Origin of the sequence: Pontibacillus chungwhensis BH030062 (assembly GCF_000770675.1) — a bacterium.
In the GTDB taxonomy this organism is placed as follows: Bacteria; Bacillota; Bacilli; order Bacillales; family BH030062; genus Pontibacillus; species Pontibacillus chungwhensis.
On sequence record NZ_AVBG01000016.1, the window covers coordinates 1 to 57,083 of the forward strand.

Genomic DNA, 57,083 nt, shown 5'->3' on the forward strand with positions numbered 1-57,083 from the left:
AACCTCTTGATCCGTAGTCAAACGCTCTATCCAATTGAGCTACGGGCGCATGTTGTTTTTTTGAAGCGACAAGATTTATTGTATCATGTCTGTTTTATCGATGCAAGCACTTTTTTTAATTTTTCTTTGTGACTTCAATGGTGCGGTCGAGAGGATTTGAACCTCCACGGGGTGAACCCCCACTAGGCCCTCAACCTAGCGCGTCTGCCATTCCGCCACGACCGCTCAACAGATGTGAGCTTTTAACGCTTGTTAGCGAAGATCGCTTGCAATAATAATGGTGCGGGTGGAGGGACTTGAACCCCCACGTCGAGAGACACTAGATCCTAAGTCTAGCGCGTCTGCCAATTCCGCCACACCCGCAAGGTGTGTATAAATGGTGAGCCATGGAGGATTCGAACCTCCGACCCTCTGATTAAAAGTCAGATGCTCTACCAACTGAGCTAATGGCTCTTCGTATTAATGGCTGGCCCAGCTGGATTCGAACCAGCGCATGACGGTACCAAAAACCGTTGCCTTACCGCTTGGCTATGGGCCAAAAGTAGTGGCGGTCCGGACGGGACTCGAACCCGCGACCTCCTGCGTGACAGGCAGGCATTCTAACCAACTGAACTACCGGACCAATATAATAAATGGTGACCCGTACGGGATTCGAACCCGTGTTACCGCCGTGAAAGGGCGGTGTCTTAACCACTTGACCAACGGGCCAGGTAAGAAATGGCGGAGAAGGAGGGATTTGAACCCTCGCGCCGCTTACGCGACCTACACCCTTAGCAGGGGCGCCTCTTCAGCCACTTGAGTACTTCTCCACTGGCTCCAACGGCAGGATTCGAACCTGCGACCGATCGGTTAACAGCCGATAGCTCTACCACTGAGCTACGTTGGAATAAGAAATAATGAAGCATTTGTTTTCGGCTTGTTTTGTTTCGCCGACAATTAAATACTTTATCAGATGTTGTTGTTGTTTGCAAGGATTTTTTTAAAAGAAATTTAATTGAATGATTGCGTTTCTTTTTTTGTTTTCCTTTGCGACTTTTATATGTTACAACACATTGTGTTAAGTGTCAATAACATTCCCGAAAAAATCAAAATCATTTATTCGGTTAAGGCACCGTATCGATGACGGCTATAATAATTTAACACGTGGCTCGTCCAAGGTCAATACATTATTCTATCTTTTTTAATTTCCCTTTGCACTTTCCGCAACGATATTTCGAGGTGTTCACCCTCTTCATCCGTTTATAGGTGTGCCCACACTCCTCGCATTGGTAGATATGCTTCGGCTCTTTATACTGGGAAGGCAGTGCCTTACAAAAGCGCGGAGATTTCGTTCTCTTTAATAAAGATCTGAACTCCGGATCACGATGTTGGTACCCTTTCCCCTCTATATGGAGATGATAATGACATAACTCATGTTTGATTATCCCTTCAAATTCTTCTTCCCCTAACTCTAAAAGGTATTTAGGATTCAACTCAATTCTTCTGTAGGCTGGCAAGTAACGACCTCCCGTCGTACGTAAACGATTATTCATCATTACCTCATCCTGATACGGTTTACCAAACCATTCTCTTGAAATCTTATCGACCCAGCTCTGCAAGACTTTATTTTCCATTGTTTTCCCTCCTTTATCACATATAGGCGTTTATATGCATAACATAAAAGTAACGCTATTACCTTTCTCAATCACAACATGACTTTTTACATATTAATAGAAAGGTGGTGTCCTTTATGCCTGGTTGGTTACAGCGACAACTGATGAAAGCATACCAGGAAAAGAATTCTTATCAAATCAAGATGCTTAATCAATGTTGGTATTTCTATAGAAAAAAACACTGCTCGTAAGCAGTGCTTTCTTCTATTATTCAGCAGGTCCTAGCATCGATAAGGCAATCCGCTCTTTTTTCTTATCTACATCTTCGACCCATACGGTTACTACGTCTCCAACCGCCACAACATCTAATGGATGTTTAACAAAGCGTTTAGCAAGTTTAGATATATGAACTAAACCATCTTGCTTTACCCCAATGTCTACAAATACGCCAAAGTCTACGACATTACGCACTGTACCTTGTAACTCCATACCTTGTCTTAGGTCTTCCATCGAAAGAACGTCCTTCTTTAATAAAGGAGTTGGTAAGTCATCACGAGGGTCACGGCCAGGCTGAACAAGAGCTTCTAATATATCTTGGAGTGTTGGCACACCAATCCCTAATTGACTAGCAGCCTCTGTTACATTTAGGTTCTGAACCTGGTCATTTAGTTTATCCGTTCCAAGATCTTCTACAGAACACCCCATCGTCTTCAGTAATTCTTTCGTTGCTTTATAACTCTCAGGGTGAATAGGTGTTCGATCTAATGGTTCATCTCCGTCAGGTAACCTTAAGAAACCTATACTTTGTTCATACGTTTTAGCTCCAAGGCGAGGGATTTTCTTTAATTGATTTCGATTTGTAAACTTCCCTTGCTCTTCTCTTACCTTCACAATATTATTCGCAACTGTTTTGCTAAGGCCTGATACATATTGAAGCAGAGAAGGAGAGGCCGTATTGGCATTCACACCAACCTGGTTTACTGTGGTCTCCACAACGAACGTTAAAGACTGATTTAATTTCTTCTGAGTAACGTCGTGTTGGTACTGCCCGACACCTATAGACTTAGGATCAATCTTCACTAGTTCAGCCAATGGATCTTGCACACGGCGGGCAATAGATACAGCACTTCGCTCTTCTACTTGTAAATCAGGAAACTCTTCACGCGCTAACTTCGAAGCAGAGTACACACTTGCTCCCGCTTCATTTACAATCATGTAGGCAATATCTAATTGGTTGTCCTGGATCATATCAGCGATAAATTGTTCCGTTTCTCTAGAAGCTGTCCCATTCCCAATAGCAACTAGTTCAATTGGGTATTCCTTCATGAGTTGAAGAATAACTTGCTCCGCGCCTTTTTTATCATTTTTAGGAGGTGTCGGATAGACTACCTTGATGGCTTGTACTTTTCCGGTTTCATCTACAACTGATAGTTTACAACCTGTTCGATAAGCCGGATCGACTCCAAGCACAGCACGTCCCTTTAATGGAGGCTGTAGCAATAAGTTCTTTAAGTTCTTCGAGAATACATCAATCGCCTGTTCTTCTGCTCTTTCAGAAAGAGAGGTGCGTACTTCTCTTTCTACAGAAGGTTGAATTAATCTTTTATAGGAGTCTTCAATTGCTTCCTTCCATAATTGGTTGGTCTCACCCGCTTGCTTTGGAACGAGCTTCTTGTTTAAGTAATCCAAAACTAATTCCACAGGTGGAGCGATCCCCACTTTAAGTATTCCCTCTTTCTCACCACGGTTAAGCGCAAGAACCCGGTGGGATGCAATGGATCGGACGGGTTCTGAATAATCATAGTACATTTCAAAGATACTCTTCTCATCTAACTCTTTATTCTTATCCGCTGATTCAATAGCACCTTTTTCAAATGTCTTGGTTCTGATGTAGTCCCTGTAAGAAGGTTCATCCGAGATCCATTCGGCAATGATATCATTCACTCCTGCAAGCACATCATCAATTGTATGTAATTCATGTTCCTCTGAGAGATATTGTTCTGCTTCATGTGATAAACGAAGCGTCTCATGGTTCCAAATGGCATGCGCTAAAGGCTCTAACCCTTTTTCTTTCGCAACAGTCGCTTTAGTTCGACGCTTTTGCTTATATGGTCTATAAAGGTCTTCTACCTTCTGTAACTGTTGAGCTTGAAGGATTTCTGAACGTAGCTCTTCTGTCAGTTTCCCTTGCTCTTCAATTAAACGAACAACCTCTTCTTTCCTTTTCGAAAGATTCTGTCCATATTCCCACTTTTCTTGAATGGTATTGATTTGTACTTCATCTAGTCCGTTCGTTTGCTCTTTTCGATACCTGGCAATGAAAGGGACCGTGTTTCCTTCGTTGAGAAGCGAGATGACTTCCTGAATTAAAGAAGATTTTATTGAAGTTTCTTGTGCCACCCACTGTATAATTTGAGCTTCATCGTTCATATGAGTTCCTCCTATTCCTTTTGACCCTATTCATCTATTTTACCAAACTCCATCGCTATTTCCTATTTCACCCCGAAAGAGCTTTCTAGGCACAAAAAAACCTTGCCCTCTTACAGTCTGTAAGGACAAGGTTTTTAACCATATTTCATCGCAATAAAAGTTGTATCATCATCGTATTTTACTGGTTGTTGTTGTTTGAATGATTCCATAATTAGTTCTAGGTTCTTGGATACGAATGTATTCGAGGATAAAGTCCGTTCATTTACTCCATCAGAAAACATAAAGAAAAGCATACCCTCATGTAACGAGTCTCGCTTAACGTTATAAGGCCTTGGATAGCCTGACAAATACCCTGCTACAGGTATATTACGTTGCTTCTTCCCATGTGCAGGGACAACGACAACACCTATATTTCCAATTGAGGTAAAGGAATAAGTTCCTTCAGAGAAATCCATTCTTAGTATACCTAGCACAGCACCACGTTTATCTCTTAAAGTATCATTAGCCTTGTTGATGATGGTATCAATAGACCCATCCACATTTTCTTCGATGACTTCCATAACAGCTTTAGATGATTCGCGAGCATACTCACCGCTACCGAGTCCATCTGCTAATGCACAAATGAACCCATCCTCTGTTTGCTGATAGAAGTAACTATCACCGCAGTAATAATTCCCTTTTTTAGGCTGCTGGAATACTTTCAGATCAACTTTCGGTTTATTCGTCAATAGTAAGACTCCGACTCATCTGTCTGCAAGGCTTCTTTCAACTTACGAAGAGCGCGTCGCTGCAGTCTGGATACGTGCATTTGCGAAATCCCTAACTGCTCTCCAGTGTCTTTTTGACTCATGTTATCAAAGTAGGTACACCTTAGAATTTCTTGTTCTCTTTCCGTCAATATTGGAAGTACTTTTTCAAGTAGCATTTGTTGGTCAATCTGGTCAAAGCCTTTTTCGGAGTTCCCAATTAAGTCTAAAATTGTAACCGTACTACCATCTGAATCTGCTTCGATTTTTCGATCCACAGATAGCGCCTTATAGCTTTTACCCATCTCCATTGTTTCTAGTACTTCCTCTTCTGAAACGCCAATGTAATCAGCAATTTCATTCACAGAGGGAGAACGTTGGAGATCTGTTGTAAGTTCTTCTGCGGCTTTTTTAATTTTAGGACCAAGTTCTTTAATACGGCGCGGGACGTGCACACTCCACGTTTTGTCTCTGATGAATCGCTTGATTTCGCCAATAATAGTTGGAATGGCGAATGATTCGAATGATTTCCCAAACGAAGGATCATACCTGCGGATGGCAGCTAGCAGTCCTAGCATTCCGACTTGAACTAGATCTTCGTGAATGGAACTGTTTTTAGAGTACTTTTTCGCGATGGATTGAACGAGATCCTCATATTGAAGTACAATCTTTTCTTGTACAACTTCATCTTCAGGGGTTTCCTGTAAGTGTTTGATCCATTCGTAAACCTCACCATCACGTCTATTGTGTGGTTGAGATTTGGTCGTCATTAAACCCCACCTCATTTTCATGAAGATATTTCGTCATTAGAACGATAACCCCATATTTATTGTTAATTTCAACTTTATCCATAAGTGCATCGATTAAGAAGAGTCCAAAGCCGCCTTCTCTCAATTCTTCAATTGAATCTTCTTCTTGGTAAGGGCCTGTATCTTCTTTAACCTTCTTCAGATCAAAGCTACCACCATGATCAGCTACCATAACTTCTAATCGGTCCTCATACACTCCAAAACCAAGTGTAATTTCACCTTCGCCCGTTTCGTTATAAGCATGCTTCACAGCGTTTGTAATCGCCTCAGAAATTCCTACTTTAAGATCTTCAATATCGTCATAAGCAAATCCCATACGATTGGCGATGCCTGAAATACTTAGTCTCACGACACCAACATATTCTGCTTTGGCAGGTATCTTGATTTCAATAAAGTCAAATGTCTCTGTCATTACATTCCACCTCGTACCGTAGAATCTGTTTCAATATCAATAATCTCTGTTAATCCTGTAATTTCAAATAGACGGTATACGCGGTCATTCATTTTCACCAACGTCAACTGGCTATCATACTCTTTTGTGGATTTTAGAGCACTGATGAATACTCCCAGTCCCGTACTATCCATGTAGGAAACCCCTTCAAGGTCAACCTTCACGACAGCCTGGTCTTCTTGTGTTAAAGGAAGCAATGTTTCTTTTAATTTTGGTGCTGTATATGCATCAATTTCACCGCTTAAAGTTACGGTTTTTAATTTTTCATTATCATCTACATTAATATTAAGATTCATATTTCCTAAGCCTCCGTTTCTTTTTTCTATATCACGCTATAAAAATTTACCCGTTCTTATTTTGGACTAAACATCACGTCTTATGATTACCATTGTAAAGTCGTCCCTTAACTGGAAATCCTGCAGTCTTTCAAAATGTTGATAGACCTGCTCCGTGATCTCTTGAGCGGGTAAGTGCTTGTACTGATGAATAACATCTGAAATCTCTTCCCTTTCAATGAAACGTTCACCAGCCCGACACTCCGTCACGCCATCAGTTAACAGAACAATCATATCCCCTTGTTCAACAAGTGTTTCGTATTGCTTGTAAGTTGCACTACGATCCACCCCTAATACAAGACCCTTTGCTTCAATCTCCGAGAATTCATCGTTCTTAGCTGAATAGTAAAACCCGGGTTCATGGCCAGCAGATGAATAATAAAAATGATTAGAGGCTTGATCATATAAGCCATAAAACATTGTTATAAACATGCTCGGATCCACATTTCGTTCCACAACTCGGTTCATACCTTCTAATATGGAGCTTGGGTACATCTGTTCATCAGGAAAACTATCCATTGAGTACTTAATCATGGACATGCATAATGCTGCTGGAATCCCTTTCCCGATTACATCCGCTACAGCAATTCCCACTGATCCTTTTTGGTCCTGAACGAAGTGATAATAATCTCCGCTCATTTGTTTCGCAGGGTGACTTGTTACACCTATATCCAACCCCTCTACGTTTGGCTTGGTAGTAGATAACAGAGTATCTTGCATATTGGCAGCTACTGAAATCTCAGATTGCAGTTCAAACTGCTTCTCCCGTAATGCTTGATATTCTTGATAAGCCAGCCCATAAGAAATCATCGTTTCTAAAAGGAAATTCATTGAGTTCATAATGTTTTCAGGGATATCAGGGTATAGCTCCGACAAGGCTTGTACGTGCACATCTACAATTTCATCAGGTGATATATTCTGCTGGATTGAGTGCTTACTAAATTGTTCAGCACGATAAAGAGCTTGCTCATTTTGAGTCTCAATATATTGCTTCAGCAAGTCCTTATAGCTACTAAGATCCATTTTTAAGGTACTCATATCGACTTCCTCCTTTAGCGGAGCCATTTCACAACTCTCACTTCAGTCCCTTCCCCCTGCCTTGATATTACATCAAAATCATCCATTAAACGTTTGACGCCTGGCAATCCTGCACCAAGTCCGCCGGAAGTAGAGAAACCATCTTCCATAACCTGACTGACATCGCGAATCCCAGGGCCTTCATCCATGGCTACGATTCGTAAACCACGTTCATTAATATCTTCAATTGCTTCAAAGCAAACCTTACCTGTTCCAGCATATAAATAAATGTTACGGGCAAGCTCCGAGATAGCGGTTGCTATACGAGCCTGATCCACTGTACCAAAGCCAATCTTCTTGGCGATATCGCGCCCAAGCTGCCGGGCACCTACAATGTCCCATTCCTTTTTAATGTTCACACAGGATTGAAAGTCCATTCACTCACTCCTCCAATTCCTGTCGAAGTTTGATCAACCCTTGTTCAAGATCTAAAGCAGTCGGGACGTCTTGTAAGTGAATCCCTAAATCAATTAGAGTCATTGCGACTGCAGGCTGTATACCTGTCAGAACAACTTTAGCGCCCATTAAATCAGACATTGATACCACATCGCCCAATACCTTTGCAATGAACGAGTCAATAATGTCTACAGACGTAAGGTCAATGACGACTCCAGTTGAACCACTCTCATGAATCTTACTAAGAAGATCCTCTTGAAACTGTATAGCCGTTTGATCATCTAAATCGATCTGGATAGAAATTAGTAAATAATTGTGAAGTTTTAAGATGGGTATCCTCATGTTCATCACTCCCTATCCAAAGAGTCTACTAACTCTTCTATTTCATTATTCTTACTTTGGATATCTTCAATTCGTCTATTCGTTAGCTCTAATGCTGATTCAAACCCTTTTTTCAGAGAGCTCTTTGTCGGGAATTTGCTCAGGTCGATTCCCAAATTCACGATCGTTTGAGCAATCTCAGGACGAATGCCTACTAATATACATGTAGATCCAATTAAACGCACAGCTTCAGCCGCTTGTATTATATGGTGCGCAACCATTGTATCCACAACAGGAACACCTGTAATATCAATCAAAACGACGTCCGCATGGTGTTTAATGACACCGTCTAATAAGTTTTCCATAATTAACTTAGCTCGTTCTGTATCGATCGTCCCGATTAGAGGCATGACTGTGATATTTTCCATAACGGGGATTAGCGGAGCTGATAATTCTTGAAGAGCAACTTTTTGTAGGGAGACGATGTTTTCCCAACTACCAGAGTATTCGTTAACGAGTTGGTTAATAACGGGGTCGACCCACTCATCCACTTTGCCCAATACCTCAGAAAAGTACTGTGTATCAACTTTAGTGGATTGTCCCAAAATATAGTTAATGGTTACACGCCTAAAGGCTTGCATTCCATCAGTTAAATAACTTAACGGCCATCCCAGATTAATTAACCGCTCTGCAAATCCTTCAATATCGTTCGTTGCACCTTGTTTCTCAAGGCTTGTAAAGATAACGTTTACAAACTCTCGATTTGTACTCTCAAATAATTCATCTGAGATCGACGATGTGTAGTCGTGTTTACGGTGCTTTTCTACCTCGCCAAGCCACATTTTAACAATATCATTACTATTGTTAAGTACTATTTCTTTCAAATTCGCTTCCATCTCGGGACCCCCTATGATTCCTGTTCCATTTAAGTCAGAATTACATCCATTGTCACACTTTTGTATAAGCTATGCAAACAACTCTACTTGGTCGTTCATCATTATTTTCAAAAAGCGTTTATCCATTTTACTGTAACACCAACGGTTGAATACGGCTACTCTGAACACTCTCTCTTATTTAAGAATTTTTACAGATAATAAAATAAGCTACTCGGAAATCGAGTAGCTTATTTTAAAAGTCAATGAGCCCTAAACTAATTTGTAATGCTTCATCAACCCTGCTCATCATAGCTTCATCTAGATGGGTTATTTTGTCTGTAAGTCTTTGCTTATCAATTGTTCGAATCTGCTCTAACAATATGACTGAATCCCGCTCAAATCCATATCGTTCAGCATCAATTTCTACGTGTGTGGGTAATTTTGCTTTTTGTATTTGCGCAGTAATAGCCGCCACAATAACAGTGGGGCTGAAGCGATTACCAATATCATTTTGAAGAATGAGGACTGGGCGGACGCCTCCCTGTTCTGAGCCAACGACCGGGGAAAGGTCAGCAAAGTAAACGTCGCCTCTTTTTACGATCAAATCTTTACACCCCGCTCACTAAGCGTTCGCAGGTAGTTTCTGCCTCCTCTTCAGCTTGAAAAGCTTCTGAAGCAATGTTTAGATTGATCTTTGCCATTTCCATGTAGCCCTGACGCATCGACTCACGAATATGACGTTTTTTACGCTCCCGCAAATACATTTTCGTTGCCTGGTAAATAAAATCGCTCCGATCACCATTTTCGAGTTGTACCATACCATCTAGCTCTTTTAATAAATGCTGTGGTAATTTCACTACAATTTCTTGTGAACTATCGGACACTAAAATGCACCTCCACCATCAACTAAGCACCTTAATCGGTTCATTTCTTTCTCAATCATACCACCAGACTGTAAGCATTGCAAAGGCTCATTGACGATTTTTACCTAATTTACGCTTTTTTCTGTCAAATTTCACACATCTGCGTCGACTTTACACAGATCCATACCTTTGTTCATTTGAAAACGTTATCCCATTATAAACATCTATAACTTCTCCACCATTTAGGAAAACTCTTGGAACACGCTCACTAATCATACACGGAATTTCGTAATTAATTGTTTCTAGATAGTCGGCTATTTCATCAACCTCAATTTCTTCTTTCTCTTGCTTTCCGATTAGCGTCACCTGAGTTCCCACCGGATAAGCTTGATCCAGCTTCACCATGCATTGATCCATACAAATACGCCCTATAATAGGCATACGCTTCCCATTTATAAGCACTTCTATACCCTGGAGCTTTCGAATCCATCCGTCAGCATACCCAATAGGAATTGTTCCAATCCATTCCTCCTCAGATGTTGTATAGGTCGCCCCGTAACTAATTGACTCGCCTGGAGGCACTTTCTTGGTGTGCACCAACTTGCTATGAAGAGAAAAAGATGAGGACAGCTCAATTGGCTTTATTGCTTTAACTTCTTTGGAGGGGTATAACCCATACATACTTATGCCAAATCGGACGATGTGATTCATCTTTTCTGGGAATCGCATACTTAACGCACTATTACCGGTATGAACTTCAACAGGATCCTCCCACAGAGATGTAAATGTCCTCATTAAGTCATCGAAACGGCGCTGTTGCTCCTCTACATACTCGGTTTCTTCCTCGTCTGCGGTTGCAAAATGAGTAAATACACCTTTTAATAAGAGGCCCTCCCCCTTACATTCCTTCAGAACTTCCTCCAACTCTTCAGGTTCCCGAATGCCAATACGGCCCATTCCAGTATCGAGCTTAATATGAAAAGATAAGACTTGATCCAGGTTCATAGTTTTTATTTCACGTAACCAGTCTGCCTGGAAGACTGTAAGCGTTATGTCATAGTCAGCCGCGACAGAAACATCTTCAGGCCTGGTCCATCCCATTACCAGGATAGGTGCTGAGATGCCAGTCTCTCTTAAACGAATCGCTTCATCTAATAAAGCAACTGCTAAACCACTAGCGCCCCCTTCTAAAGCCGCCTTGGCTACTTGCACGTCTCCATGCCCATATGCATTTGCCTTTACGACAGCATATACCTCAGTTTTTTTCGGCAATTGTTTTTTTAAATTCTGGATATTTCCTTGAATTGCATCAAGCTGAATCTCTATCCAGGTATCTCTATAATACTGCGCCACAAAGAAAGCCCCTCTCGCCATTGTTTAATCTTTATTATTGAATGTTCATTTATCCGTGTCAAATTGGGAGGGACTCAGGGGGCAAATCCTCCTTACAAACCAAAAGCAGACTCATATAATGGAGCATCTGAGTCTGCTGCTGGATATAGGGACATTATTTCACTACTTTTCCTTGAACAGATTGGGCAACCTGGATCATTTCTTCTTTCGTCAGATCTTCACTAGCAAGGTAGAAATTCATCCCTTCGTGACTCCACTCTAAAGTTGTTCCAGAAAGAGCCCCCATGGTGAAGCCTAAGTCTACAATTTCGCCGGAAACTTCGACAGGGACAGTGGCACTAGCTGGATAGGATGTCCATGATTCTTGGATCAGCGTATAAGATTTATCTCCTTTAAAGCTCAGGATCACTCGTTTGCCATTTTCCATATCAATTTCTTTTTGCTCATCAAGCTCCGCATTCCCAACACTTGCTTCTGGGTATAGAACCGTAAATGGTGTTGGCTCGTTCTCTACTCCATCAGCCATTACTGGAATTCCAAGAGCTCCGCTTGTCATATTCTTCTCTGTCGTAAAAGCATCATCACTGAATTTTGGATTCAATTCAAAAGAAGAGAATTCGACTTCTACAAGTGGCTTGCGATCTTTGTCTAGCACTTTCACCATCACAGGCGTTAAACTCTTTTTATCAAAATAGATTTCTTGGTAAGGTAGATTCTTGCTATTTTGATAGTTTGTCTTCGTTTCAAATACGTAATACGTTTCTGTTGTCTCAAAGCTCGCATCCTGATCCTTCACTACGTCAGCTACGAGCGAGTTATACAAGTAAGGCTGGCTGCTATTGTTCGGCCAATCACTTTGAAACTTAAAGCTCTTATTCAGTGCAGGCGTTAACACATACACGCCGTCTTCGTTTTTCAAAATGATTTGACTGTTTTTCTCATCTTGTTCGTTATTTAACAGTACACGGTAATAGTCCTTTTTCTTGTGCCAAACGTCAATTTTATACTTTTGTTCTTCTTCACCTGTCTTCAATGTCATCGTCGCTTCTGTTTTATAGCCACTCATTTCTTCTAGCTTCTTCTGCAAGGACTGGACAACGTCTTCTTTTGACTTCTCCCCACAAGCCGATAGCACGAGCATAAGCGAGGCGACGATCCAGAGCCAATATCTTTTCTTCATAATTACAACTCCTTTGTCTCATTTGAATGGACAAAGGGAACGCACTCACCTTACTCAGAAAGATGTGTACGATACGTTTTCGAAAGACCGTCAATAAGATCAGTAGCTAACAGGTCATACGTTGAATGGGTGTCTTCTGTTAATAGGTCAGCCGTGGATCCATGCAGCCACACTCCGTTATTCAGCGCCTCTTCTATCGATTGCGGTTGCATCGTCATGGCGAGCAGCATGCCAGCAAGAACATCACCGCTTCCGCCTTTTGCTAAACCAACGTTTCCTGTTGTATGCACCCACTGATTTCCTTTTGGAGTGGTAACAAGGGTGAAAGCCCCCTTCAATACAACGTAAACGCCGTAACGAGATGCAAACTGCCTGGAATACTGAAAAGGCTTCTCTAGTAATTCAGGAACCTCGACACCTAGCAAGTGAGCCATCTCCCCTGGATGAGGAGTTAGAATAGTAGGGGAGGAACGGGATGTTACATGAGGTAGATAGGCTTTTAAGGCATACAATCCATCTGCATCAATGAGAACAGGTGATTCTGCCTGTTTCAGCACTTCTCTTAAAAGCTCTTCCCCTTCTGGATGCCGTCCCATCCCCATTCCAATAGCCACTCCGTCGTAAGAAAACTCGATTCCATCTACAGAGTTGATTTTCCCAGCTTGTTCTTCCAGTGCAATAAATGTAGCTTCCGTTACAGACGATGCAAGGATAGAAATAACATCTTTTACAGTCGCTACTGTCAGAAGCCCCGCTCCCGCTCGAAGTGCTGCCCTTGAAGTCATGGTGACAGACCCAGGCATTTGGAGAGCCCCACCGATTACGAGGCCTTTTCCATGCGATCCCTTATGAGAGAAAGGCTCCCTTTCTGGTAAACTAGCTACTACATCCTCTTTTGTCCATACACCACACGATTCGGGCTTGCCTAGAAGGTGATCAGGAAGACCTATATCAACAGCTTTCCATTCTCCATAAAAAGGAGCCGTATGTTGTAAAAAGGCTGAGACTTTTGGATACTGAATTACTATCGTAAAATTCGATTGAATCGCTTCTTCAAATGATATTCCTTCATCAGCAGGAATTCCGCTTGGGAGGTCAACTGAAATCACTTTCGCGTCCAGCTGATTCACATACGGCACAATCTCGTCATACGGGGAACGTAGTGGTCCCTTCACACCGATTCCAAGCAAGGCATCGATGATGACGTTCTTCCCGGAACTAAAGGTTATCAATGAATTCAAATCTTCAAACGTATGATAGCCATACCCAAAAGCTTCATAGATCTTCCGATGGGTTAACGCATCTCCCTGAATGTCTTCATCATTCGGAATCTGCAAAACCTCTACGCTGTACCCTCTTTGTAGCAATGTACGAGCAATAACGAATCCATCTCCTCCGTTATTGCCTTTTCCAACAAGGATGAGGATCTGGTCTTTTAAGGACACATGCTTTTCAATTTCTGTAGCTACAGCTCGGCCAGCATTCTCCATTAACATATGACCTTGAAGCCCCATTTCTTCCATAGCGTAACGGTCCGTATCGTACATTTCTTTTGCGGTGACAATGTGCAAATCGTTCCCTCCTACCCGCACTAAAATCATATGAGACAAAGTATGCGATTATGCAGACTAGCCTGACAAGCTTTTTTATTCTTCAATGACAACCTGAGCAATGGCATGGCTTTTGCTGTGTGCAATGGATAGCCAAATCTTGAAGGGAAAGTTCTTTACATCTATCACAGGAGCACCTTGATCCGTACGTGAAACCGTGATATCTAAAAAGGAGTACTCCTTCCCAATTCCTGTCCCCATCGCTTTAGCAAAAGCTTCTTTAGCTGCAAATCGTCCTGCTACAAATTCGGCTTGCCTTTTTGATGCGGTTATATTTTTTAGCAAAGCTTGTTCATTTTCTGTTAATATTCGTTGTAGAAAGCGTTGATTAGACTCAAGACTTTGTTCTATACGTTCAATCTCTACTAAATCAACACCAATTCCTTTAATCATCCATACCACCACTTTCCTATATGTATTCATAATAACCTTTTCTGGTTTGATCATGCAGTTTGTAACATGAATGTACTGGTTTCATTGTATAATGATATAAGCTGATATCAACTTATTTTAAAGTAAGGAGAACTGATTATGTTTTTTCGGACAGAATCCTTTCAAGATTTTATTCGCTCCTATCCAATCGTAGCTACCTTAATCGGTATTCACATCTTCCTGTGGCTGACTGGAGATCTTCTGCAAATCTCCTATTTCGTTCAATTAGAACGCTTAGGAAATGGAAACAACCTTGCAACAGCCGACGGTGAGTACTGGAGACTTATTACACCGATCTTCTTTCACGCAGGGCTAGCGCACATGATATTTAATTCATTCTCACTCGTCTTATTTGGCCCTGCCCTTGAGCAGATGCTTGGAAAAGGGAAGTTCTTGCTAGCATATCTTGGTGCTGGCTTTGCCGGAAATCTCGGTACCTTTTTACTTGGACCAGACTTCTACCTGCATGTCGGAGCATCTGGAGCAATATTTGGACTTTTCGGCGTCTACCTTTATATGATTTATGCTAAAAAGCACCTTATTGATCAAGCCAATGCCCAAATAGTCTTAACGATTACCGTGATCGGACTTGTGATGACATTCATCCGCCCAAATATCAACATTTACGGACACCTATTCGGGTTAATTGGAGGGTTAGCACTTGGACCGATTGTAACTTCTGGGGCACAAGCGTTTACGATGAATTTTTCTCGCTCCAGACGAAGAGGAACCGACTCTGATATCGGATTTGATCCAAATAGATGGAATAAGCGGCGCATACCTTGGCGAAGATTTTTACCGAAGTTGTTGTGGGGATTGCTTGTGATCCTCATTATCGCAGGCTTACTTGGCCGTTTTATTTAAAAATAGTACACAAAAAGGCTCAGAGCTTATATTGACCAAGGCTCTGAGCTTTTTTTGGCGCGATGGCACCTTATTTTTTCCGAATGGCGTTTTTCAGAGACTCAATCGTTTCTTTAAAGGTCTCAAGTTCTCTTGTTGTAAGAGACTGGTCTCCGTAACGAACTTTCTGATAAAGATCAGCATTACCGTCTCGCACGCCAAGTCGTTTAAACCATTCCTCAATGGTTTCGGATGGCGCACGTCCATTTCCGGTTTTAGAAGCAAAAGCTTCGAAGTTAAAGAACAGTTTCCTGGCTTCATCATTCGGGGCGCTTTGGAATAAACGCTTGAACGTCGATGGCCTGAGAGGCTTTCTTTCAGCCGGTAGGTTTGAATAGGTAACGGAATGCTCCTCTTTGAACGTGTCGACAGTGGGCTCAATTTTTTTATTCCTTAATCGAATAGCCACAACGATACCGATTACAAGGATCATGAAGAGCGCTCCCCAATACATCCACTCAGATAGATCGAAAGCGGCGCCAGGATCAGGTTGCTCTTCCCCCACTCCACTATCCTCTAGTTCCATTTCAGCGGGTTCTATTTCATTGACCTTCTCGTTCCATTCGTCTCCTAGGCCAGTCCAGCTAAACAAGAACAATATCCCCCTTACAATTAAGCCAAACACTTGGGCAATCAGAGCACCCCCACCGGTAAAACCGGCTCGGAAAAGGTCATAGATGAGAAAGACCCCAATGGTTACACCGACAAACAGCCCCATTACAGTCGTGGTTCTGCTGTAGACCGAAGTCTTGTTAGCTTGACCATCCACACTCAAGACATGGCTCAATAAATACCCAAAGACAAGAACCACTAATTGGAGGGCTGCCATAAAATAGACAGACGTCTGGTTGAAGAAAAGGACGTTTAAAATAAGGAAAAGGAGCGACGCCATAAGTAAAGCTTGTTCATTATTAAGCTCAGGGTCTCGCTCATGAACGATAAAACGCCACGCCAAGTAACAACTCAACAGAATGGAAATGATGAGATTGAATGGACTGAAGTAGGAGGTTACAAGTGCAGTCAACGGGACGTAGAAAATAATGATGATATAACTTGTGGTGACCTTCACCCCAAGAGCCAATAGTAGTTTAGACACCACAACTACGAGCAAGAAGCTCCAAAACGGCAGCGGTTCACTAGGGTAAAACAAGAAGTAAATGGGCCCTAACAATAGATAAAACACCATCGCTTCGCCTATCCACAAGTAGGTTTTTGCAACAGAGGTTCTACGATCATCCATAGACATCCTCCTTCTCTAGCGGATTCCGAAGCGTTGCGAAGTCTCCCTTGTCCTGAACCGTATAGACACGGAACTTTTGCCTATTCCATTTATGCGCATATCGCTTCACTTCTTCGCTTTGTCCCCCTAATAAAAAGATGGTTTTCGGCTTATATAATTGGTGATCAAAGCGGTGAAGCACAACAGAGAACGAAATCACTAGCTCTCTTGTTTTAATACGCGCAATCAATTCCAGCGCTTTTTGCAAATGCTCCTTACCACTACCCTCAGGTAAGTAATAAAAAGGAGGATTTCCTATTTTACGAGCATTTATATAGAGTTCAAACGGGTAGCCTTTTTTAGTGGCTAACTGACACATATAAGCTGCATAGGAAAGAACCGCTTCAATATTAGGTGACACATTCAAATGCCCACCAGGAGAAGGATCAGTTAGATTAATAACGATACTCCACGTATGGTCCCAATTCTTCTCAAGAACTTTTGTCTGTAACGTTTGTTTCCTTGCTGAAGCTTTCCAGTGAATCCGGTGAAAAGGATCCGAGCTTGTATAATCTCTAGTCCCCATAGGGCTAACCGGGTCTTCAAACGGAGATAGCCGCGCTTGTTGAGAACCAAGAGTCATGTGATTACGTTCCTCGATCCCATAGACAGGCAAAGGTTCTGGATAAACAATGAACTCAAGCCGATGAAAGGGCAGGTAATAAAGGAAGATTTTGTGAAAGTTTAAGAGGTGCGGAAAGCTATAATGGATATCTCGAATAATGGTTACTCCTCGACGCTTGGCTTCAAAAGGAACATACCATTCTGTTTTGCCTCTTTCCACAACGGTAAGAGGAACCTCGTACCTCGTCCATTCATCTCCCTGACTTACAACGTACTTCTCTCCTTGAACTTCAGAGCCAACTTTAAATTGAAATCGACCATTTATAATAGGCAAGCGTGATTGGTTTTCAAATGACAGAGGAACTTCTATGCGATCACCAGGAAACATCTTATAAGCGTGCTTCTTATTTTGAAACGTTAACCCTTTCCCTATCAGACGGTCATAGATCAAACTAAATGAAACGAAAGCCACAACAGCACCAATCATGATAAAGGCCGCTGAGCGATTAAATACCAAACTCGTAAATAAGAGGATGAGGCTAAAGGCGAGAACTTTATCATAACTTTGCGTTAAACTAGATCCGAGTTCTTTCCTCCACTGCATTATGTACGTGCTCCTGATTCAACCGGCACTTCAACCAGATTTAAGAGATCTCTCACCACGTCTGTTGGGGTCTTTTGGATAGAGGCTTGCATAGATAGAATGAGTCGGTGTTCGAATACGTATGGAACTAAACTCTTTACATCTTCAGGACTCACATAAGACCGGCCACGAAGATAAGCCCGTGCCTGGGTTGCCCTCATTAAAGCAAGCGCGCCCCTTGTACTAATGCCTAATTCAATATCAGCGTGTTCTCTGGAGATTCGTACCAAACGAAGTAAATAGTCATTCACCACATCTGCAATATGTACTTCCTTCATTTCTTCTTGCATACTGACTAAATCCTCAGGTGTTAAGGCCGATTCGAGTGTATCGAGCGGCTCCTCAGTCAAATAGGCTTTCATGATGTCTCTTTCTTCCTCTTCACTCGGATACCCCATATCCACTTTAAATAAAAATCGATCAAGCTGAGCCTCTGGCAATGGAAAGGTTCCGTGATTGCTTTCCACTGGATTTTGGGTTGCAATGACAATAAAGGGACTTTGAATAGGGAATGTCTCTCCATCAATGGTTGTTTGATGTTCTTCCATTACCTCTAGTAAACTGGACTGGGTTTTGGGCGTAGCCCTGTTAATTTCATCCGCTAACAATACATTCGTCATAACTGGCCCTTTGCGTAGCTCAAACTCTTGCGTCTTAGGGTTAAAGAATTGAATCCCCGTTACGTCTGAAGGCAGGACGTCTGGCGTAAACTGAATCCGGCTAAATGTTCCATCAATTACCTTAGCGAAACTCTTAGCAAGTTTGGTCTTACCAGAACCCGGCACGCTTTCTAAAAGAACATGCCCACGTGCAATCATACCGATTAGCAACAACTCAACAACTTCACGTTTACCATATATCACTCGACCAATTTCATCGATCGCAACATCGACCTTCCTTTTCTCCACCACAATAACACTCTCCCCTGAACAGTATGAAAATTCTCATAACTATACTATAACAAAATTACCCAACCACCAAACAAAGAAGCCCCCTGCAGCCCTTTAAAGCACTGACGCGTGTCTGACACCCTGCAATCCTTTAGAGCACTGGTGCGTGCCTGGCACGCTTTATCTCACTAAAGAGACCACAATAAAAAAAGCCCTGCTCAGTTGAGCAGGGCTTTTCGAGTTCTTAGGAATTATTGCGGTTTGAGTTTTGGTATTTACGGTTACGGTTGCCTTTGTTCTGGCCTTGTGAACGGGATTTGTTATAACCACCGCCAGATTTGCCATTACGGTTGTAGCCGCCTTTACCTTTTGGTCCGCCACCGTTACGGTTATAGCGTTTACCGCCGCCACCGCGTTTTTGTTTATCTTTATGAGCTTGCTTTGTACTAACTGGCGCAAGGTAGCTTAATTGTACAGGTACGTCTTTACGCTCTTTCGTTAGCATTTTAAGTGCTGCTGCAATAACAGATACAGAATCATGCTGTTCTAGTAATTCAGCTGCTGTGCTCTCATAAGACTCAAGGTTATCAGATTCAATGGATTGAACAAGTTTCTCAATCGCGATGTTCTGTTGACCTTTAAGAGCTTGATCATTTGATGGAATTGGAAGACGATCAATCTTACGACCTGTAGTCTTCTCAATTAGGTTAAGGTGAGCCATTTCTCTTGGTGTGATGAAGGAAACTGCGTACCCTTCCTTACCAGCACGACCTGTACGACCAATACGGTGTACATAGCTTTCAGGATCTTGAGGGATGTCGAAGTTGTATACGTGTGTAACACCTGAGATATCCAGGCCACGAGCTGCAACGTCTGTTGCTACTAGTACTTCAACGCCACCACGTTTGAATTTCTTCAGAACGCTCATACGCTTACCTTGTGTCAGGTCACCATGAATTCCTTCAGCACGGAAACCGCGGGCACTTAATCCTTCTGTAACTTCATCAACACGCTTCTTCGTACGAGCGAATACGATCGCTAAGTCAGGCGTGTGAATATCAAGAAGACGTGTTAACGTATCGAATTTCTTACCATCATTTACTTCGATGAAGTACTGATCGATCTTCTCAACCGTCATTTGCTTCGCTTTAAGCTTAACTGTTTCAGGCTTCTTCATCATGCTCGTAGCAATTTCATGAATCTCTTTTGGCATTGTTGCTGAGAACAGTAACGTTTGGCGCTGCATTGGAACAGCTTTAAGAATATCTTTAATATCTTCAATGAAGCCCATGTTAAGCATTTCATCTGCTTCGTCTAATACAGCTGTGTGAATGTTGGATAGCTGAATCGTTTTACGACGAATGTGGTCTAATAAACGACCTGGTGTTGCTACAACAATTTGAGGTTGTTGTTTAAGGGAACGAATCTGACGTCCCATATCTGTACCACCGTAAACAGGTAGTACTTTCACACCTTTATATTGTCCGTACTTATTTAACTCTGTCGCTACCTGCATAGCTAGCTCGCGAGTAGGCGCAATAACTAGACCTTGAATCTTCTTCATATTCTCGTCGATCTTCTCGATCATTGGAATACCGAAGGCTGCGGTCTTACCTGTACCTGTTTGCGCTTGACCGATCACGTCTCTTCCATCCATCGCAAGAGGAATTGTCTGCTCTTGGACTGGTGTAGCTTCCTCAAAACCCATCTCTTGAACGGATTTTAGAACTGATTTGGATAAACCTAATGAATAAAAATTTGTCACTTCGTTTTTCTACTCCTTTTTTGTTCTCTCTAGTATGCCAAAGAGAAGCACGTAAAAAAAGCCATCCTCACAGCTGGAAGAGGGCTTTCGGTACGAGTTGATTTATACTTTATTCTACCACACTGTTTTCAATCCGGCAATTCATGCAAGTTTAAAGTATCCTTACTCTTAGATCAATGGTAAAATAAGATAAACGCTAACGAACTCGGATGGAGGTGGGCACAATTGAATAATCCACCATTTAACCCCTATATCGCCATCGTCATCGGAGTCCTCTCCGTATCTACTGCCGCCGTCTTTGTTAAGTTGGCTTCGACAGCTCCAGCGTCTATAATCGCTCAATATCGCTTACTGTTCGCCGTACTTCTTATGGCTCCCTTTGTGTTAACCAAGCATCGCAAAGAATTTAAATCCATCACAAAAAAAGACTGGATCTTATCTATAGCAGCTGGCGTCTTCCTTGCTTTTCATTTTATCCTATGGTTTGAATCTTTAAACTATACCTCTGTTGCAAGTTCTGTAGTATTAGTGACACTACAGCCAATATTTGCTTTTATTGGCACCTTTCTCTTCTTTAAAGAAAGGTTTACAGCCGGTGCTATCCTTAGTATGCTAATTGCAATCACAGGTAGCGTTGTCATCAGTTGGGGAGACTTTCAAATAAGTGGGTTAGCCTTATTAGGTGATATCTTAGCACTACTTGGAGCCATGATGGTCACAGGGTACTTCTTACTCGGACAAACCGTAAGAAAACGGCTTTCCCTAATGACCTACACGTTTGTGGTCTATGGAATCAGTACCATTACATTATTTATTTACAACATTATCTTACAGAATCCATTTATCGGGTATCCAAGTCAGTATTGGATGATTTTCTTAGCCTTAGCGATCATTCCCACATTTTTAGGCCATACTTTATTTAACTGGTCACTAAAATGGCTAAGCACATCAACCATTTCAATGAGTATCGTATTTGAACCCGTAGGTGCCTCCCTTTTAGCTTACGTCATTCTCGGCGAAACCTTATCATGGTCACAATGGCTAGGAGGCGTGATCGTCATCGTTGGATTAAGCTTATTTATATATAGTACCTCCAAGAAATCCAAACAGATTTCCATTAAGGAAGACATATAAATAGCCATATAGCATATAAAATAATCCTATCAGAAAAATTTTTAAAAGCAGGTGAACGCATGAATATTCAACTCATGACAGATGGAGGAGCAGATCTTCCAAAAGATTTACTGGATCGTTATAACGTTCATTTTATCCCTCTTAACATCCATTTTGGGGACGAGCAGTTCCTAGGCGGAGTAGACATCGACTCTCCTACCTTTTACGACAAAATGAGACAAGCTGAAGAGCTTCCTCGTACATCAGCACCAAGCCCATATGCTTTTTATGAAGCATACAAAGCTGTAGACCCAGAAAAGCCAATTCTTATGATTGCTTTGTCTAAAGAATTAAGCACAACGTATGAGAATGCCCTGTTAGCGAAAGAGATGCTTTTAGAAGAAGAGCCTGAAAGAAAAATTGAAGTGATTAACTCACGTTCAGCCACATCAGGCATGACGCTTTTAGTCGATGAGGCCGGCAAGCGTATTGAGGAAGGCTATACAATCGAGCAATTAACCGATCACATGAATGAACGCGTGAGTAAGTTAGCAACGCTCATCTTACTTCGCACGGTTGAGAACTTAATGAAAAGCGGTCGTCTTAGTCGTTTTAAAGGTGCGATTGCGAAGACCCTTAACATTAAGATCTTAATGCACGGTAGCCCTGAAGGCACAATTGAAGTTACCGAAAAAGTTAGAGGAAACAAGAAAGCTGTCCGTCGTTTTGTTGAACAAATTGGCGAGTACTCCAAGGACTTTGAGAACAAGGTCATCGCCATGTCTTACAGCACCGCAGAGGACAAAGCTAAGAACCTTCTACAAGAGATGAAGGATCGCTATCCCTTTAAAGAATCCGTGCTTGTAGAAATGGGCCCCCTTATTGCAACCCATGCTGGTGAAGGCGGCTTTGTGATTTCCTTCTTTAAAGATTAATTGAACGATCATTAACCTTAATGGAGTAAGCCCGAGCTTTAGAAGAACCGCTATCTCCATAAAAAGGCGCAGAGCTGTATGCTCTGCGCCTTTTTGTATATGATGACCTACTTACCCATGATAAGCCTGGTAACTTGGTTTTGGAGACAACAAAGAGAAAATCATTGCAATCAATGGAAACAGAATCATAATCCATAAGATTCCTTCATAACCCCCGAACCAATCAAAATAAAGTCCAAATGGAAGAGGACCAAAAGCAGAACCTAAAACCATAATCGTTTGAGCTATACCTTTTATACTACCTAAATGCTCTCGACCAAAGTAGTTAGGCCATACAATACTTAATACAATGCGTTCAAACCCGTTCACAAACCCCCATATAATTCCGTAAACAATGACACCTTTTGTAGAACTGACCTGCAACAATATAAATAAAGCAATGATATGTCCAGCAAACGTAATTGCTAACACATAGTGCACGGAAACCCTGTCCACAAGGTAACCGACTATAAACGTAACCGGGAAGCCAATAACAGCCATCAACGTAAGGACGATCGCAGCAATCTCATCGGATAATCCTTTTCCCTGAACAATGGAAACTAAATGGAACGTAACGCCTGTATTCACAAGCGCCGGCACACTCACACAGAACAAAATGAGCCAAAAAGCCCTCGTTTTCATCGCCTCTTTAAGAGTCCAGTTCTCCTCATTCACCTCAACATTCGGGTTTTGCTGAAGGTCATGATGCTTCGGAGTACCGTCGGGAATCTCACCTATATCCTTCGGTTGATTCCTAACTAAGAAAATCGCAAGAGGCACGAAAATCACCGCTAGAGCTACTCCCCAAACCATCCAAGTCGTACGCCATCCAAAGTCATTGATCAGCCATGTATTCAGTGGTGGAAGCAAGGCAGAACTTAAGAATCCACCAATAGCCATGACGCTTAACGCACGTCCTCTTTTTCCAATAAACCATTGGGGCACAAGTGTATTCGGAATAAGTGTCATAGAACCTTGCCCAAACAAACGGAGCATAAAGAAGCCAACAAACATCATAATGGCTCCCACCATCACACTGTTCCACAGACAAGCGATCGCCAAGAGAATCCCAACTACCGCCATCATCATTCGTTGTCCTACACGGTCCACAAGCCTCCCTACCATAAAGAGGGTTAACCCGGCGATCAACGTAGCAGTAGAATAAAGCGCAGAAACAAATGAACGAGTGTAATCAAAATCAGCTATGTAACTCTCAATAAATATAGACACCGAATAAGTCTGTCCCGGCCCAGAAAAGAAGACACTTAACCCTGCAATAAATACAATCACCCAACCATAATAAAACGGGGTTTTCACAGGTGCATGTCCTGTCTGACTCTGTGCACTCATGATGCCTCACCCTTCCATCCTTAATCAATTATACCTCTCCTAATGGTAGGGGTTTCCATAAAGTAATGCAAAACATATCCCCTCTAGAACAACACAAAAAAACCCCCACTTGGGCTTGGGGGCTTTTACACTTTAAACCCTTTAATGAACGAACCGATCCCTTTCATAAGTGGGCTAAACTGATTCGCCGTATTTGCCATTTGCCCCATTGTTGACAGCATCTTATCTAAGTCAAGCTGTCCGTTCTTATCTTGAAAATACTGCATCATACCAGGCGGTTTCTGTTGCTGTCCATATAACGGGGATTGTTGCTGAAGAGAGTAATAAGGATCCCACTGGTTAGGTTGAGGAGGTTTAGCAAATTGTTCATATGGACTTTGGTAGCCTGGGGGTGCATGATACGGAGCTCCTTGTGAGACAGAAGGCTGACCTGGATAATACTGCTCCTCCCAAGGCATTTCCATTGGAAAAGGACCAAGTGGAGTGTTTGGGAACCTTTGATCGTTAGGATGTCTTCGCCTCATGACTGCACACCTCCTATAATTTCTTCTTTATCCACTCATAGCCTATGTTCAAAGCAAAGAAATGTGAAATGAAACGTACTCTTTTTCCACAAAAAAAGAAGAGGCCTCCCTCTTCTTTTACATCAATTCCTCTATTCATTAAGGCCCACAGCCCCTTGTCTAAAATAAGAAGCAACCTCATCAATGTTTAGTAATTTCTTTAACTTACGCTTTTGGTACCCTAAAACCAATTCATCGCCCACGTATGTAGCGGGTGTTCCATATACACGTTTCGCTCGCATTTGTCTGTAATGTTCTTTATCAGCTGAAATATTCTTCTCCGTATACGGAATATTCCACTCTTCCATAAAACTTTTTACATTCTCACAATGATGGCATCCGTTACTTGTATATACTACCACATGTTGATTCGCCACGATGAGCCCCCTGTCGTTAGTCCCTTAAAGACAACATATATTTCCAAAAACTTAGCGTCCGTTAGATTCTACTTGAATTTACCCTGATAAAATGAAAATAAACATCTTTTTTGCAACTTTATGTCGAAATTATTAATGTCTAATTTTAAATTAGGAAAGTATGGGTTCTATCTACTTATACATAAAAGAAGTAGCCTATCATTCTAATAGACAGGCTACTCTATCTTATAATGTGCGCTACGCTACGCAAACAATTGTTTAATGTCGGTTTCGCCACTTAGTAAATCAAAGCTTTTTCCGATGACGCTATCTTCTGTTAGGACGAAGGATAATACGTTCCCCACATCTTCACGAGGGATATTTCCCATTTCTAAATGCTCGCCCATCTGAACTTTTCCTGTTCCTTGTTCGTTCGTCAGACCACCTGGGCGTACGATTGTGTAATTCAAGGAAGTTGTGCGTAGGTACTCATCCGCCCGGCCTTTCGCATACAAGTAGTGCTTCAATTCTTCAGGACCCACTTCAGGTCTGTCCGCTGCTATTGAACTCAACATAACAAACCTAGAAACGCCCTTACTTTCAGCAAGGTTCATAGCCTTAATGGCACCTTCCTGATCAATCATGATCGTCTTATCAGCTCCCGTGTTCGGGCCTGACCCTGCCGCAAAGATTACAGCATCCACCCCGTCATAGGCATGAGAGAAATCTTTCTCTAAGTCCCCTAGCACCGTTTGGACATTGCGCTCTTCAAAATAAGGAACTTGATCTTTGTCACGAACCATCGCAACCGGTTCATGGTTATAGTAATTCAATTTATCAACAACATGTTTACCAACTTGACCATTTGCTCCAATTACAAGTACTTTCATTTAAGATCATCCTCCTTGTGCAAAGTCTTTAATCATAATTCCCATGCTTTTCGATACCTAAACAGGATGATGCTTTCGTGACACTGGGGGGGAGTGTAGACCGGTTGGTTCTCGGGCCAGGGGCCGTGCTCTCTGGAGTTGAGCCACTCGGCCGGGGGTAGTTCTGAGCTTGAGCCGGTTTTTGCCTGTCTTGAGCCGGTTCTCTCCCAGCTTGAGCCGTGTGCTTTGGACTTGAGCCGTGCTGGGCTGACTTGAGCTGTTATTTTCTTCTCTTGAGCCGTTATCGTCTCAGCTTGAGCCGGTTTAGCCTCCTTTTGAGCCGTTCTCCCTCAACTTGAGCCACTCGGCCAGGCCCCCACTCAACTCGAGCCGGTTTTTGCCTATCTTGAGCCAGTTCTCGCCCAACTTGAGCCGGCCGCTCTGAACTTGAGCCGTGCTGAGCTGACTTGAGCTGTTATTTTCTGCTCTTGAGCCGTTATCGTCTCAGCTTGAGCCGGTTTAGCCTCCTTTTGAGCCGTTCTCCCTCAACTTGAGCCACTCGGCCAGGCCCCCACTCAACTCGAGCCGGTTTTTGCCTATCTTGAGCCAGTTCTCGCCCAACTTGAGCCGGCCGCTCTGAACTTGAGCCGTGCTGAGCTGACTTGAGCTGTTATTTTCTGCTCTTGAGCCGTTATCGTCTCAGCTTGAGCCGGTTTAGCCTCCTTTTGAGCCGTTCTCCCTCAACTTGAGCCACTCGGCCAGGCCCCTCCTCAACTCGAGCCGGTTTTTGCCTAACTTGAGCCAGGTCTCTCCCAACTTGAGCCGGCCGCTCTGAACTTGAGCCGTTCAAAGCTGACTTGAGCTGTTATTTTCTGCTCTTGAGCCGTTATCGTCTCAGCTTGAGCCGGTTTAGCCTCCTTTTGAGCCGTTCTCCCTCAACTTGAGCCACTCGGCCAGGCCCCTCCTCAACTCGAGCCGGTTTTTGCCTATCTTGAGCCAGGTCCCTCCCAGCTTGAGCCGTGCGCCCTGAACTTAAGCCGTGCTGGGCTGACTTGAGCTGTTATTTTCTGCTCTTGAGCCGTTATCGTCTCAGCCTGAGCCGGTTTAGTCTCCTTTTGAGCCGTTCTCCCTCAACTTGAGCCACTCGGCCAGGCCCCCACTCAACTCGAGCCGGTTTTTGCCTATCTTGAGCCAGTTCTCTCCCAACTTGAGCCGGCCGCTCTCAACTTAAGCCGTTCAAAGCTGACTTGAGCTGTTATTTTCTGCTCTTGAGCCGTTATCGTCTCAGCTTGAGCCGGTTTAGCCTCCTTTTGAGCCGTTCTCCCTCAACTTGAGCCACTCGGCCAGGCCCCTCCTCAACTCGAGCCGGTTTTTGCCTATCTTGAGCCAGGTCTCTCCCAGCTTGAGCCGGCCGCTCTCAACTTAAGCCGTTGAGACCCACTTCAACCACTCACCCCCGCCCCTACTCCCAACCCGCTCCCACACATAAGCCCTCACCTAAACATAAAAAAAGCCCATCCCCCACAGGAGATAGGCTTTTCATAAACGTATTCATTATAATTCATCAGCATATTTCCCTAATTGCTTCAGCATAGGGATCAGTTGCTTTTTCTCGTCGTCAGTAAGGCCACCTGTAATGTTCTCGATTTGTTTCCAGTGGCTTGGGAAGATGTCATTTAATAATTGGCGACCTTCTTCTGAAATCACGGCATAGGTTATTCTGCGATCTTTTGGACACGGTTTTCTTTCTAGTAGTCCTTTTTGTTGCAGTTTATCGACCACATAAGTGATGCTACCGCTTGCTAATAAGATTTTGTCACCAATCTTTTGTAGGGGTTGATCTCCTTGATGGTAAAGCAACTCTAAAACTCCAAACTCTGTCGGGTTTAAGCCATGAGTTTGGATGTCTTCTTTCACTCGATCTGAAATCGCTCGAGCCGCTTTGGAGAGCACAACAAACAATTTCAGCGATGGATCTTCTTTTTTCTCTTGGTAGTTCTGTGATTGATCCATTTTACTCAGCCTTTCTATTAATGGTGCATTAGTATAAAGTATAGCGACCATTTCAATTTATTGTCAATCCTTCTTATGTAGGTTCTCTTGACCTTTTTACTCTTATCAAATCTGTGGCATAATAAAAGAATGAAGCTAGTAGCACTATATCACACTCTTAGAAAGCGGTGTATAAAAAAATGGTAGAAGATACGGGAGAACGCGTCATCCCAGAATATATGAAACCATCAAATGGAATGTTGCTTGAGCATATGGCACGCTATCAATTCGCATTACCATACGTAACAGGTCGTGTGTTGGATTTATCATGTGGTTCAGGTTATGGTACGCACATGATGATTAAAGATAGAAAAAATGAAGTATCCGAAGTGATCGGTGTGGATATAGATTCTGATATTATTCAATATGCGAAAGGAGCTTATCACCATCCAAAGTCTAACTTCCGAGTAGCAGATGCCACAGATCCGAAGTTGCCTGAGAAACTGGGTACCTTTGATACGATTGTAAGCTTCGAAACATATGAACATATAAAAGAAGAGGAGAAACTTCTACAAAACTATGAACGGTTACTAAACCCCGGTGGCACTCTGATTGTCTCTACACCTTTTGGCGAAGGGCGCGGAGTAGATTGTTACTCACCGTTTCACGTCCACCAGATTACGCCAGAAGAGTTTCGCCAACTGTTCACAAACTACGAGGAAGTACAATTCTATTATCAAAAAGGTGTACTCGTTGAACCTCCTCGCGAAGAAGTCCATTACCCTTTAGGCATAGCTGTGTGCAAGAAAGCAAAATAAGCAAGTAGACTGCCGTACTCCTATTGAAAACAGAAGTATTAAATTACTAGTCATTTGGTGCTGTTTAGAAATAGGAGTACTTTACTAAGATGAACGACTTCTTCGTTAATCATTTGGTTCCTCTACCTCAATCTCTTTCTTTACTTCTTTCTTCTGGCCATTCGCCTCCACGATAGCTACAACCTCATAACTACCAGCTTCATCAAATGTATGTTGAATGGAATAAAGTCCGTTCCCTTGCTTTTGAGAGGGTTTGTGATCAGAAGGTTCTTCCCCTTTTCTTCCCCATGCGAAGGTTACTTTCTTAGCTTCATCTACTTTATGATCTCCTTGCGTTACTTTCACTTGAAGTGTAGAGATCTGCTCTGTTGTTAACTCTTCTGGAACAGTAAGGACTCGGGCTTGAATTGGCTCGTCTGAGTTCGCTTCTGATTCTTCCCCACCTGACCCACAAGCTGTTAAGAATACCAGAAGGAGCAGCAAGCCACTTATGTGTAATCGAGTTCTCATCATTTTTCTCTCTCTTTCTCTTTATTGTTGTGTCTGATGAAAAATCATACGAAGGTGGTTTGGGAGTACTTTAATGTCCCCTGGTGTTTTTAAATAAATCTCGCCGTCTGTATCAACATCCTGTTCTTTTTCTGTTTCGATTTTTACTTCAGAAGCTTGTTTATGGAAAATTCCTTGTAAATCGTCTGTGCTTTTTCCCGGTTGATCCATATTAATTAACTCTTTGAAAGTCGATAAGTTCGAGTTCTTCACGATTAAAACATCAAGCTTTCCATCATTCACATGTAATGAAGGAACAGGAATGTAACGTGTCCCGATATACTGACCATTCATAACAAGTGCCATAACTCCTTCTTCTTCATATACCTCTTCTTGATCAATAGTAATTTTATACTTTGAAGGTTCTGATGCAGTCATCGTTTTCACGGCACTAATGAAATAACTTAACACCCCTAACCTGTCTTTCTGGTCTGGGTCAATATTTAGAGATGTATCGGTTACAAGTCCAATGCCCCAGAAATTTAAGAAGTAGCCTTCGTCTTGAATATGCCCAACATCTACAGGTGCTACACGGCCATCTACGAGAGCTTGTGCTGCTGCTTTTATATTTTGTGGCATACCCAGCATTCTCGTGAAGTCATTACATGTTCCTCCTGGTAGTACACCTACAACTGGGCGATTCTCTAATTGAGCAAGTGCGTTCACACTATCATGCACGGTTCCATCTCCACCTAGTATATAGATGACATCGACTTCTTCCCCGTACTCCTTACATTTTCGCTTCAAATCATCCGGGCTCTTCGTCTGTACAACGCGTAGCTCTTCAACGTTCTGAGATAAGACCGGAAGCGCTACTGATAGCTTTTGGTTCATTTGATTGGGTCCAGCATCGCCGTTGTACAAGAAGAGTCCCTTGTCGTACTGAATCATTTTTCTTCCCCCTGACATTTGCTATAGTTCTATACATATCATTTCCTTTTCTACGTCTAACGAAACCCGCCCGGACAGGAATAGACTGAAGTAATAAAAGTTACTTATAATCCATTTTGTGGTGAATAATTTCAGTATTCAACAAATAAAAGGACCCCCACATAAGCTATCTCTGTCCCTATGCTATTAATCTTTCGTTTCAACCTGAATAGGAACCTGATCTTTTAAGACATCTATAAAATTACCAGGGTCATCTACGGTGAGGTAGATTCTTTCTACTTTCTTGAATCGACCAAAGACAAGGTGAGCGTCTACTGGTTCTTCAAGATGGATCGTCCATTGAGGGGGCTGAGTTTCAAATGAGGGTAATGTAACAGCAACAGACTTCTTATCCTTCTGGCATTCTTTCGCTGTAACTGTCGCTCTCTCAATGCGTTGAATCGTTTGATAAGGAATATAGGTAAAAAATCGCAACCCTTTCTGAATATGAATTCCTTTTTGATCGAGTACAATTGGAGACTTGCGCATAGCCTGGTAATCCGCTATGAAGAATAACAAGGCATAGATATCCAGAATCGTTACGATCCAAGCAGCGATATGACTCCACTGCAGCACGAGGAAGTGTACAGCAATAATTTCAATCAGGAGGGCATGAACCACCATGATGAAGATTCCCTGATAATCGCTTTTCTTATGATAGGAAAACACAGGTGCATTTGTGTAACGCAGGACATTCTCCCGCTTTCCTGCAAACGCATAATAAAAGGCTGATAGATCCGTAATCAGAAAGCCTAATACCTTCTGAGCCGATTTCACCTTCCCCGTCATGCCGGCAAATGCGTTCTCTATCCCTTTATAAGCACTCATGGATAGATGATAATAGGCGAATCGCTCGTTCTGAATCGATTGTCTAATGATAGGCCATTGTTTTATCACCCATAAGAACAATAGGAGTTCGATTAGAACAATAGAGCCTTCAAGAAAGATGACAGAACGATTGATGACCCACAAGTGCTCTTTAGCATATTCAGGTACCATCCAGTTTAAAGCAAGAAGCCCAGCAAACATCATCGGGACTAAAGCAAGCAACGAAGGACGCCTGCGTAACACAAAGAAATAGCACGCTAATGGGAAAACAACTAATAAATCTACTGCTGTTCCCCATACAGCCCAACTTGTTACCGTACCGACTAGTTCATATTTTTGCACAAGAAGGTTCGGCAGTAACAGAAGCCCTGCAATAAACAAAAGTCGAAACCAGGCAATCGGCCTTTTCTGCAACGTTTCACTCATACAACCCCTCCTTACATAGGTAGCTTTATTATATCAGTAATTGGAAAAAAATGAGATGACAATATAAAAAGCACTCCCTATAAAAGAGAGTGCTCCCATTACATCGCTTCTTTAATGCCTTTTTTCACAAGCCACCAGTTCGCTGGATAGCTCGTTAGAAAACCTAAGATCATAGCAATCTGCATCATAAACCAGTAAGTCGCTTGGTCTGGTTTCGGCGGGGTTTGGAATAACACAAAGTGAACAATGGCCATCCACCCAAACATTCCTATCTCGAATGCAATTAAGGACAATGTGTCTGCTTTAATCGCATCTTTTAAATTGCCTAATATACCCGCTTCTTGGTTCATTGGATAAATGGCAAATAACTGAAACAGGATTCCGAATAAGTAAGCGGCTATAAATTCAACCGTATAGTGAGCTAACAATGTCGAGCCTGCCACTGTAAGACTTGTAAAGAATACGATCGGGACCCCCACGGCATCGCCCAACGTACACCCACTCGAACAGTGACTCGTTGACATAAATACTTGGGCTCCCATACCGCGATTGTCTTCTCGGTCTACATCTTTAGCCTTTAATCGCCCCCATTTATAATAAGACCAAACAGCAAATGGCCCGAGAAACCAGCCATTAATTGGCCATACTACATTCATAATGGCCATCATCTGTGGATGACGAATGACGTCTACGATAATAATAAGGGAAGATAGCAATCCGATTCCTAAAGCAATCCATGAAATTGTTGCCAGCACATTCATCACCTCTTCAGAGTTAATTCGTATTTTATCGATACCCCCTAGAGGTGTGAATATAAACCTTCTATCCAAAATCAGTCTGTTACATCATAATGCCACCGTCTACATGAAGTGTATGGCCATTCACATAATCAGATTCATCTGAGGCCAAATATAAATAAGCGTTCGCAATATCCTCAGGTTTACCAAGTCGTCCCATAGATACGCCTGCTTTCATCTGTTCAATCACCTTCTCGGGAACATGCTCTACCATTGCCGTTTCAGTAAATCCCGGCGCTACAGCATTTACGTTAATCCCTTTCCTGCCAAGCTCTTTTGCCCATGTTTTCGTCAATCCTATTAACCCAGCTTTTGCAGCTGCATAGTTGGACTGTCCTACATTGCCGTGTGTGCCTGTTACAGAAGAAGTGTTTATAATCTTCCCTTTTCCTTGCTTGACCATAAAAGGCATTGCGGCCTGGGCACAATGGAAGACACCTGTCAGATTCACATCCATTACTTCTTGAAACTGTTCTGTAGTCATTTTAGACAACATCGCATCTCTTGTAATCCCAGCATTATTTACAAGAATATCTATTCTCCCGTACGTTTGAATAGTCGCATCCATTAGGTCATTCACACTTGAACGATCTGCCACATTCACTTTTACAAACGTAACTTCAGCTCCGTCCTGCCGTAATTCTGCCTCCTCTTTTAATCCGATCTCTTCATTGAAATCAGCAAGGATGACCTTTGCACCTTCTTGGACAAACCTTTTGGATGCTTCTAGTCCAATCCCTTGTGCAGCTCCTGTAATGATAGCCACTTTTCCCTCTAGCCTCATTGGCTTCACCTCTCCCTTTTCTAATGAAATCGTCCACAACCGTCCAAGGTGATTCATCTTGATGAAGCAGAAATGGTGAGATAATTGTCGAACCTCCCACCTATATCCTTTTTATCATCTTACCATCAACGTGTTATATTTTGTAAGTGATGTGCCGAGAGCGGTTCATGAGGGGTTCTAGTTTTAAATGGGAAATTAGGCAATATTTTTGCATGGGATGATGGTTTTCTCTGATAATAAATGAAGATGATGAACAAATATGAGGATGGTGCACTTTGACGATAAAACTAAGCGTGCTGGATCAGTCACCTGTCTTAATTGGGCAAACTCCAGCAGACGCCTTTCAACAAACAACAGAACTCGCGAAACATGTCGACCAGTTGGGGTATCATCGCTACTGGGTATCAGAACATCATAGCACCCAAAGCTTAGCAGGTTCTGCTCCCGAAGTATTAGTAGCCCATCTTGCAGCAAACACCCAGAACATTAGAGTTGGTACAGGAGGGGTTCTTCTTCCCCACTACAGTTCCTATAAAGTAGCTGAAGCGTTCCGGGTACTCGAAACATTGTACCCAGGTCGAATTGATTTAGGGATTGGGCGCGCGCCAGGTGGAATGCCTAACGTCAATTACGCTTTAAACGACGGTTCGTATCCGAATGTCGAGAAGTACCCTGAACAAGTAAAAGAATTAATGGCGTATGTACACGGCCATGATCCTTATAGCCTGGACGTGCGCGCTACGCCACAAACTGAAACCACTCCCCCGATTTGGATGCTTGGTTCAAGCGGAACGAGTGCCAGACTAGCTGCAGACCTTGGCGCTTCTTATTCATTCGCCCACTTCATTAATGGCTTTGGGGGTACACGGGCAATGGATCGCTATTCGAACCACTTCACACCATCGATTCAACAAGAAGAACCACAAGGAAACGTATCTGTTTTTGTTGTTTGTGCTGAAACGGAGGAACGGGCGGAGTATTTGGCTTCTTCTTTAGATGTATCGATTCTTAAAATCGAACAAGGGGCAAAACGCGATGGTTTCCCTTCACCAGAAGAGGCCAGTCAGTACTCTTACTCTATCTTCGAGAAAGAGCGTGTCCGTGAAAACAGACAACGCATGATTGTTGGAAACCCTGAACAAGTAAAAGAAAGAATCGAACATCTTGCTCGCGCCTATAACGTGAACGAAATCATTGTGAATACCATTATTAATCCGTTTGAAGAACGACTTCGCTCTTATGAACTGCTTGCGAAGGCATTCAACCAATAAGATGGACCTATCCCCTTTTATTGATAAAGGGGATTAGGTCCTTTTGTATTATCCTTGCTTTAGATTCTTCTCATAAAAGTAAAACGGTGCCTTACGCTCTGGAGTGCTCCATTCCCCTATGTAGGTATAGCCTGCTTTTTGAAATACACGTTGCGCAGCAGGGTTTAATGAGTACGTATCTGTCTTCAGGAATTGGATTCCTCTGTTTCCTGCTAATTGTTCAACGTAGTGATAGAAAGATTCAGCAATCCCCTTCCCTCTCACTTCTGGATCAACAGCTAGCCTTTGCGTTAGCAATACCTTCTCCCCATCAGGCTTCGACCAGGCCATGAGCGAATAATGCTCAGGCTCTTGTTCATTGAAACAAGCAACTCCGCAGACGCTCTCTCCCTCTTCATAGACAAATAAACGACCCTGCTCAAAGTCACTTTCATAATCTGAGTAAAGAGGATAAGCTGAATCCCACTGATCGCTACCTGTTGCTTCCATTAATAGCTTTGAAGCTTCTACAATTTCCATAATTCGGTCTAAATCTTCCCTCGCTGCTTTTCGAATCAATTGTCATTTCCCCTTCATTTCTTGTTTCTTACTATTTAATCCCCTCATGAGTATTAAATCAAGCCCTATGTAAACCGATATATAAACTATGTGTGAAATTACGGAAAGGGGTTATGTCATGCAGAAGAAAACACTTCTTATATGGATGATTGGGTTGTCGCTTTTGTTAAGCGCTTGTGCGCAAGTGAGCCAATCCAGTAAAGCAGAAGACAAAAAAACAATTGGACTCTTGGTCACAGATAGTGGACTTGGAGATAATTCATTTAGCGACTCGGCCCTTCAAGGACTAGAGCGGGCACGTGACGAGTTGGGGGTTTTTTTCAATTATAAAGAACCACTCACCGGGAATTACGTCGGTTATTTAGAAGATCTCGTCAAGGAAGGACATGACCTCATTGTAGGGTTAGGGTTCGAATCACAAGAAGCTGTTGAAAAGATGGCTAAGAAATATCCGGATCAGCAATTCCTTCTTATCGATGCTGTATCCTCTCAACCAAACGTTACATCCCTTACATTCAAAGAAGATGAGGGTAGTTACTTAGTCGGTCTGATTGCCGGTATGCGTACCGAGTCAAATCACGTTGGGTTTATCGGAGGCATGGAAATACCTGTTATAAAAAATTTCGAAAAAGGGTTCAAAGAAGGCGTCCAAGCTTCAAATCCAGACGCTACTATATCCATCGATTACATAGGTGATTTCGATAATGACGATAAAGCGGCTGAACTTGCACAGAAGCAAATTGCGGACGGAGCTGACCACATATTCCCTGTAGCAGGTTATGCAGGCGTTGGTGCTTTGAAAGAATCTCAAAAGCAAGGCGTTTACTCATTCGGTGTTGATAGTGATCAATACTTTTTAGCTGAGGAATCTATTGTCACTTCAATGATGAAACGTATTGATGTTGCTTTGTTTGATATTGCGAAGCAGCTTAAAGAAAGTTCCTTCGAACAAGGGAAGCATATTCAACTAGGGTTAAAGGAAGAAGCAGTTGGTTTAGCTCCCATTCGCATTATAAAACTAACCAACCCGCAACGGGAAATTTTAGAAGATGCAATGAAGAAAGGGGGCGACGAGTAAAATGTCTCTACGTAAACGGATCTTATTACTATCCTCCATCCCCCTAGTATTAAGCTTAGCCCTTATTGGTTATGTCATTACTCAGATGGTACAAGTACAAGAGTCGTCTTCTCAAGAAGTTGAACTTCTTCTCGATGCTGAACATCTGAATGGAAGTGTTGTGACGCTTCAGCAATCATTAAATAACTTCGCTAACAACCCATCGGAATCCAGCAGACAAGAGTCGAGTGACTTACTAGAATCCGTAAATAGCGAGATTGTTGCATTAAAAGAACAGCTAAAGAATGCTGACCAAAAGAAATGGTTCAATCAGCTTGAAACGAAATATGCTTCTTTAAAAAGCAAATCAGAACAGTACCTAGCCTCCAATGATACAAATGAAATCAGCCGACAAGCTTCGAGAGCAGGCGGGATTTTAAATGATGCTTTTATGATTAATTACACAGCCAATCAATGGCACGAAGGTCAAATTCAAAGCCGAAAAAATGAAATTGAACAACTGATCCTTATTACTCTAATTGCAAGCGGAGCATTAATTATCCTGTCCGTATTGTCTTCATGGAGGATGTCTGCTCAAACAGCAAATCCAATACGAGACTTGGCTAAAAAAGCCCAAACGATTGCAAGCGGAGATTTAACTGTGCACGTTGCTGCGACAAAGCGAAAGGATGAGATTGGACAATTAGCCTCTTCTTTTAAAGAAATGGTTGAACACTTAAAGGAAACCATCCAATCTATTGAAACGATGGGAAAAGAAGTTCAAGAGTTTAGTTCGGGGTTAAAGAGCAACATCGATACTCTATCAGAAAGCTCTATACAAGTTGCAACGTCTACAGATGAGCTTGCACAAGGCAGCCAGTCAATTTCAACAGATATCCAAGATGCATCGTCCTTAATGGAGGAAATGCATAACGGATTTCAACATAATGTGGAAGCTAGCCGAAATGCAAGCGCACAAAGTGAAAGCGCGCTCCAAAGCGTTGAAGTCGGGCAACGATCGATTGAGAACCAACAGGACCTACTGAATAAGGGCGTTGTAGCCACAAGGTCGATCGAGCAATCTGTTCAATCCTTTGTCCAATATACAAATGAAATCCATCAGACGTCTCAGCTCGTTAATGATTTATCCGAACAAACCAATCTTCTTGCTCTTAATGCGGCGATTGAAGCTGCTAGAGCCGGTGAACATGGTAAAGGTTTTGCGGTTGTCGCAGAAGAAGTTCGAAAACTCGCCGACCAATCTAGAAACGCCACGGAACAAATCTTCAGCATGGTTGAGCAAATTCAAAAAGGTATTCAAATGATAGAAGAGGATACAAGCCGATCAACATCTATATCGACAAAGCAAGAAGAAACCATGAATGAGTCTAAAACAGCGTTCTCTTCTATTCATGAGCACGTGACGATGATTCACACGGAATTACACCAACTCGTACAGAATATGGACGCCTCCCTTAATCGGAGTGAGCAAGTATCATCGAGCATGCAAAGCGTAAGCGCTATTACAGAAGAAACGGCTGCAGGAACTGAGGAGATCTCTGCTTCCACTGAAGAACAACAACGCACCTTCGACAACGTACAACAACAGTCTGTTCAACTACAAACGATGATTAACCAACTAGAAGAACAACTCAGCCAATTCAAACACTAATATACTTTATCACTTCACAGAAAGAACGCGTGCCAGACACCCTTTATCACACTAAAGGGTGTCTGGCACGTTTTTTGTTTATCTTCTTGTGGGATAAGTAGGTTTCTCAAGGGAGGTGATATCTTCATCAAGGTTCATCATTTTCTCTTCTAGCATTCTCTTTGCGTCTCGCACTCCTTGGTTGTAGAAATGCGGAGCAACCTCTTTCTCAATGAACTGGAAGACTTGATCAGCTGCAATGGTTCCGATCTCCTCTCCTCTTTCCATTTCAAAGTACCCTTGAATTTTAGAGAGTATTTGTTCACGTTCTTCTTTCTTTAACGATGGCTTCAATGGCTTCGCTCCCTTCAAAAATCATTGGCTATCAGCGGAACAGATGATACTGATCCGACTACGCACGTTGTCTTCGTTGGGTTACCAGGCTTATGATGGACAAGCACTTGCTTAAAGCCTGCTTGCTCTAAAAATGAGCGAATCTGGTCTCCTATGATGACCGTTGTCTGGTCATTCGCCCCTTTCTCATGAGGCTGGAGGGCTACAGAAATCCTCCCCTTATCACTCATCTTTTTTCTCAGGGTCGCCAAAGTCCCAACTGGGTCTTCCCAATACGTGATGTTATTAATAGCCAGAACTTTATCTATTGTATCATGTAGTTCGGTCACTTTTTCTGCATACCCTTTCACTAACTGAACTTGACCCCGTTCTACTCCTTTTTGATTACGGCGCTTTGCCTCTTCGACCATTGTTTCAGAAGGATCAAGGCCACTCACACGCACTCCTTCATACGTGTCACACAGCTCTTTCACACAATACCCTGGTCCAAAACCAATCTCTAACACGTGATCCGTCGATTTAATATCCAAGAAAGACATGGCCCATTTATTGATATCAGCATTTTGCTTATACATCATCCAGCCCACTACTTTTCCAACAAATCCTGAGGGTTTTGAAAACTGAGAGAATAGAAATCCCATAGTTGTTCGCTCCTTTTTTATCGATCCTTCCTTTCCATTCCCCCATTTCCATACCTCTTTAACAACTTTTCTCCACATTAGCGGGACAAAATGGCATATTTCAGACCCATCCTTCATGAATTAAGTAGTAGGGTTAATTTCAAGACGGAAGGTGGAATCATTATGTATTATCCATCACCACAACCGCTTTATCGTGACGGGCAACGTAACGCCAACCGCTTCCTGACCGTTACAGGTATTGGTTCAGTGAAAATTGAGCCGAATGTCGCCAATATTAAGTTAGGTGTAGAAACGCAAGATGAAGAGCTAACAACGGCTCAACAAACGAATGCCCAAACACTTGATCAAGTGATTGACTCTCTCATCCAAATTGGCATTCCAAAAGAAAATATTCAAACCGTCGACTACTTCATTTTCCCGCAATATGATTATATTGATGGGAAACAGCAGTTCAGAGGCTATGAAGTCACTCATCTCATTAACGTGACCATTGAGAATCTAGATCAGACAGGTGAAGTCATTGACACGGCTGTTGCTAACGGAGCAAACCGAGTCTCGAACATTTCGTTTACCGTCCAAGATCCTCAGTCCTATTACCAGGAAGCACTAGCCTCCGCATTAAAAAATGCCAACACGAAAGCTCAAACAATCGCGCAGACGATGAACCTTCAAATGGACATGACACCAATCTCTATCGATGAACAGCTCCCACCTTCTCAAGCTACACCACAAACAATGGTGAAATCTCAAGCGCTTGGAGCCACAAGCACCCCAGTAGAGCCAGGGCAATTAGAAATTACAGCGCGAGTTGAAACCAAATACCAATACGTTTCGTAACACACTATAGACACTTAGCAAGATGGTTACCGCTAGCGAGTAAAGGGAACAAAAGAGACGGGTAGACTCTTGCTCAAGTTATGATTATACTAAACACCGCACCTACATCTATTGGAGGGAACATCTTTGAAAAAACATGAACTACTAAGCAAAGTACTCCGAACCTTTGCACTATCTCTACTTGTCGCAACGGTCGGTTTGTATATGGGGCAATGGGTACCACCCGCATTGTTTCTCCCACTCGTAATCTTAGAATTTATTTTACTAATCTCTGTTTTCTTCCTGCGTAAAGCGAAGAAAATTGGATACGGCTTTCTGTTTCTGTTTACATTTATATCAGGATTAACGTTGTATCCAGCCATTTCGTATTACATTAGTTCCATTGGAGCTACTACGGTCCTTATGGTACTAGGAGTTACAACCGTAATCTTCATTGTATTGTCCCTTTATGCATGGAAGACGAAACGAGATTTAAGCTTCCTTGGCGGCATACTCATGAGTGCGTTGCTTGCCCTCATTCTTGTATGGCTAATCCACATCTTCTTTAACTTAGGCAGTGCAGCTATTCTTGTGATTACATTGATTAGTGTTGTAATCTTTTCAGGATTTATCATTTACGACATTAATAAGATCAAGAACGGTCACTATAGCGAAGAAGATGTCCCGCTTCTTGCCTTGAACCTCTATCTAGACTTTATTAACCTATTCTTAGATCTGCTTCGCCTTGTGAAGATTTTAAAAGATGACTAATAAAGTTGGAGGCGATTAAAAAACGAGTATGAACCCTTTGTTGGATTCATACTCGTTTTTGCTTCTATAACTTCAAAGAATCGTAACCCTCTTATAAATTCGCAATCACAACTCCTGCCGCAATTATCATGACGAAGAACGCAATAAAGAAAGCGGCTATTCCTCTCTTTATATTGTTCTTTTGATAATCTTTAAGCTTCTCCTGATCCCATTCATCAATTCGCTTTGCGCGAGCCTTTACTGAGACATGAATAGCGGGTATAAGGATGACAAGAATAGCTGCCATTGTCCATTGAAAAGCCCCATCTGTAAAGAAAGGTTCCTCATCTTGAGCCAGAAGCATCTGCACGCCGATCACAATCACCAACAACCCTTGCGTCAAAAAACTAACTTTCCGTTCTTTATAAAACTGTTTCTCCCCCATCTTATCTTTCTCATATTCCGCCAACCGCTTCATATCCCTTGAAAAGGCAATCTTACCAGTGAAATATCTATATCCTTCAATCATAAATAACAGGATAGCCATAATCCATAAGAGTAAATAAAATACCTTGGGACTAGAAACGAGAAAAAACACAAGCGAAAAGAGAATCATCAAAGGAATGAGGATGATATAATTGTATTGCATTTGTTTTCTTCTTAACTTCTGCAACTCTTCCTTTGTCACCATCAACCGCCCCCTATGCTATGCTCATTATATTTACGGTTAAAGTCGGAAAACGTTTCGTACTTCTATTCGAACATGCGCCCCACCCCGAACAGAGTAGCAAAGAATACAAGAGCTATCGCTAATAATAACGCAGCCAACCGCACCTGACTCTCTCGTAAAGGATCGGGATCTTGATACGTATTAGGATTTTTACGCAGTCGAGCGAACAAACCACTCACAAAGATGGTACCTAATAGAAAGAACTTCTCTGATTCTCCCTCTGGTACTTCCCCCGGCTTTTCGTTTATGATGATAAGCATAAATACAAAAACGACTGGAAATCCTTTCACAACCTTCCACCCAAACCGCTTCATTACGCTTTCTTCTGAAGATGAAAGGGACGCTTCTACTGAAGAATCCGTTACTAACTGAAGAAGAGCCAACAAGAGAATACCTATGTACAACATATAGAACGATAGTGACAGAAACGAAACAGCCGCCATCAATGCCCCAATCCCTATAAAAACAGAGGCATTCACCCACTTATGATGCCTCTCTAAGATTCCAAACACCTCAATGCCCCCTTACAATTGCCCATAAAAAAACACACAAACTCGGAGTTTTTTCCATTTTACTCCACATTTGTGTGTTTGAAAACCAACCATTTCGGTTATTTAAACGTGCTAGCTAAGAAACCTTGCACTTCCTCAGGCGTCTTCGCATCTGCACTATGAAGGTGAGCGACTTTCTGACCGTTCTGGAATACAAGAATACTAGGAATCCCCATAACTTCATACTCCTGGGCAACATCAGGTAACTCATCACTGTTTATCTCGAACCATTTATAAGCATTGTACTCTTCCACAATATCACCAATAAACATATCCATACGCTTACAATCCGGGCACCAATTCGCAGAAAACTTAATAATAACCGGCTCTTCCCCATTTATAAGCTCTTGAAATGTCTTCATCTCACGAATAAACTCCACTAAAACAACCTCCTTGAAATACTCTCACCCTATTTAAACATATCCCAACCAGAATCGAAACACATGAGCACATCATGTAAGTTGGATTACAGTTCATACTATTATAATAAATGTATAATGGAATAAAGAAAAGCACAGGCGACTGTTCAGCCCCGTACGCATAAGCAAGCTATCGTAAGTCTGCATAGCAGACTGGAGGTAGATTGCTTATGACGCTAGGGGCTAGGAGCCGGAGCTAGACATAAAGAAAAGCACAGGCGGGGTGCCCAGGGCCGTACGGATAAGACAGCTTTTCGGAAAAGGCGATTAGCCTTTGGAGAAAAGATGACTTATCTCGCTAGGCCCTCCCCGCCGGAGCTAGACATTAAGAAAAGCACAGGGGGCTCGCCCAGGGGCGCACGGATAAGCAAAATGCCGGAAGTGGCGTTAGCCACTGCAGGTAGTTTGCTTATCTCGCTAGCCCCTAGCCCCCGGAGCTAGACACAAGAAAAGCACAACCACCGAATGTGGAAATCCAGCTAAGATTACCAATTTCTAACCTCAAACCACACAATTATGGCAAAGCTCAACCATAGACAAAAAATATTATCTAAGAAACAAGGGGGATTATACTTGAAAAAATTTATAAGCTTTTTTCTATTAACACTTCTTCTATCAGCTTGCAGCAATGCAGACGGAGAGAGTAATAGCAACACCCAACCCTTACAAGACACCTCTTGGGAAGAGATCGAGGCTCAAGCTTCAGAAACCACTGTACGCATTCATATGTGGGGAGGCGACGAAGGTATTAACGAATATATAGACGAATGGGTGGCCCCTCGCCTACAAGACCAATACAACATCAACTTAGAACGTACTCCGATGGACACAGGCAACATCCTGCAGAAACTTTACTCTGAGAAGCAGGCAAATAAACAAGATGGGACGATTGATGTTATTTGGGTAAACGGAGAGAATTTTAAAAATGCCAAAGAAAACGAATTGCTTTATGGGCCTTTCCGTAAACAATTGCCTAACTTTACAGACTACTATGAACAAGAAAACCTTGCCTTTGATTACGACTTCGGGACACCAACTGAAGGGTATGAAGCCCCTTGGGGGAAAGTTCAGTTCGTTTTCTTATATGATCAAGAAAAGATCGAGCAACCACCTAAAAACTTCGAGGAGCTTAAGACCTGGATCAGCGAGAACCCTGGTGAATTTACCTACCCCAACCCTGATGACTTCTCTGGCAATGCTTTCTTAAGACACCTTCTCTACAAAGGGGCAGAAGATACCGATACACTCATTGAAGAACCTTTTTCTAAGGAATTAGCAAGTGAAGCGGGCTCCTACATGTGGTCTTACTTAAACGATATTCAACCTGACTTATGGAGAGATGGTAAGCACTACCCTGCTTCTTTGGCTGAGTTAGACCGACTCTACAGTAAGGGAGAAGTGTCGATGACGATGGGTTATAATGAAGCGCGCGCTGAACACATGGTTGAGGACGGGGTTTTCCCTGAGTCTACCCGTAGTTTCGTGTTAGAGTCAGGATCAATTGGAAACACTCACTTTCTAGCAATCCCATACAATAGCCCAAATAAAGCGGGCGCCATGACAGCAATCAACTTCTTGTTATCTCCAGAAGCTCAAGTTGCAAAACTGCAGCCTTCCTATTGGGGGGATAACACACCGATCAGCTTAGATAAACTATCAGAAGAAGACCGCCAAGCTTTTGAGTCACTTGACCGCGGAGACAGCGTTCTATCAAACGATGTATTAAATAAGAGCTTCCTTCCAGAGGCCGATGCTCAATATGTAGAGTGGATAAAGGAGAATTGGAAAGATGAAGTTATCAGAGACAAATAAGGCTTGGATTCTCTTAACCCCGGCCTTACTTTTTCTGAGTTTACCAGCCTATGGTTTATTTTCAGCCATATGGACCAGCTTACATGAAAATGGTTCATTCACAACCAAACATTACAGAACACTTTTCCAACAAGAGACGTTTTGGGAGTCTATTGGATATAGCGTTCGCATTACCTTACTCTCAACGGTACTCTCTTTAGTACTTGGACTACTTATTACGAGAGCCTTCAGTCCATTCATTCAGAGCACAAAAGGAAAGCTTAGCATTTGGCTTCCTATGTTGTTTCCTCATTTTGTATGGGGCTATATCGTGCTTCTCCTTTTTGAGCAAAGCGGCCTCATCTCCCATTTACTTGTTGAAATGGGGTTGATCAGTAGCACATCATCTTTTCCTATTATAACCAATGACCAAAATGGAATCGGGATCATTCTTACCTATGTAGGAAAGGAGACACCTTTTGTCGTCTTAATGCTGCTGCCAATCTATGCGAAGCAACAAGATGGATACAAAGACCTTGTGCAGACTCTAGGCGGAGGGAAGTGGGCCGCATTCAAAGATGCAGAATGGCCATGGGTATCACCGGTACTGCTTGAAGCAGGCATTATCTTATTCGCCTTTATATTAAGTGCTTACGAGGTTCCGTTTCTACTCGGAGCTACGTTCCCAGAGATGATCTCCGTTTTAACCTACGATTGGTTTTATTCAGGGGATTGGAATGAACGACCTCTAGCTTTTGCTGCAATGATTATAACGAGCGTTTTAATCGGAATCATGAGCTTTATCGCCTTTTCGGCTATGAATCGTAAACGGATGCTTCTTACGAAAGGACAGGGTTAGTATGGATCGCCTTAGCAAACAGAAAAAAATACAGTTTTGGGCGCTCACATTGCTCTTCTTCATCCTTCCTGTCGTATTTTTATTCTTAAAAAGCGTCGTATTGAACTTTGGTTTTGGCCGTAGTTCTGGCATTGATTTTACTTTAAGAGGATGGGAAACACTCTTTTCTGAGAGTCAGTTAATCCAGGCAACCCTTGTTTCCTTAGGGATCGGGGCTCTTGTCGTTTTTCTGAACTTGAGCGTTGGCCTCTTAGCCGGGAAAGCACTCGCTTTCTATTCTTTTAAAGGGAAGGCGCTGATTGAAGCGCTCTTTCTTCTTCCTTTAATCGTTCCTTTATTGGCTATCGCAATGGGTATTCACGTCGCCATGATTCGTATTGGACTCTCAGATACTTGGATAGGAGTTGTACTTATTCACCTTGTGCCTACTGTTCCATACAGCATCAAAATGTTGCAAAGTGGCTACGCTTCGATCGGAACCGGACTTCTGCAACAGGCTAAGGTACTCGGCACAAATAGATGGCACCGCTTCTTTAGCGTTGAATTGCCTCTCCTTATGCCATCGATTAGAAGCACGGTTTTTCTCATCTTTGTGATTAGCCTTAGTCAATATGTCATCACAGCTATTATTGGCGGCGGGAATGTCGTCACGCTCGCCATGATTTACTTTCCTTTCTTAGATTCAGCAGAAAGTACGGTACTTGCAGCGTTCTCAGCCTGGTTCGCTTTGCTTCCAATCTTATTCTATCTTTCAGTGGAGCTTCTGTTATCGCTCCTTCCGTATCAAAACCCTTGGAGGACTCGTTTATGACACCATCGTTTATTACAGTAGAGCATACATCTAAATCATTTAATAAAGAAGCGATCTTCTCGAATCTCTCGTTCACATTAAATAAAGGGGACATCTTAAGTATCGTAGGACCTTCTGGAAGCGGGAAGACCACACTTCTAAGGTGTTTAGCGGGCCTTGAGAGCTTCTCGACGGGTAAGTTTCTCATCAATGGCAAAAACGTAACAGCCTTAGAAGCAAATAAACGCCCGGTAAGCTTAGTATTCCAACACCCGTTATTGTTTCCGCACATGACCATTCAAGAGAACGTAGCTTACGGTTTAGCCTTTCAAAGGAGAAAGAAGAAGGAAAGGCTACGCCATGCACAAGAGTTAATCAACCAAGTTGGACTTACTGGATATGAAAAGAGTTTCCCCTATGAGTTATCGGGTGGCCAGCAACAGCGCGTATCCTTGGCTCGATCTTTAGCCATCTCACCCAATCTACTTTTACTCGACGAGCCTTTTAGCAGCTTAGATGTTCGTCTTAGAAATGAGATGCGAACATGGGTAAGACAACTGCTGAAAGACCAGGAGATTACAGCAATCTTTGTGACCCACGATAAAGAAGAAGCGATGCAAATGGGAGATTATGTAGGCGTCTTTGAAAATGGCCAGTTCCAGCAAATTGGTGAGCCAGAACACGTCTATCACTCCCCCGCTAACGCCTTTGTCGCTGATTTTTTTGGAGACCATTTACTAGTTGACCAGGAAACATTCATCCCTGTTCAGTCACTTTTCTTATCAAGATCGAAGCCAAAACAAGTTGGATCAGTATGGGAAGGCATCATGAAGAACAAGTTACACGTTCACGGCCACAGCCTTTATCAAGTTTTTATAGAAGACTTAAATCAACACGTTACCGTTTCAAGCTCAATCAATCTCACTATCGACGAACCGATCTACGTATCAGCACACCCTGATTCCGTTCAAACGTTTACAAATCAGCAGCAAAGGAATGGGTAATATGACACAACTAAAAAAATGGATGAAACCAGCAATTGTACTCATCCTATTTGGTATAGCCGCTTATATTGTTCGGTTTGAGTTCAATTTAGGGAAAGATGAAATAAGTGCGTATGTAAAATCTTTTGGATGGTGGTCGCCTTTTATATTCTTCCTCATTTATGCCCTCGGCCCTATCGTCTTCTTCCCTACATCGATCCTATCGTTAGTGGCAGGGTTCGTGTATGGAGTGTGGCCTGGCTTTCTCTATATATTATTAGGAGCAACCGGGGCTGCAGCGACCGGATACGTTATGGGGCGTTTCTTTGGGGATTCACTCGTCAAAGTACAAAACTTCTCATGGTCTGAACAGTTATTCGCAAAGATCGATCAAAATGGATTTCTATACGTTCTCATACTTCGCCTTACTCCGATCGTTGGATTTGATCTCTTAAGTTATGTCTCAGGAATTACCCGGGTTAAATTCCGATCCTTCATTCTGGCATCCATGATCGGAATGTTTCCAGGGACGCTTCTTTACAGCTATTTAGGAGCAAGTCTTGGTACCGGAAATATAAAACAAATTATGTTAGCTGTCTCTCTTCTTCTTGCGCTAATGGCCATCACCTTTTTGTTTCGGAAACGAATTAAAAGGTGGCTTGGCTTTACAGGATAGAGAGCGCAGGAGGTGTAACCATTGCTTGACACACATGCTAGAAAATACGTTCAACCTTCGATTGAGCACACATCGAAGTGGTTAACTAAATTAGGTTTAACGGCCAATCAAGTCACGACAATCGCGTTTATCATTGGTATTGCTTCAGGCGGAATCTATGCCCTTGGTTTCCCAATTCTTGCTGTTATGGCACTATGGCTTTCTGGCTTTTTAGATGCCGTTGACGGTACGATGGCGAGAATGACAAAGCCTTCTTCATTCGGAACAGTAATGGATATTACATTTGACCGAATTGTTGAAATCAGCATTATTTTAGGTGTAGCCTACCTTCACCCTGAAGTCATGTGGCCCCTACTTCTCTTAAGTGTCTCGATTATCTTTTCCATGACGATCTTTCTCACAGTCGGCGCTGTGTCTGAGAAACAAGGAATTAAATCTTTTTACTATCAAGCGGGAGTGGCAGAGCGTACAGAAGGTTTTATTTTCTTCAGCGTGATGATGCTGTTCCCTTCAATCCTGATGTGGACAACACTCGCTTTCTTCGCTATTGAAGTCTTCACAGCTATGCAACGCTTTTTAGAAGCCAAACGAATCTTGTCATAGAAAGGGGAAATGTACAATGAAACAGTACGACTTAATTATAATAGGTGGAGGCGCTGGCGGTCTTACCGTCGCGTCAGGAGCAGCTTCTTTAGGAGCAGAAGTAGCATTAATTGAAAAACGAGAAGACTTAGGAGGCGACTGCCTTCACTTCGGATGCGTTCCTTCTAAATCTCTCATTGAAGCCGCAAATGAAATTCATCACGCACGAAGTGTATCCAAGTACGGCGTACACGCCTCAGGCGAAGTAGATTTAAAGGCAATCAATCAACGAGTTAAGGAATCCATTTCTCATATACAAGAACACGATAGCATCGAACGCTTTGAAGAATTAGGAATTGATGTCTATATTGGAGGAGCATCGTTTCGAGATGACCATGAAGTGGAGATCGAGAACCACGAGGAGCCTCTCTTTGGAAAACGCATCGTCATTGCAACAGGCTCTAGACCGAACGTCCCTCCAATCGAAGGGTTGAAAGAAACAGGTTACCTTACAAATGAAACCGTCTTTGACCTTGAACAACTGCCGAAGAAAATGGTCTTTATTGGCGGAGGTCCGATTGGTCTTGAGATTGCACAAGCTTACGCCCGCTTAGGTTCTGAAGTCACAGTCCTTGAAGCAGGTCCAGGTGTTCTTGGCAAGGAGGACCAAGACATTCAACAGAAAGCTCAAGAAATCCTGGAGCGAGAACTTACAATTATCACCGATGCGAACGTAGAGAAAACATCTCGTTCGGGGGAGCAGAATTACGTTCACTATTCGGTTAACAACGAAGAACATAAGATTGAAGCGAACCAAATTTTCCTTGCGACAGGACGTAAACCAAATACAGATTCTCTTCAACTGGACCAGGCTGGAGTGGAAATGAATGAGCGTGGGTTTGTGATTGTCGATGAAACCCTTCGCACAAATGTTGGTCACATCTTTGCTATTGGAGATGTGAACGGCACACCTCCATTCACTCATGTAGCTGGCTACGAAGGGAAAACAGTGGTACAAAATGCTGTATTTGGCCTAAGTCGGAAAGCGTCTTATGATTTAATCCCTTGGAACACATACATTACACCAGAAGTGTTCCACCTTGGCTTAACCCAGAAAGAAGCACAAGAAAAACATGACGGGGTTCTTCTTTATCATACCGATTTAGCTGACGTGGACCGCTTCGTTGCCGATCATAAAACAGAAGGGTTTATTAAGATTATTACTGATACAAAAGGTCATATTCTAGGAGCTCATGCGATTGGCAAAGGTGCTGGTGACTGGATGCAAGTTGCTATTCTGGCTGTTGAAAAAGGGATGAAAATCGGAGAACTGTCGAGTATGATTTACCCTTATCCAAACCACACTGCAGCCATAGAACGAGCCAGCAACGAATACTGGAGAAGCAAGTTGTTTAGTGGCGTAGTCCCATCCATCACCGAGAAGTATATTAAGTGGTTCAGATAAATAACAAGAGCTGCCGATGGTTACACATCGAGCAGCTCTTTTGATGTTTTCTATATCGTTTAAACCATTTGTAAAAGGGAATTTACCGAAGAGAGTGTAATGTTCTTACACCTTGTTACTCGTATTACCTTGCGAAACGATTATAAAAAAGGAGGAAATGATTCATGGCAGAACAAAAGTTTCATGTAACCACAAACTCCAAAGGTATGAAAACTGAAATTAAAGCAGATGAGCACACTTTTGTTATAGACGAGCCCGCAAAAATGGGAGGCACAAATGAAGGAGCTGATCCTCTTTCTACCCTTCTTGGCTCCTTAGCTGGTTGCGAAACCGTTGTGGCAAACATGGTCGCGAAAGAAATCGACTTCGATTTAGAAAGCATTGAATTTAATATTGATGGCTCTCTTGATCCCCGCGGATTAATGGGAGATGAGAACGTTAGACCTTATTTCCAAACGGTCACCGTTCATGCATTGGTGCACACCAGCGAAACTCAAGAACGAATCAATGAACTTCAACGCATTACAGACAAACGCTGCCCGGTTTACACGACTCTAAAAGCCGCTGGCGTTGAACTAACACCTAAATGGGAAAAAGCCTAAAATAACTCAGGAAGCCGCCTTTTTAAGGCGGCTTTTTTTGTATATATCATCACCCCTCCGCCCTTTATAGGCAAACGTCCATTTTTAATGAAATCGCGGAAGAACCCAACCAATTTCGGGTCATCTGCATATTGTAGTAAAGAAGTCAGATCTTGAAGGAGGGATTCAAATGAGTGAAGGATACGGCACAGGATTCGCGCTCGTGGTGGTTCTTTTCATCCTACTAATCATCGTAGGAGCATCGCAATTTGGAGGACACGGTGGCTACGGTTACTAAGTTTAATGAAAAATGAATGAATCTCTTAAGATCAAAAAGGAGGAAGATGTTATGTACGGTTATGGTGGATACGGTTGTTGTTACGGAGGCGGCTACGGCGGTGGCTACGGAGGAACATTCACACTTATCGTTGTACTATTCATCCTACTAATCATCGTAGGCGCAACAGCATTTAGGTACTAAGAAAAGCGCAGGCGACTGTTCAGCCCCGTACGCATAAGCAAGCTGGCGGAAGTTCGCGTAGCGAAATGTAGTCAGATTGCTTATGACGCTAGGGGCTAGGAGCCGGAGCTAGATCTCAAGAAAAGCGCAGGGGGCTAGGTCAAAGGCGTACGGATAAGCAAGCTACTGTAAGTCTGCGCAGCAGACTGGAGGTAGATTGCTTATCGCGCTAGCCTTTAGCCCCCGGAGCTAGATCTCAAGAAAAGCGCAGGGGGCTTGCCCTGTGAAAAGAGGAAGTTCGACTAAGACCGCCACGTCAATAGCGAACGTCGAACGACCCCACCTCGTGTGGGGACCAATAAAAAGCACACAACTATCATAAAAAAAGAGGTCATCCCAAAAGGGTGACCTCTTTTTCATGCAAAACCCCACGAATCCTAATACTCAACTTTCCCTAATAAATAAGCAACCAACAAGCCGCCAATAAACGTAATCAAGCAAAGAATAAGGTCACCCGGCATACCCGGAAAAACAACAAAAACAGACCCAATGACAAGACCGATTACGGTTGCGTACGTATGAGATGGGAAACGTTTAAATAAATAGCGTATCGCCTTACTACTTATTAGAAGACCAACAGCGACACCAGCTCCAATGAGAGCGATGCGTCCGATCTGAAGCTGAGATACAGCTTGTATGGCCGTTTCATAAACTCCCACTAAAAGTAAAAGGAAAGATCCACTGATTCCTGGCAAGATCATTGCCATACTTGCCATCCACCCCGAGAAGAATAACGCGAGCATTTGTCCAGTAGACAAGCTCCCTTCCCACGCTTCTGGCTCTCCTGTCTCAAGGAAGGCCATAGACGCGACGAGCGCTGCAAAAACAAGCAGGAACACCATGTGACTCCCTTTAAAGTTTTCTTTATAATTAGCTTGATGTAATAGGAAAGGAATAACTCCGATAATCAGCCCAAGAAAGAAGTAAAGCGTCGCTTGTTCGTGGTGTTCAAACAAGTACTCAATCAATTTACTCAACGATACAATCGAGATTCCTACACCAATCCCCAATGGAATGAGGAAGCCTATATACTTCTTCCACTCTCGACTAAAAACACCCGATATTGCCTCAATCAAGCGATCATAAATCCCCAACAGGACAGCAATCGTTCCCCCACTTACACCTGGGACCACGTCGCTTGCTCCCATCAACATTCCTCTATAAATGTTTCTCCACTCCATAAATCTCTATCTCCTTTAAATCACAGGTTCCTTTTGACAATGCTTGGCCAGTTCAGAAGCAATGTCTCGTATTACGTTAAGGTCTACTTCATGATACCCTTCATCTTTAATTCCATCAATTATATATACAGAAAATTTCCAAATATCCTCAATGATCTCCCCTTCATTTACAAGAGCTGTTTTATATAAGGCTTCTAACACTCCGTTCATGACAGAAACATCATTTTTCCCATATAAACGGATTTGGTAAAAGCTCTTATAAAGATATTCACTATAGGGCTTTGGCTTGAGTACAATTCTTAAACTTTCCTCATTATCTGTATAATAACGAAATGGTTTGTATTTATGTCCTAATTCAGCTAATAACGACCCGATTCGGTTAATGCAATTAATAGCCGTGTGAGGGTCATTTATGCCAGGGGATATAGCTCTAAGAGCAATCTCCACTAATTTTTGTATCGAAAACTCAATATCCTGCAGACTCGTTCGTTCCTTCCCTACAATCATACAATTCAAACCAGCACTTTCATTTATGTCCGCTTCTCCTTCGTTTGTCCGATAAGAAAATAAAGGGATTCCCTTCTCTACGTAATCGCCAACCTGTACATGCATCCACGCCGTTATGTTGTTTTGCTTTGCCCATTGTATAAATGCTTTAAATTCAATATGCTGCAAATAACCAGAACGCTCGACATATACCACTCGGTTCAGGTTAGATTGAACTTCTTCCACCTCTTTTTGGTCCCACTCTTGAAAAACATCATACTGTTTCTCAGAGAAGGTCCTCCCAATTACATCATATGTTTCATGTTGGATTTTACCTATTAAATTATTCACCTGCACCCAGCGAGTCGAGTGATGAATAAATACAACAAAGAACCCAAGTGTCGTAATGGCCACTAGAACTGTAAGGAACGGACTAGCAAGCAGACGTTCTTTGTCTTTTGTAAGAAGGAGTAAGTTACACAGTGTATAAATAAAGCCAAAGACATAAACACCTAATACGTGCTGTGTGGTCCTGTCACTCATAAAATCCTGCAGAGTCCTTGGAGAGAACTGCTGTGAGTATGTTGTTAAAACAACCATGATGGAAGAGAAACTAATGGTCGTCATCGTTAAGATTGATGTAATGAGAGCTGTGTATAGCGACATGGCTATACTTCTATTAGTCAGAAATATAGATGGAATAACTTTTGCAAAATCTTCTACGAAAAATAGGTCAGCTATTGTTGTTACCCCAACCGCTATGATTGAAAGAATGCTGTACACACTTGGGAGAAACCAATAACTATTACGTATACTTAGCCACCACGCTGTGTTTCTCATATGTAAACCCCTTTCTATTCCCAATAATATATTGTACTGGATGCCTAAAAAAATCCCCCTGTATCTACATTTAAACAGGGGGACATGAATTTATCCTAATGCAACATCTAAGGTCATCATAACGGCAAAGCCGATGAGAAGACTAATAGAAGCGATCTCAGTATTCCCTTTTTCCTGCGAGCCTGGAATAATCTCTTTTGCAACAACAAAAATCATCGCTCCGGCCGCAAAGCTTAATGCGTATGGAAGAAGAGGTTCAATGTAAATAACCGCCGTTGCACCAATTAAAGCGCTTATTGGTTCAACCATACCAGAGAATTGCCCAAAGAAAAAGCTCTTCTTGCGTGACATCCCTTCCCGGCGTAGCGGCATAGATACGGCAACGCCCTCCGGGAAATTCTGAATTCCAATCCCAATACCAAGGGCAATAGCTCCAGCTAGAGCAGCTTCTGAGAAGGAAGAAGCTAGTGCACCAAAAGCCACACCGACAGCTAACCCTTCAGGAATATTGTGAAGTGTCATCGAAAAGACTAGTAAGGTCGTTCGTCGTTTATTATCATTCGTATCAATATCATGCAAGTATGGGTAATTCTTAAACATTGGCAACAATTTATCTACTAATAGCAAGAAGAATCCACCTAGCAGGAATCCAACAACTGCAGGGAACCACTGAGGAACTGCCTGGTCTGATGCCATCTCTATTGCCGGGGCAAGTAAAGACCAATAACTGGCTGCAATCATAACACCTCCGGCAAAGGCAAGCATACTATCCATAAACTTTTGATTCGTGCCTTTTGAGAAGAACACAAGGGCCGCACCGGCTGCTGTCATCCCCCACGTGAATAATGTAGCAATGAGAGCTTGTATAACAGGGGACATTGATTTAAAGCCTTCATATATTGCTTCAAATGCTGTAATCATGTTTGTTTCACCTCTTTTTATTACTATATCCTGTCGAAATTTGCGCATACGCAAATTTTATTGTCGAATTCATTTTATATGGTTTTATGAAAGAACGTCAACGTTTAGGAATTAAACGTTCTAGAAATAAAAAAGCAGCTACGAGGACAAAGGCCCTAGCGCTGCTTTCATATGTTCGGTATAGGAAAGTAGTTGCTGATCCACATCTTTAAAAAGTACCGTAACTTTTGCTACTTTATCCATCACCAACAAAAGCCCCATACTTCTCAAAGGAAGGATGGGGCTTTGTTTACTTACATCGCCTTACAATCGTCGCTTCTTTATCAGGTTCTATACCAACACGCATATCTGTGTCTTCTCTTTCCTCAAACCATTTCCTCGTATCTTCTATTGTTTCTTCTAACTTTCGGAACGTGAGTCCCTTTTCTCTCGCCTTCTTGTTCGAAGCAAGAATAAAGCCGTGAGGATGATCTTCTGAGACCGGTATCCAAAGTGGCAAGTCAGAGGATGGTTTTGCCTCGTTATCTAACAAGCACTGATCACTGATCCACTGATCCTCTGCATTAGGATTTTGCTTAATTAAAGCATCAACAAATGTCTTCATTGTTAATTCTTCATCATATCCAACCGCATTGTATGTGCCGGTTTCCTCTTGTTCAGCCATTTGGATGATCCATTTAGAAAGATCGCGAGCATCAATCCACTGTATAGGACGATTTTGTTTACCTGGAACAAGTACCTCTCCTCCGCGCCCAAAACGCATAACCCAATAGGTAAAACGATCGGTCGGGTCATGAGGCCCTACGATGATACCAGGTCGTATGTTCAGAACCCTTCCCGGCATAACCTCTTCAAGCTTCTTCTCGGCTAAAGCTTTCAATGGACCATACGTTTGGGCATTCACTTCTTCTGTTGTTTCATCCTCTAGTTGTCCAACAGGGTAGGTTTCGTCTACGTATTTTTCGTGGAAATCTCTGTACGCTGAGATCGATGAAATAAAAATGTATCGCTTCACCGAATCTTTCAGTAATTCAGCAGCTGCCGTGGCCTGACTTGGTGTGTATCCTGAAGCATCAATGACTACGTCCCATTCCCGATCCTTTAATGCCTCTAAATCATCCGAACGGTCCCCTTTTAGCTTTTCAACATCGGGGAATAAATCCTGGTTCGTACGACCGCGATTAAACAAGGTCACCTCATGACCGTTTTCTAATGCTGCTTCTGTTAAATGGCGCCCAACAAAAACCGTGCCACCTAGAATTAATATGCGCATATAAGCGCCTCCTTTAAACCATAATCAGAATATGTAAAAGGTTTTCCTTTTCCTTATACATTCGAAACGCACCAGCTGAATTCCTCTTTCATTGAATGTGTTAACGCGGTTAATCAAAAAAAGATCTCGGAGAGGTGGAACTCCGAGATCTTTACGTTCTTGCTTGCCCATCTAGGTCGTACTTATCTTGTAGAGATGGTGGGGCCATCTTTACTATTTGTTGTAGAACAAAAGTGAAAATCGTTACATCGTCAAGCACCCCGAAAAACACAAGGAAGTCAGGGATAATGTCAAAAGGAATGACAATATATAAAATCAAAAAGCCCACAGACAGAATTTTTTTCTGGATTGGGACTTGCCGGGTCGTAAAGAACTCCCACAAGAACGGAACAGATTTACGAACATTAAACAGAAAGCGTATTCTCCTCCATATCTTACGCATACCTTCACCCACATTTCAGTCATAATATTATTGAGGTTATAGTATAACTTTACCCGCTATGTATTCGTATGTATCACCTTTTTCACAGAAAAAATGCATGCTTGATTGTCAGCATGCATTTGAAAATAAACGATTAGCATATAATGTTGAGCTTGAAATTACGTTATAACTTGTTTCCTCATCGTTAAAGTTTGCATAAGCTATGAAAATAAAAATGGCTGTTAGAATAATTAAAGCCATTATGAGAAAGATTACCTTCCACAGCAAACTAATACTCTTTTCATTACTCTTCTTCACTGCCACATTTATCGCCCCTTCCACCCCTTAGAATGCACCGAAACCCTAAGATTACTCATACTTCATCTAATTAAAGGGTGCCAGACACCCTTTGGCGCGGTGATGTAATAGCGGAGTGACGCGTGTCTGGCACCCTTTAGTGCTGTGCAGTGTTTAAGAGCATGTCTACATGCGGGATGCCGTCTTCGAGGTAGACCTGACTAATATTGGTGAAGCCGAGTGATGTGTAGAAGTCATTTAAGTAGTGTTGAGCTTGAATTTTGATGGCTTGTTCTCCCCACACCTGAATAATGGTATGTAACGCTTTTTCTAGCAACAATTGAGCATGACCTTCGCCTCTCCTTGATTCTTTTACGAATATTCGTCCAATCGATGCTTCTTTATATTTAATGCCAGAAGGAAATAGTCGACAATAGGCTACAATCTCTCCACCGTCTTCAAGCCATAGATGTTCTGCTTGATCATCATCTCCATCTACCTCCGGATAGGGACAGTTTTGTTCTACTACAAATACTTGAACCCGCTCCTTAAATATATCGTGCAATTCCCTTTTGCTTAGCTCTTCATACGATTTCAATTTCCACTCCATGTAAGAACTCCCCCCTCTAAAACATTTATTTTATTATAAGGAATAACTTTAGTCTAAAAAAGAATAAATTGTTAGCGAAATAGTTTTATGGAAGTACACCAAGGGGAAAGAGGGTACTTAGAAGGAGGACCGATCGACTCATGAAAATCATCCCACCAGGAATCCGAAAATATTTAGAAATGTCACAGAGACTAAGGAAACATGAGCTACAACTAACTTTATGGTTCACACCTGCCCTCTACATTTTAGGCTCATTTTTCTTTGCAGCAGCCACCTTATTAATCGATTTAAACGTTCAGTTAGGGAATTTGGTGCCTAAATTCTTACAATCAAAAGCATCTGTTTCAAGAATGCTGATTACAACATTAATTGGAGGAATTTTAACCCTAAGTGCCTACACGTTAAACTCCATACTTGTGGTCCTTACAACATTTAGCGGGCAATTCTCACCAAGGATGTTACTTAACTTCGTCTCAGATAAACGCACACAGCACGTCCTTGGAATCTTCAATGGGTGTTTTGTTTATGTATTAACGCTCTTTATTTTTATAACGAATTATGAAAATCAAACTTTCGTGGCTATTCCTTTAGTGACGACCCTTGTTGCATTATTTGCTGCGGTCACCTTTATTTACTTTATTAATCATGCCACAACGTGGATGCAAGTTCATAACATATCTTTCAATATGCAATCGATCTCTAAACAAATCCTAAATCAGTCGATTAAACAAGAAATGTCCCCCTACCGAAGCACGGACACGCTGTATCATGGAGAAGAAGCTAAGAAAAAACCTGAGCATCCAGAGAAAATCTACACAAAACAGTCTGGGTACATTCAACTGATCAACTTCGATCAAATCATTGATCAAGCACAGAAAGATAATGTGGTCGTTCAGTTAGAAGCAAGTGTTGGTACATTTTTATTAGAAGGAAATCCAATCCTGTCATACTGGAGTGGGAATGGAGAACCTAAAGATATTGATCATGATTTATACTTAAGCATGTTAGAGGTAGGACAAAAACAAACTGAAATACAGGATGTGGAGCACGGTCTAAACAAGTTATCGGAAATTGCCATTAAAGCGCTAGGGAATAATGATCCAAAGACTGTAAGCAATGTTATTCATCAATTAGGTGAGCTACTTC

The 57,083-nt window shown here is 42.3% G+C and carries 64 protein-coding genes and 8 tRNA genes (1 of these 72 running past the window's edge); 21 read left to right on the forward strand and 51 right to left on the reverse strand.

Features of this window, described 5'->3' with window-relative positions; translation table 11 throughout:
* Positions 1–138: 138 nt before the first annotated feature.
* The 9 genes from N780_RS16325 to N780_RS16365 all read right to left on the reverse strand — a co-directional run bounded on the left by N780_RS16325 (position 139) and on the right by N780_RS16365 (position 1,613).
* Positions 139–225 (reverse strand) — tRNA-Leu (locus tag N780_RS16325).
* 53 nt (positions 226–278) lie between these two features.
* Positions 279–363, reverse strand: a tRNA-Leu gene (locus N780_RS16330).
* A gap of 14 nt (positions 364–377) precedes the next feature.
* Positions 378–453 (reverse strand) — tRNA-Lys (locus N780_RS16335).
* A 10-nt stretch (positions 454–463) separates the two neighbouring features.
* Positions 464–538: transfer RNA gene (locus N780_RS16340), tRNA-Gln, on the reverse strand.
* Between the two features lie 7 nt (positions 539–545).
* A tRNA-Asp gene (locus N780_RS16345) sits at positions 546–622 on the reverse strand.
* Between the two features lie 11 nt (positions 623–633).
* A tRNA-Glu gene (locus tag N780_RS16350) sits at positions 634–708 on the reverse strand.
* Between the two features lie 10 nt (positions 709–718).
* Positions 719–809: transfer RNA gene (locus tag N780_RS16355), tRNA-Ser, on the reverse strand.
* A gap of 2 nt (positions 810–811) precedes the next feature.
* Positions 812–886, reverse strand: a tRNA-Asn gene (locus tag N780_RS16360).
* A 280-nt stretch (positions 887–1,166) separates the two neighbouring features.
* Entirely contained in the window at positions 1,167–1,613 is a 447-nt protein-coding gene (locus N780_RS16365; RefSeq protein WP_036786601.1) for a SprT family protein, read from the reverse strand.
* Positions 1,614–1,729: 116 nt separating this feature from the next.
* On the opposite strand from N780_RS16365, the gene cmpA reads away from it, so the two are divergent.
* Positions 1,730–1,843, forward strand: coding sequence for a cortex morphogenetic protein CmpA (cmpA, locus tag N780_RS19975; RefSeq protein WP_156969217.1), 114 nt, complete (start codon positions 1,730–1,732; stop codon positions 1,841–1,843).
* Between the two features lie 16 nt (positions 1,844–1,859).
* Here the strand turns inward: cmpA and N780_RS16370 are convergent, their stop codons facing one another.
* The 15 genes from N780_RS16370 to acpS all read right to left on the reverse strand — a co-directional run bounded on the left by N780_RS16370 (position 1,860) and on the right by acpS (position 14,431).
* Positions 1,860–4,022 carry a Tex family protein gene (locus tag N780_RS16370; RefSeq protein ID WP_036786603.1) on the reverse strand — a complete coding sequence of 721 codons (2,163 nt, stop codon included), beginning with the start codon at positions 4,020–4,022 and terminating at the stop codon, positions 1,860–1,862.
* 134 nt (positions 4,023–4,156) lie between these two features.
* Positions 4,157–4,750 (reverse strand): SpoIIE family protein phosphatase, encoded by a 594-nt coding sequence (locus N780_RS16375; protein WP_036786605.1) that lies wholly within the window; start codon positions 4,748–4,750, stop codon positions 4,157–4,159.
* Entirely contained in the window at positions 4,747–5,538 is a 792-nt protein-coding gene (gene sigB / locus N780_RS16380; protein ID WP_036786607.1) for an RNA polymerase sigma factor SigB, read from the reverse strand. The genes N780_RS16375 and sigB overlap by 4 nt, the downstream gene beginning before the upstream one ends.
* On the reverse strand, positions 5,510–5,989 hold the full coding sequence (gene rsbW, locus N780_RS16385; protein ID WP_036786609.1) for an anti-sigma B factor RsbW: 480 nt from the start codon (positions 5,987–5,989) through the stop codon (positions 5,510–5,512). The genes sigB and rsbW overlap by 29 nt, the downstream gene beginning before the upstream one ends.
* A complete protein-coding gene (locus N780_RS16390; protein ID WP_036786611.1) occupies positions 5,989–6,324 on the reverse strand; it encodes an STAS domain-containing protein in 336 nt (111 codons plus the stop codon). The genes rsbW and N780_RS16390 overlap by 1 nt, the downstream gene beginning before the upstream one ends.
* Positions 6,325–6,390: 66 nt before the next feature.
* Positions 6,391–7,401, reverse strand: coding sequence for a PP2C family protein-serine/threonine phosphatase (locus tag N780_RS16395; RefSeq protein ID WP_036786613.1), 1,011 nt, complete (start codon positions 7,399–7,401; stop codon positions 6,391–6,393).
* Positions 7,402–7,415: 14 nt separating this feature from the next.
* On the reverse strand, positions 7,416–7,817 hold the full coding sequence (locus tag N780_RS16400) for an anti-sigma regulatory factor (protein ID WP_036786615.1): 402 nt from the start codon (positions 7,815–7,817) through the stop codon (positions 7,416–7,418).
* Positions 7,818–7,821: 4 nt separating this feature from the next.
* Positions 7,822–8,178 (reverse strand): STAS domain-containing protein, encoded by a 357-nt coding sequence (locus N780_RS16405; protein ID WP_036786617.1) that lies wholly within the window; start codon positions 8,176–8,178, stop codon positions 7,822–7,824.
* 5 nt (positions 8,179–8,183) lie between these two features.
* Positions 8,184–9,053, reverse strand: coding sequence for an RsbT co-antagonist protein RsbRA (gene rsbRA, locus N780_RS16410; protein WP_036786619.1), 870 nt, complete (start codon positions 9,051–9,053; stop codon positions 8,184–8,186).
* A gap of 232 nt (positions 9,054–9,285) precedes the next feature.
* The gene (ndoA, locus tag N780_RS16415) at positions 9,286–9,636 is read right to left on the reverse strand and encodes a type II toxin-antitoxin system endoribonuclease NdoA (RefSeq protein ID WP_036786621.1); all 351 of its coding nucleotides are present in this window, start codon (positions 9,634–9,636) and stop codon (positions 9,286–9,288) included.
* Positions 9,637–9,640: 4 nt separating this feature from the next.
* The gene (locus tag N780_RS16420; protein WP_255688859.1) at positions 9,641–9,850 is read right to left on the reverse strand and encodes an antitoxin; all 210 of its coding nucleotides are present in this window, start codon (positions 9,848–9,850) and stop codon (positions 9,641–9,643) included.
* Positions 9,851–10,066: 216 nt separating this feature from the next.
* Positions 10,067–11,248, reverse strand: a complete 1,182-nt coding sequence (gene alr / locus N780_RS16425; RefSeq protein ID WP_156969218.1) for an alanine racemase — start codon at positions 11,246–11,248, stop codon at positions 10,067–10,069.
* A 154-nt stretch (positions 11,249–11,402) separates the two neighbouring features.
* Complete coding sequence (locus tag N780_RS16430; protein ID WP_036786627.1) at positions 11,403–12,428, reverse strand: LolA family protein; 1,026 nt, start codon at positions 12,426–12,428, stop codon at positions 11,403–11,405.
* 50 nt (positions 12,429–12,478) lie between these two features.
* Positions 12,479–13,999 (reverse strand): NAD(P)H-hydrate dehydratase, encoded by a 1,521-nt coding sequence (locus N780_RS16435; protein WP_036786629.1) that lies wholly within the window; start codon positions 13,997–13,999, stop codon positions 12,479–12,481.
* Positions 14,000–14,074: 75 nt separating this feature from the next.
* The gene (gene acpS / locus N780_RS16440; RefSeq protein ID WP_036786631.1) at positions 14,075–14,431 is read right to left on the reverse strand and encodes a holo-ACP synthase; all 357 of its coding nucleotides are present in this window, start codon (positions 14,429–14,431) and stop codon (positions 14,075–14,077) included.
* Between the two features lie 138 nt (positions 14,432–14,569).
* Between acpS and N780_RS16445 the strand changes: the two genes are divergently transcribed.
* On the forward strand, positions 14,570–15,334 hold the full coding sequence (locus tag N780_RS16445) for a rhomboid family intramembrane serine protease (RefSeq protein ID WP_036786633.1): 765 nt from the start codon (positions 14,570–14,572) through the stop codon (positions 15,332–15,334).
* Positions 15,335–15,404: 70 nt separating this feature from the next.
* On the opposite strand, the gene N780_RS16450 is transcribed toward N780_RS16445, so the two are convergent.
* The 4 genes from N780_RS16450 to cshA all read right to left on the reverse strand — a co-directional run bounded on the left by N780_RS16450 (position 15,405) and on the right by cshA (position 20,514).
* Complete coding sequence (locus N780_RS16450; protein WP_036786635.1) at positions 15,405–16,613, reverse strand: DUF4129 domain-containing protein; 1,209 nt, start codon at positions 16,611–16,613, stop codon at positions 15,405–15,407.
* Complete coding sequence (locus N780_RS19340) at positions 16,606–17,820, reverse strand: DUF58 domain-containing protein (RefSeq protein WP_052115134.1); 1,215 nt, start codon at positions 17,818–17,820, stop codon at positions 16,606–16,608. Before N780_RS19340 ends, N780_RS16450 begins: the two co-directional genes overlap by 8 nt.
* Positions 17,820–18,770 carry an AAA family ATPase gene (locus tag N780_RS16460; protein ID WP_232299560.1) on the reverse strand — a complete coding sequence of 317 codons (951 nt, stop codon included), beginning with the start codon at positions 18,768–18,770 and terminating at the stop codon, positions 17,820–17,822. Before N780_RS16460 ends, N780_RS19340 begins: the two co-directional genes overlap by 1 nt.
* Positions 18,771–18,993: 223 nt before the next feature.
* On the reverse strand, positions 18,994–20,514 hold the full coding sequence (cshA, locus tag N780_RS16465) for a degradosome RNA helicase CshA (RefSeq protein ID WP_036786637.1): 1,521 nt from the start codon (positions 20,512–20,514) through the stop codon (positions 18,994–18,996).
* A 225-nt stretch (positions 20,515–20,739) separates the two neighbouring features.
* On the opposite strand from cshA, the gene N780_RS16470 reads away from it, so the two are divergent.
* The gene (locus tag N780_RS16470) at positions 20,740–21,648 is read left to right on the forward strand and encodes a DMT family transporter (protein WP_036786639.1); all 909 of its coding nucleotides are present in this window, start codon (positions 20,740–20,742) and stop codon (positions 21,646–21,648) included.
* Between the two features lie 59 nt (positions 21,649–21,707).
* A complete protein-coding gene (locus N780_RS16475; protein WP_036786641.1) occupies positions 21,708–22,562 on the forward strand; it encodes a DegV family protein in 855 nt (284 codons plus the stop codon).
* A 111-nt stretch (positions 22,563–22,673) separates the two neighbouring features.
* Here the strand turns inward: N780_RS16475 and N780_RS16480 are convergent, their stop codons facing one another.
* From N780_RS16480 to N780_RS16500, 5 genes are all read right to left on the reverse strand, one after another.
* Complete coding sequence (locus N780_RS16480) at positions 22,674–23,951, reverse strand: MFS transporter (protein ID WP_036786643.1); 1,278 nt, start codon at positions 23,949–23,951, stop codon at positions 22,674–22,676.
* A gap of 125 nt (positions 23,952–24,076) precedes the next feature.
* Positions 24,077–24,475, reverse strand: a complete 399-nt coding sequence (locus tag N780_RS16485) for a YppG family protein (RefSeq protein WP_036786645.1) — start codon at positions 24,473–24,475, stop codon at positions 24,077–24,079.
* Positions 24,476–24,606: 131 nt separating this feature from the next.
* Positions 24,607–24,891: a glutaredoxin family protein gene (locus tag N780_RS16490; RefSeq protein ID WP_036786647.1), complete on the reverse strand. Its 285-nt coding sequence runs from the start codon at positions 24,889–24,891 to the stop codon at positions 24,607–24,609.
* Positions 24,892–25,133: 242 nt separating this feature from the next.
* Entirely contained in the window at positions 25,134–25,760 is a 627-nt protein-coding gene (locus N780_RS16495) for an SDR family oxidoreductase (RefSeq protein ID WP_036786649.1), read from the reverse strand.
* Positions 25,761–27,293: 1,533 nt separating this feature from the next.
* Positions 27,294–27,752, reverse strand: a complete 459-nt coding sequence (locus tag N780_RS16500; protein ID WP_036786651.1) for a MarR family winged helix-turn-helix transcriptional regulator — start codon at positions 27,750–27,752, stop codon at positions 27,294–27,296.
* Positions 27,753–27,931: 179 nt separating this feature from the next.
* Here N780_RS16500 and N780_RS16505 point away from each other — a divergent pair, with 179 nt between their 5' ends.
* Positions 27,932–28,549 (forward strand): class I SAM-dependent methyltransferase, encoded by a 618-nt coding sequence (locus N780_RS16505; protein ID WP_036786653.1) that lies wholly within the window; start codon positions 27,932–27,934, stop codon positions 28,547–28,549.
* 105 nt (positions 28,550–28,654) lie between these two features.
* On the opposite strand, the gene N780_RS16510 is transcribed toward N780_RS16505, so the two are convergent.
* The 5 genes from N780_RS16510 to fabG form a co-directional block, all read right to left on the reverse strand.
* Positions 28,655–29,062 (reverse strand): FixH family protein, encoded by a 408-nt coding sequence (locus N780_RS16510; protein ID WP_036786655.1) that lies wholly within the window; start codon positions 29,060–29,062, stop codon positions 28,655–28,657.
* Positions 29,063–29,080: 18 nt separating this feature from the next.
* On the reverse strand, positions 29,081–29,989 hold the full coding sequence (locus tag N780_RS16515) for a YegS/Rv2252/BmrU family lipid kinase (RefSeq protein WP_036786657.1): 909 nt from the start codon (positions 29,987–29,989) through the stop codon (positions 29,081–29,083).
* A 186-nt stretch (positions 29,990–30,175) separates the two neighbouring features.
* A complete protein-coding gene (locus N780_RS16520) occupies positions 30,176–31,282 on the reverse strand; it encodes a hypothetical protein (RefSeq protein ID WP_036786659.1) in 1,107 nt (368 codons plus the stop codon).
* A gap of 98 nt (positions 31,283–31,380) precedes the next feature.
* Positions 31,381–32,043, reverse strand: a complete 663-nt coding sequence (locus N780_RS16525; RefSeq protein WP_036786661.1) for a DUF4396 domain-containing protein — start codon at positions 32,041–32,043, stop codon at positions 31,381–31,383.
* A gap of 79 nt (positions 32,044–32,122) precedes the next feature.
* Complete coding sequence (gene fabG / locus N780_RS16530) at positions 32,123–32,863, reverse strand: 3-oxoacyl-ACP reductase FabG (RefSeq protein ID WP_036786664.1); 741 nt, start codon at positions 32,861–32,863, stop codon at positions 32,123–32,125.
* A 281-nt stretch (positions 32,864–33,144) separates the two neighbouring features.
* On the opposite strand from fabG, the gene N780_RS16535 reads away from it, so the two are divergent.
* Positions 33,145–34,134 (forward strand): LLM class flavin-dependent oxidoreductase, encoded by a 990-nt coding sequence (locus N780_RS16535; RefSeq protein WP_036786740.1) that lies wholly within the window; start codon positions 33,145–33,147, stop codon positions 34,132–34,134.
* 48 nt (positions 34,135–34,182) lie between these two features.
* On the opposite strand, the gene N780_RS16540 is transcribed toward N780_RS16535, so the two are convergent.
* Positions 34,183–34,692: a GNAT family N-acetyltransferase gene (locus N780_RS16540; protein ID WP_036786666.1), complete on the reverse strand. Its 510-nt coding sequence runs from the start codon at positions 34,690–34,692 to the stop codon at positions 34,183–34,185.
* Positions 34,693–34,810: 118 nt separating this feature from the next.
* On the opposite strand from N780_RS16540, the gene N780_RS16545 reads away from it, so the two are divergent.
* Entirely contained in the window at positions 34,811–35,770 is a 960-nt protein-coding gene (locus N780_RS16545) for a BMP family lipoprotein (protein WP_036786668.1), read from the forward strand.
* Between the two features lies 1 nt (position 35,771).
* A complete protein-coding gene (locus tag N780_RS16550; RefSeq protein ID WP_036786669.1) occupies positions 35,772–37,421 on the forward strand; it encodes a methyl-accepting chemotaxis protein in 1,650 nt (549 codons plus the stop codon).
* Positions 37,422–37,499: 78 nt separating this feature from the next.
* On the opposite strand, the gene N780_RS16555 is transcribed toward N780_RS16550, so the two are convergent.
* Both N780_RS16555 and N780_RS16560 read right to left on the reverse strand, forming a co-directional pair.
* Positions 37,500–37,754, reverse strand: coding sequence for a DUF2164 domain-containing protein (locus tag N780_RS16555; protein ID WP_036786671.1), 255 nt, complete (start codon positions 37,752–37,754; stop codon positions 37,500–37,502).
* A 14-nt stretch (positions 37,755–37,768) separates the two neighbouring features.
* Positions 37,769–38,395, reverse strand: coding sequence for a class I SAM-dependent methyltransferase (locus tag N780_RS16560; RefSeq protein WP_198135877.1), 627 nt, complete (start codon positions 38,393–38,395; stop codon positions 37,769–37,771).
* Positions 38,396–38,557: 162 nt separating this feature from the next.
* Here N780_RS16560 and N780_RS16565 point away from each other — a divergent pair, with 162 nt between their 5' ends.
* Together N780_RS16565 and N780_RS16570 are read left to right on the forward strand one after the other, a co-directional pair.
* Complete coding sequence (locus tag N780_RS16565; RefSeq protein ID WP_036786673.1) at positions 38,558–39,232, forward strand: SIMPL domain-containing protein; 675 nt, start codon at positions 38,558–38,560, stop codon at positions 39,230–39,232.
* Between the two features lie 126 nt (positions 39,233–39,358).
* A complete protein-coding gene (locus N780_RS16570) occupies positions 39,359–39,982 on the forward strand; it encodes a Bax inhibitor-1/YccA family protein (protein ID WP_036786675.1) in 624 nt (207 codons plus the stop codon).
* Between the two features lie 91 nt (positions 39,983–40,073).
* On the opposite strand, the gene N780_RS16575 is transcribed toward N780_RS16570, so the two are convergent.
* The 3 genes from N780_RS16575 to N780_RS16585 all read right to left on the reverse strand — a co-directional run bounded on the left by N780_RS16575 (position 40,074) and on the right by N780_RS16585 (position 41,604).
* A complete protein-coding gene (locus N780_RS16575) occupies positions 40,074–40,652 on the reverse strand; it encodes a hypothetical protein (RefSeq protein ID WP_036786677.1) in 579 nt (192 codons plus the stop codon).
* A gap of 62 nt (positions 40,653–40,714) precedes the next feature.
* Positions 40,715–41,203, reverse strand: a complete 489-nt coding sequence (locus N780_RS16580) for a hypothetical protein (RefSeq protein WP_036786679.1) — start codon at positions 41,201–41,203, stop codon at positions 40,715–40,717.
* Positions 41,204–41,301: 98 nt separating this feature from the next.
* Positions 41,302–41,604: a thioredoxin family protein gene (locus N780_RS16585; protein ID WP_156969221.1), complete on the reverse strand. Its 303-nt coding sequence runs from the start codon at positions 41,602–41,604 to the stop codon at positions 41,302–41,304.
* A gap of 630 nt (positions 41,605–42,234) precedes the next feature.
* Between N780_RS16585 and N780_RS16590 the strand changes: the two genes are divergently transcribed.
* The 10 genes from N780_RS16590 (at position 42,235) to N780_RS19600 (ending at position 49,869) form a co-directional block, all read left to right on the forward strand.
* A complete protein-coding gene (locus N780_RS16590) occupies positions 42,235–43,473 on the forward strand; it encodes an ABC transporter substrate-binding protein (protein WP_036786683.1) in 1,239 nt (412 codons plus the stop codon).
* Positions 43,451–44,311: an ABC transporter permease gene (locus N780_RS16595; RefSeq protein WP_036786685.1), complete on the forward strand. Its 861-nt coding sequence runs from the start codon at positions 43,451–43,453 to the stop codon at positions 44,309–44,311. The genes N780_RS16590 and N780_RS16595 overlap by 23 nt, the downstream gene beginning before the upstream one ends.
* Position 44,312: 1 nt before the next feature.
* Positions 44,313–45,122, forward strand: coding sequence for an ABC transporter permease (locus tag N780_RS16600; RefSeq protein ID WP_036786688.1), 810 nt, complete (start codon positions 44,313–44,315; stop codon positions 45,120–45,122).
* On the forward strand, positions 45,119–46,105 hold the full coding sequence (locus N780_RS16605) for an ABC transporter ATP-binding protein (protein WP_036786690.1): 987 nt from the start codon (positions 45,119–45,121) through the stop codon (positions 46,103–46,105). The genes N780_RS16600 and N780_RS16605 overlap by 4 nt, the downstream gene beginning before the upstream one ends.
* 1 nt (position 46,106) lies before the next feature.
* The gene (locus N780_RS16610) at positions 46,107–46,760 is read left to right on the forward strand and encodes a TVP38/TMEM64 family protein (RefSeq protein ID WP_036786692.1); all 654 of its coding nucleotides are present in this window, start codon (positions 46,107–46,109) and stop codon (positions 46,758–46,760) included.
* A gap of 21 nt (positions 46,761–46,781) precedes the next feature.
* Complete coding sequence (locus tag N780_RS16615; RefSeq protein ID WP_036786694.1) at positions 46,782–47,363, forward strand: CDP-alcohol phosphatidyltransferase family protein; 582 nt, start codon at positions 46,782–46,784, stop codon at positions 47,361–47,363.
* 16 nt (positions 47,364–47,379) lie between these two features.
* On the forward strand, positions 47,380–48,807 hold the full coding sequence (locus tag N780_RS16620; RefSeq protein ID WP_036786695.1) for a dihydrolipoyl dehydrogenase family protein: 1,428 nt from the start codon (positions 47,380–47,382) through the stop codon (positions 48,805–48,807).
* Positions 48,808–48,971: 164 nt separating this feature from the next.
* The gene (locus N780_RS16625; protein ID WP_036786697.1) at positions 48,972–49,409 is read left to right on the forward strand and encodes an OsmC family protein; all 438 of its coding nucleotides are present in this window, start codon (positions 48,972–48,974) and stop codon (positions 49,407–49,409) included.
* A gap of 169 nt (positions 49,410–49,578) precedes the next feature.
* Positions 49,579–49,686, forward strand: coding sequence for a YjcZ family sporulation protein (locus N780_RS19595; protein ID WP_084599696.1), 108 nt, complete (start codon positions 49,579–49,581; stop codon positions 49,684–49,686).
* A 51-nt stretch (positions 49,687–49,737) separates the two neighbouring features.
* Positions 49,738–49,869 carry a YjcZ family sporulation protein gene (locus tag N780_RS19600; protein WP_084599704.1) on the forward strand — a complete coding sequence of 44 codons (132 nt, stop codon included), beginning with the start codon at positions 49,738–49,740 and terminating at the stop codon, positions 49,867–49,869.
* A 416-nt stretch (positions 49,870–50,285) separates the two neighbouring features.
* Here N780_RS19600 and N780_RS16630 read toward each other — a convergent pair whose 3' ends face one another.
* The 7 genes from N780_RS16630 to N780_RS16660 form a co-directional block, all read right to left on the reverse strand.
* Positions 50,286–51,089, reverse strand: coding sequence for a DUF368 domain-containing protein (locus tag N780_RS16630; protein WP_036786699.1), 804 nt, complete (start codon positions 51,087–51,089; stop codon positions 50,286–50,288).
* A 15-nt stretch (positions 51,090–51,104) separates the two neighbouring features.
* Positions 51,105–52,415, reverse strand: a complete 1,311-nt coding sequence (locus N780_RS16635; RefSeq protein WP_036786701.1) for a DUF2254 domain-containing protein — start codon at positions 52,413–52,415, stop codon at positions 51,105–51,107.
* A 90-nt stretch (positions 52,416–52,505) separates the two neighbouring features.
* Positions 52,506–53,315: a ZIP family metal transporter gene (locus tag N780_RS16640; protein WP_036786744.1), complete on the reverse strand. Its 810-nt coding sequence runs from the start codon at positions 53,313–53,315 to the stop codon at positions 52,506–52,508.
* Between the two features lie 310 nt (positions 53,316–53,625).
* A complete protein-coding gene (locus tag N780_RS16645; RefSeq protein ID WP_036786703.1) occupies positions 53,626–54,609 on the reverse strand; it encodes an NAD-dependent epimerase/dehydratase family protein in 984 nt (327 codons plus the stop codon).
* A 151-nt stretch (positions 54,610–54,760) separates the two neighbouring features.
* Positions 54,761–55,051, reverse strand: a complete 291-nt coding sequence (locus tag N780_RS16650; RefSeq protein WP_036786705.1) for a YkvA family protein — start codon at positions 55,049–55,051, stop codon at positions 54,761–54,763.
* 108 nt (positions 55,052–55,159) lie between these two features.
* Complete coding sequence (locus N780_RS16655; RefSeq protein WP_036786706.1) at positions 55,160–55,354, reverse strand: hypothetical protein; 195 nt, start codon at positions 55,352–55,354, stop codon at positions 55,160–55,162.
* Positions 55,355–55,484: 130 nt separating this feature from the next.
* Positions 55,485–55,937, reverse strand: coding sequence for a GNAT family N-acetyltransferase (locus tag N780_RS16660; protein WP_036786708.1), 453 nt, complete (start codon positions 55,935–55,937; stop codon positions 55,485–55,487).
* Positions 55,938–56,077: 140 nt separating this feature from the next.
* On the opposite strand from N780_RS16660, the gene N780_RS16665 reads away from it, so the two are divergent.
* Positions 56,078–57,083: the 5' portion of a DUF2254 domain-containing protein gene (locus N780_RS16665; RefSeq protein WP_052115137.1), read on the forward strand. 428 nt of this gene lie beyond the right edge of the window; 1,006 of the gene's 1,434 nt are visible here — the first part of the coding sequence; the start codon lies at positions 56,078–56,080; its stop codon lies off the right edge, out of view.

Excerpts from the sequence above, each read along its gene's own strand:
- N780_RS16620 (WP_036786695.1), top strand. The coding sequence starts at position 47,380 with ATGAAACAGTACGACTTAATTATAATAGGTGGAGGCGCTGGCGGTCTT.
- fabG (WP_036786664.1), bottom strand. The coding sequence starts at position 32,863 with ATGAGGCTAGAGGGAAAAGTGGCTATCATTACAGGAGCTGCACAAGGG.
- N780_RS16560 (WP_198135877.1), bottom strand. The coding sequence starts at position 38,395 with ATGGGATTTCTATTCTCTCAGTTTTCAAAACCCTCAGGATTTGTTGGA.
- N780_RS16610 (WP_036786692.1), top strand. The coding sequence starts at position 46,107 with ATGACACAACTAAAAAAATGGATGAAACCAGCAATTGTACTCATCCTA.
- N780_RS19595 (WP_084599696.1), top strand. The coding sequence starts at position 49,579 with ATGAGTGAAGGATACGGCACAGGATTCGCGCTCGTGGTGGTTCTTTTC.
- N780_RS16475 (WP_036786641.1), top strand. The coding sequence starts at position 21,708 with ATGAATATTCAACTCATGACAGATGGAGGAGCAGATCTTCCAAAAGAT.
- N780_RS16515 (WP_036786657.1), bottom strand. The coding sequence starts at position 29,989 with ATGATTCAGTACGACAAGGGACTCTTCTTGTACAACGGCGATGCTGGA.
- N780_RS16630 (WP_036786699.1), bottom strand. The coding sequence starts at position 51,089 with ATGGAGTGGAGAAACATTTATAGAGGAATGTTGATGGGAGCAAGCGAC.
- N780_RS16585 (WP_156969221.1), bottom strand. The coding sequence starts at position 41,604 with ATGAAGACATTTCAAGAGCTTATAAATGGGGAAGAGCCGGTTATTATT.
- N780_RS16550 (WP_036786669.1), top strand. The coding sequence starts at position 35,772 with ATGTCTCTACGTAAACGGATCTTATTACTATCCTCCATCCCCCTAGTA.
- cmpA (WP_156969217.1), top strand. The coding sequence starts at position 1,730 with ATGCCTGGTTGGTTACAGCGACAACTGATGAAAGCATACCAGGAAAAG.
- N780_RS16505 (WP_036786653.1), top strand. The coding sequence starts at position 27,932 with ATGGTAGAAGATACGGGAGAACGCGTCATCCCAGAATATATGAAACCA.
- N780_RS16600 (WP_036786688.1), top strand. The coding sequence starts at position 44,313 with ATGGATCGCCTTAGCAAACAGAAAAAAATACAGTTTTGGGCGCTCACA.
- N780_RS16625 (WP_036786697.1), top strand. The coding sequence starts at position 48,972 with ATGGCAGAACAAAAGTTTCATGTAACCACAAACTCCAAAGGTATGAAA.
- N780_RS16660 (WP_036786708.1), bottom strand. The coding sequence starts at position 55,937 with ATGGAGTGGAAATTGAAATCGTATGAAGAGCTAAGCAAAAGGGAATTG.
- acpS (WP_036786631.1), bottom strand. The coding sequence starts at position 14,431 with ATGATTAAAGGAATTGGTGTTGATTTAGTAGAGATTGAACGTATAGAA.
- N780_RS16525 (WP_036786661.1), bottom strand. The coding sequence starts at position 32,043 with ATGAATGTGCTGGCAACAATTTCATGGATTGCTTTAGGAATCGGATTG.
- N780_RS16430 (WP_036786627.1), bottom strand. The coding sequence starts at position 12,428 with ATGAAGAAAAGATATTGGCTCTGGATCGTCGCCTCGCTTATGCTCGTG.
- rsbW (WP_036786609.1), bottom strand. The coding sequence starts at position 5,989 with ATGACAGAGACATTTGACTTTATTGAAATCAAGATACCTGCCAAAGCA.
- N780_RS16500 (WP_036786651.1), bottom strand. The coding sequence starts at position 27,752 with ATGGATCAATCACAGAACTACCAAGAGAAAAAAGAAGATCCATCGCTG.
- N780_RS19340 (WP_052115134.1), bottom strand. The coding sequence starts at position 17,820 with ATGCAGTGGAGGAAAGAACTCGGATCTAGTTTAACGCAAAGTTATGAT.
- N780_RS16395 (WP_036786613.1), bottom strand. The coding sequence starts at position 7,401 with ATGAGTACCTTAAAAATGGATCTTAGTAGCTATAAGGACTTGCTGAAG.
- N780_RS16480 (WP_036786643.1), bottom strand. The coding sequence starts at position 23,951 with ATGAGTGCACAGAGTCAGACAGGACATGCACCTGTGAAAACCCCGTTT.
- sigB (WP_036786607.1), bottom strand. The coding sequence starts at position 5,538 with ATGACGACCAAATCTCAACCACACAATAGACGTGATGGTGAGGTTTAC.
- N780_RS16365 (WP_036786601.1), bottom strand. The coding sequence starts at position 1,613 with ATGGAAAATAAAGTCTTGCAGAGCTGGGTCGATAAGATTTCAAGAGAA.
- N780_RS16390 (WP_036786611.1), bottom strand. The coding sequence starts at position 6,324 with ATGAATCTTAATATTAATGTAGATGATAATGAAAAATTAAAAACCGTA.
- N780_RS16605 (WP_036786690.1), top strand. The coding sequence starts at position 45,119 with ATGACACCATCGTTTATTACAGTAGAGCATACATCTAAATCATTTAAT.
- N780_RS16445 (WP_036786633.1), top strand. The coding sequence starts at position 14,570 with ATGTTTTTTCGGACAGAATCCTTTCAAGATTTTATTCGCTCCTATCCA.
- rsbRA (WP_036786619.1), bottom strand. The coding sequence starts at position 9,053 with ATGGAAGCGAATTTGAAAGAAATAGTACTTAACAATAGTAATGATATT.
- N780_RS16450 (WP_036786635.1), bottom strand. The coding sequence starts at position 16,613 with ATGGATGATCGTAGAACCTCTGTTGCAAAAACCTACTTGTGGATAGGC.
- N780_RS16405 (WP_036786617.1), bottom strand. The coding sequence starts at position 8,178 with ATGAGGATACCCATCTTAAAACTTCACAATTATTTACTAATTTCTATC.
- N780_RS16370 (WP_036786603.1), bottom strand. The coding sequence starts at position 4,022 with ATGAACGATGAAGCTCAAATTATACAGTGGGTGGCACAAGAAACTTCA.
- N780_RS19600 (WP_084599704.1), top strand. The coding sequence starts at position 49,738 with ATGTACGGTTATGGTGGATACGGTTGTTGTTACGGAGGCGGCTACGGC.
- N780_RS16575 (WP_036786677.1), bottom strand. The coding sequence starts at position 40,652 with ATGGTGACAAAGGAAGAGTTGCAGAAGTTAAGAAGAAAACAAATGCAA.
- N780_RS16510 (WP_036786655.1), bottom strand. The coding sequence starts at position 29,062 with ATGATGAGAACTCGATTACACATAAGTGGCTTGCTGCTCCTTCTGGTA.
- N780_RS16545 (WP_036786668.1), top strand. The coding sequence starts at position 34,811 with ATGCAGAAGAAAACACTTCTTATATGGATGATTGGGTTGTCGCTTTTG.
- N780_RS16565 (WP_036786673.1), top strand. The coding sequence starts at position 38,558 with ATGTATTATCCATCACCACAACCGCTTTATCGTGACGGGCAACGTAAC.
- N780_RS16400 (WP_036786615.1), bottom strand. The coding sequence starts at position 7,817 with ATGGACTTTCAATCCTGTGTGAACATTAAAAAGGAATGGGACATTGTA.
- N780_RS16650 (WP_036786705.1), bottom strand. The coding sequence starts at position 55,051 with ATGCGTAAGATATGGAGGAGAATACGCTTTCTGTTTAATGTTCGTAAA.
- N780_RS16635 (WP_036786701.1), bottom strand. The coding sequence starts at position 52,415 with ATGAGAAACACAGCGTGGTGGCTAAGTATACGTAATAGTTATTGGTTT.
- N780_RS16495 (WP_036786649.1), bottom strand. The coding sequence starts at position 25,760 with ATGAAAGTACTTGTAATTGGAGCAAATGGTCAAGTTGGTAAACATGTT.
- N780_RS16520 (WP_036786659.1), bottom strand. The coding sequence starts at position 31,282 with ATGAGTGAAACGTTGCAGAAAAGGCCGATTGCCTGGTTTCGACTTTTG.
- N780_RS16485 (WP_036786645.1), bottom strand. The coding sequence starts at position 24,475 with ATGAGGCGAAGACATCCTAACGATCAAAGGTTCCCAAACACTCCACTT.
- N780_RS16420 (WP_255688859.1), bottom strand. The coding sequence starts at position 9,850 with ATGGTACAACTCGAAAATGGTGATCGGAGCGATTTTATTTACCAGGCA.
- N780_RS16595 (WP_036786685.1), top strand. The coding sequence starts at position 43,451 with ATGAAGTTATCAGAGACAAATAAGGCTTGGATTCTCTTAACCCCGGCC.
- N780_RS16645 (WP_036786703.1), bottom strand. The coding sequence starts at position 54,609 with ATGCGCATATTAATTCTAGGTGGCACGGTTTTTGTTGGGCGCCATTTA.